Source organism: Parabacteroides sp. AF48-14 (genome assembly GCF_003477465.1).
Classification (GTDB): Bacteria; Bacteroidota; Bacteroidia; order Bacteroidales; family Tannerellaceae; genus Parabacteroides; species Parabacteroides acidifaciens.
This window is the reverse complement of the sequence record NZ_QUDI01000029.1, coordinates 1-57,671: the sequence shown is the minus strand read 5'-3', so window position 1 is coordinate 57,671 and position 57,671 is coordinate 1. Positions and strand designations below refer to the sequence as shown.

42 protein-coding genes, 3 tRNA genes and 7 pseudogenes (1 of these 52 running past the window's edge) are annotated in these 57,671 nt (G+C 44.8%); 27 read left to right on the top strand and 25 right to left on the bottom strand.

Annotated features, from left to right (window positions below; translation table 11 throughout):
• Positions 1 to 37: the 3' portion of a helix-turn-helix domain-containing protein gene (locus DW083_RS14285; RefSeq protein ID WP_122332821.1), read on the top strand. The gene continues 299 nt to the left of window position 1, outside the view; 37 of the gene's 336 nt are visible here — the last part of the coding sequence; the start codon falls outside the window, past its left edge; it ends in the stop codon at positions 35 to 37.
• A 15-nt stretch (positions 38 to 52) separates the two neighbouring features.
• Here the strand turns inward: DW083_RS14285 and DW083_RS14280 are convergent.
• The 3 genes from DW083_RS14280 to DW083_RS14270 all read right to left on the bottom strand — a co-directional run bounded on the left by DW083_RS14280 (position 53) and on the right by DW083_RS14270 (position 783).
• A tRNA-Trp gene (locus DW083_RS14280) sits at positions 53 to 125 on the bottom strand.
• Between the two features lie 45 nt (positions 126 to 170).
• Positions 171 to 563 (bottom strand): PIN domain-containing protein, encoded by a 393-nt coding sequence (locus DW083_RS14275; protein ID WP_122332820.1) that lies wholly within the window; start codon positions 561 to 563, stop codon positions 171 to 173.
• 7 nt (positions 564 to 570) lie between these two features.
• Positions 571 to 783 (bottom strand): hypothetical protein, encoded by a 213-nt coding sequence (locus DW083_RS14270; protein ID WP_122332819.1) that lies wholly within the window; start codon positions 781 to 783, stop codon positions 571 to 573.
• Positions 784 to 914: 131 nt separating this feature from the next.
• On the opposite strand from DW083_RS14270, the pseudogene DW083_RS14265 reads away from it, so the two are divergent.
• Positions 915 to 2,415: pseudogene (locus DW083_RS14265) on the top strand (glutamine synthetase family protein).
• 74 nt (positions 2,416 to 2,489) lie between these two features.
• On the opposite strand, the gene DW083_RS14260 reads toward DW083_RS14265, so the two are convergent.
• The 4 genes from DW083_RS14260 to nhaD all read right to left on the bottom strand — a co-directional run bounded on the left by DW083_RS14260 (position 2,490) and on the right by nhaD (position 5,866).
• Positions 2,490 to 3,074, bottom strand: a complete 585-nt coding sequence (locus DW083_RS14260; RefSeq protein ID WP_122332818.1) for a uracil-DNA glycosylase family protein — start codon at positions 3,072 to 3,074, stop codon at positions 2,490 to 2,492.
• Positions 3,074 to 3,709 carry a hypothetical protein gene (locus tag DW083_RS14255; protein ID WP_115499597.1) on the bottom strand — a complete coding sequence of 212 codons (636 nt, stop codon included), beginning with the start codon at positions 3,707 to 3,709 and terminating at the stop codon, positions 3,074 to 3,076. Before DW083_RS14255 ends, DW083_RS14260 begins: the two co-directional genes overlap by 1 nt.
• 67 nt (positions 3,710 to 3,776) lie before the next feature.
• Positions 3,777 to 4,439 (bottom strand): MgtC/SapB family protein, encoded by a 663-nt coding sequence (locus tag DW083_RS14250; RefSeq protein ID WP_115499596.1) that lies wholly within the window; start codon positions 4,437 to 4,439, stop codon positions 3,777 to 3,779.
• Entirely contained in the window at positions 4,436 to 5,866 is a 1,431-nt protein-coding gene (gene nhaD, locus DW083_RS14245) for a sodium:proton antiporter NhaD (RefSeq protein ID WP_122332831.1), read from the bottom strand. The genes DW083_RS14250 and nhaD overlap by 4 nt, the downstream gene beginning before the upstream one ends.
• A gap of 192 nt (positions 5,867 to 6,058) precedes the next feature.
• Between nhaD and DW083_RS14240 the strand changes: the two genes are divergently transcribed.
• Positions 6,059 to 7,882 carry a fibronectin type III domain-containing protein gene (locus tag DW083_RS14240; RefSeq protein ID WP_122332817.1) on the top strand — a complete coding sequence of 608 codons (1,824 nt, stop codon included), beginning with the start codon at positions 6,059 to 6,061 and terminating at the stop codon, positions 7,880 to 7,882.
• Positions 7,883 to 8,621: 739 nt separating this feature from the next.
• On the opposite strand, the gene DW083_RS14235 is transcribed toward DW083_RS14240, so the two are convergent.
• Complete coding sequence (locus tag DW083_RS14235) at positions 8,622 to 9,017, bottom strand: hypothetical protein (RefSeq protein WP_122332816.1); 396 nt, start codon at positions 9,015 to 9,017, stop codon at positions 8,622 to 8,624.
• A gap of 23 nt (positions 9,018 to 9,040) precedes the next feature.
• Complete coding sequence (locus tag DW083_RS14230) at positions 9,041 to 9,235, bottom strand: type II toxin-antitoxin system HicA family toxin (protein WP_122332815.1); 195 nt, start codon at positions 9,233 to 9,235, stop codon at positions 9,041 to 9,043.
• Positions 9,236 to 9,425: 190 nt separating this feature from the next.
• Between DW083_RS14230 and DW083_RS14225 the strand changes: the two genes are divergently transcribed.
• From DW083_RS14225 to DW083_RS14165, 13 genes and pseudogenes are all read left to right on the top strand, one after another.
• Positions 9,426 to 11,309 (top strand): ABC-F family ATP-binding cassette domain-containing protein, encoded by a 1,884-nt coding sequence (locus DW083_RS14225; RefSeq protein ID WP_122332814.1) that lies wholly within the window; start codon positions 9,426 to 9,428, stop codon positions 11,307 to 11,309.
• A gap of 38 nt (positions 11,310 to 11,347) precedes the next feature.
• A complete protein-coding gene (locus DW083_RS14220; RefSeq protein ID WP_122332813.1) occupies positions 11,348 to 12,523 on the top strand; it encodes an MFS transporter in 1,176 nt (391 codons plus the stop codon).
• Positions 12,524 to 12,526: 3 nt separating this feature from the next.
• On the top strand, positions 12,527 to 14,839 hold the full coding sequence (locus DW083_RS14215; protein ID WP_122332812.1) for a hypothetical protein: 2,313 nt from the start codon (positions 12,527 to 12,529) through the stop codon (positions 14,837 to 14,839).
• Positions 14,840 to 14,845: 6 nt separating this feature from the next.
• The gene (locus DW083_RS14210; RefSeq protein ID WP_122332811.1) at positions 14,846 to 16,024 is read left to right on the top strand and encodes a DUF4221 family protein; all 1,179 of its coding nucleotides are present in this window, start codon (positions 14,846 to 14,848) and stop codon (positions 16,022 to 16,024) included.
• Between the two features lie 315 nt (positions 16,025 to 16,339).
• Complete coding sequence (locus DW083_RS14205; RefSeq protein ID WP_122332810.1) at positions 16,340 to 16,696, top strand: hypothetical protein; 357 nt, start codon at positions 16,340 to 16,342, stop codon at positions 16,694 to 16,696.
• A gap of 132 nt (positions 16,697 to 16,828) precedes the next feature.
• Complete coding sequence (locus DW083_RS14200) at positions 16,829 to 17,728, top strand: YitT family protein (RefSeq protein WP_122332809.1); 900 nt, start codon at positions 16,829 to 16,831, stop codon at positions 17,726 to 17,728.
• A 145-nt stretch (positions 17,729 to 17,873) separates the two neighbouring features.
• Positions 17,874 to 19,071, top strand: a pseudogene (locus tag DW083_RS14195) (pyridoxal phosphate-dependent aminotransferase).
• Positions 19,071 to 20,315 (top strand): ABC transporter permease, encoded by a 1,245-nt coding sequence (locus DW083_RS14190; RefSeq protein ID WP_122332808.1) that lies wholly within the window; start codon positions 19,071 to 19,073, stop codon positions 20,313 to 20,315. The pseudogene DW083_RS14195 and the gene DW083_RS14190 overlap by 1 nt, the downstream one beginning before the upstream one ends.
• A 205-nt stretch (positions 20,316 to 20,520) precedes the next feature.
• Positions 20,521 to 20,594 (top strand) — tRNA-Asp (locus tag DW083_RS14185).
• A 17-nt stretch (positions 20,595 to 20,611) separates the two neighbouring features.
• A tRNA-Asp gene (locus DW083_RS14180) sits at positions 20,612 to 20,684 on the top strand.
• A 296-nt stretch (positions 20,685 to 20,980) separates the two neighbouring features.
• A complete protein-coding gene (locus tag DW083_RS14175; protein WP_115499586.1) occupies positions 20,981 to 21,286 on the top strand; it encodes an RNA-binding protein in 306 nt (101 codons plus the stop codon).
• A gap of 198 nt (positions 21,287 to 21,484) precedes the next feature.
• Positions 21,485 to 21,955, top strand: coding sequence for a cold-shock protein (locus DW083_RS14170; RefSeq protein WP_115499585.1), 471 nt, complete (start codon positions 21,485 to 21,487; stop codon positions 21,953 to 21,955).
• Positions 21,956 to 21,965: 10 nt separating this feature from the next.
• Positions 21,966 to 22,175, top strand: coding sequence for a hypothetical protein (locus DW083_RS14165; RefSeq protein ID WP_115499584.1), 210 nt, complete (start codon positions 21,966 to 21,968; stop codon positions 22,173 to 22,175).
• A gap of 56 nt (positions 22,176 to 22,231) precedes the next feature.
• Here DW083_RS14165 and DW083_RS14160 read toward each other — a convergent pair whose 3' ends face one another.
• The 6 genes and pseudogenes from DW083_RS14160 to DW083_RS14135 all read right to left on the bottom strand — a co-directional run bounded on the left by DW083_RS14160 (position 22,232) and on the right by DW083_RS14135 (position 31,234).
• Positions 22,232 to 23,347 (bottom strand): glycoside hydrolase family 105 protein, encoded by a 1,116-nt coding sequence (locus tag DW083_RS14160; protein ID WP_122332807.1) that lies wholly within the window; start codon positions 23,345 to 23,347, stop codon positions 22,232 to 22,234.
• A gap of 62 nt (positions 23,348 to 23,409) precedes the next feature.
• Positions 23,410 to 25,124 (bottom strand): annotated as a pseudogene (locus DW083_RS14155) (RagB/SusD family nutrient uptake outer membrane protein).
• An 18-nt stretch (positions 25,125 to 25,142) separates the two neighbouring features.
• Positions 25,143 to 28,502, bottom strand: coding sequence for a TonB-dependent receptor (locus tag DW083_RS14150; RefSeq protein ID WP_122332806.1), 3,360 nt, complete (start codon positions 28,500 to 28,502; stop codon positions 25,143 to 25,145).
• A 158-nt stretch (positions 28,503 to 28,660) separates the two neighbouring features.
• Positions 28,661 to 29,737 carry a FecR family protein gene (locus DW083_RS14145; protein WP_233552220.1) on the bottom strand — a complete coding sequence of 359 codons (1,077 nt, stop codon included), beginning with the start codon at positions 29,735 to 29,737 and terminating at the stop codon, positions 28,661 to 28,663.
• A 140-nt stretch (positions 29,738 to 29,877) separates the two neighbouring features.
• The gene (locus DW083_RS14140) at positions 29,878 to 30,456 is read right to left on the bottom strand and encodes an RNA polymerase sigma factor (protein WP_233552219.1); all 579 of its coding nucleotides are present in this window, start codon (positions 30,454 to 30,456) and stop codon (positions 29,878 to 29,880) included.
• A gap of 106 nt (positions 30,457 to 30,562) precedes the next feature.
• Positions 30,563 to 31,234 carry a YitT family protein gene (locus tag DW083_RS14135; RefSeq protein ID WP_122332804.1) on the bottom strand — a complete coding sequence of 224 codons (672 nt, stop codon included), beginning with the start codon at positions 31,232 to 31,234 and terminating at the stop codon, positions 30,563 to 30,565.
• 190 nt (positions 31,235 to 31,424) lie between these two features.
• On the opposite strand from DW083_RS14135, the pseudogene DW083_RS14130 reads away from it, so the two are divergent.
• Positions 31,425 to 32,023: pseudogene (locus DW083_RS14130) on the top strand (MarC family protein).
• Between the two features lie 7 nt (positions 32,024 to 32,030).
• On the opposite strand, the gene DW083_RS14125 reads toward DW083_RS14130, so the two are convergent.
• The 5 genes from DW083_RS14125 to DW083_RS14105 all read right to left on the bottom strand — a co-directional run bounded on the left by DW083_RS14125 (position 32,031) and on the right by DW083_RS14105 (position 36,967).
• Positions 32,031 to 32,879 (bottom strand): M23 family metallopeptidase, encoded by an 849-nt coding sequence (locus DW083_RS14125; RefSeq protein ID WP_122332803.1) that lies wholly within the window; start codon positions 32,877 to 32,879, stop codon positions 32,031 to 32,033.
• 195 nt (positions 32,880 to 33,074) lie between these two features.
• Positions 33,075 to 34,247: a mannonate dehydratase gene (uxuA, locus tag DW083_RS14120; protein WP_122332802.1), complete on the bottom strand. Its 1,173-nt coding sequence runs from the start codon at positions 34,245 to 34,247 to the stop codon at positions 33,075 to 33,077.
• Between the two features lie 22 nt (positions 34,248 to 34,269).
• Positions 34,270 to 35,082, bottom strand: a complete 813-nt coding sequence (locus tag DW083_RS14115; RefSeq protein WP_115499575.1) for an SDR family oxidoreductase — start codon at positions 35,080 to 35,082, stop codon at positions 34,270 to 34,272.
• Positions 35,083 to 35,213: 131 nt separating this feature from the next.
• The gene (locus DW083_RS14110) at positions 35,214 to 36,269 is read right to left on the bottom strand and encodes a LacI family DNA-binding transcriptional regulator (protein ID WP_122332801.1); all 1,056 of its coding nucleotides are present in this window, start codon (positions 36,267 to 36,269) and stop codon (positions 35,214 to 35,216) included.
• A gap of 65 nt (positions 36,270 to 36,334) precedes the next feature.
• Entirely contained in the window at positions 36,335 to 36,967 is a 633-nt protein-coding gene (locus tag DW083_RS14105; RefSeq protein WP_115499573.1) for a hypothetical protein, read from the bottom strand.
• 517 nt (positions 36,968 to 37,484) lie between these two features.
• On the opposite strand from DW083_RS14105, the gene DW083_RS14095 reads away from it, so the two are divergent.
• From DW083_RS14095 to lpxA, 4 genes and pseudogenes are all read left to right on the top strand, one after another.
• Complete coding sequence (locus DW083_RS14095; protein ID WP_115499625.1) at positions 37,485 to 38,696, top strand: efflux RND transporter periplasmic adaptor subunit; 1,212 nt, start codon at positions 37,485 to 37,487, stop codon at positions 38,694 to 38,696.
• 32 nt (positions 38,697 to 38,728) lie between these two features.
• Positions 38,729 to 41,949, top strand: a pseudogene (locus tag DW083_RS14090) (efflux RND transporter permease subunit).
• 3 nt (positions 41,950 to 41,952) lie between these two features.
• The gene (locus tag DW083_RS14085) at positions 41,953 to 43,341 is read left to right on the top strand and encodes an efflux transporter outer membrane subunit (protein ID WP_122332799.1); all 1,389 of its coding nucleotides are present in this window, start codon (positions 41,953 to 41,955) and stop codon (positions 43,339 to 43,341) included.
• Positions 43,342 to 43,363: 22 nt separating this feature from the next.
• Positions 43,364 to 44,131 (top strand): annotated as a pseudogene (gene lpxA / locus DW083_RS14080) (acyl-ACP--UDP-N-acetylglucosamine O-acyltransferase).
• Positions 44,132 to 44,576: 445 nt separating this feature from the next.
• Here lpxA and DW083_RS14075 read toward each other — a convergent pair.
• Positions 44,577 to 45,695: a glycoside hydrolase family 43 protein gene (locus DW083_RS14075; protein ID WP_122332798.1), complete on the bottom strand. Its 1,119-nt coding sequence runs from the start codon at positions 45,693 to 45,695 to the stop codon at positions 44,577 to 44,579.
• Positions 45,696 to 45,764: 69 nt separating this feature from the next.
• Between DW083_RS14075 and DW083_RS14070 the strand changes: the two genes are divergently transcribed.
• Both DW083_RS14070 and DW083_RS14065 read left to right on the top strand, forming a co-directional pair.
• Positions 45,765 to 47,306, top strand: a complete 1,542-nt coding sequence (locus DW083_RS14070) for a tannase/feruloyl esterase family alpha/beta hydrolase (RefSeq protein ID WP_199659181.1) — start codon at positions 45,765 to 45,767, stop codon at positions 47,304 to 47,306.
• 55 nt (positions 47,307 to 47,361) lie between these two features.
• Positions 47,362 to 48,102, top strand: a complete 741-nt coding sequence (locus tag DW083_RS14065; RefSeq protein ID WP_122332797.1) for a DUF1080 domain-containing protein — start codon at positions 47,362 to 47,364, stop codon at positions 48,100 to 48,102.
• 125 nt (positions 48,103 to 48,227) lie between these two features.
• Here the strand turns inward: DW083_RS14065 and mdh are convergent, their stop codons facing one another.
• The 4 genes from mdh to DW083_RS14045 all read right to left on the bottom strand — a co-directional run bounded on the left by mdh (position 48,228) and on the right by DW083_RS14045 (position 51,626).
• Positions 48,228 to 49,169, bottom strand: coding sequence for a malate dehydrogenase (gene mdh, locus DW083_RS14060; protein WP_115499518.1), 942 nt, complete (start codon positions 49,167 to 49,169; stop codon positions 48,228 to 48,230).
• A gap of 145 nt (positions 49,170 to 49,314) precedes the next feature.
• Complete coding sequence (locus tag DW083_RS14055) at positions 49,315 to 50,499, bottom strand: class I SAM-dependent rRNA methyltransferase (protein WP_115499519.1); 1,185 nt, start codon at positions 50,497 to 50,499, stop codon at positions 49,315 to 49,317.
• Positions 50,500 to 51,081, bottom strand: coding sequence for a 3'-5' exonuclease (locus tag DW083_RS14050; RefSeq protein ID WP_115499520.1), 582 nt, complete (start codon positions 51,079 to 51,081; stop codon positions 50,500 to 50,502). It abuts the gene before it with no gap.
• Positions 51,078 to 51,626 carry a DUF5063 domain-containing protein gene (locus DW083_RS14045; protein WP_122332796.1) on the bottom strand — a complete coding sequence of 183 codons (549 nt, stop codon included), beginning with the start codon at positions 51,624 to 51,626 and terminating at the stop codon, positions 51,078 to 51,080. Before DW083_RS14045 ends, DW083_RS14050 begins: the two co-directional genes overlap by 4 nt.
• A gap of 203 nt (positions 51,627 to 51,829) precedes the next feature.
• On the opposite strand from DW083_RS14045, the gene DW083_RS14040 reads away from it, so the two are divergent.
• The 4 genes and pseudogenes from DW083_RS14040 (at position 51,830) to trxB (ending at position 57,571) form a co-directional block, all read left to right on the top strand.
• Positions 51,830 to 53,395: an ATP-binding protein gene (locus DW083_RS14040; RefSeq protein ID WP_122332795.1), complete on the top strand. Its 1,566-nt coding sequence runs from the start codon at positions 51,830 to 51,832 to the stop codon at positions 53,393 to 53,395.
• Between the two features lie 49 nt (positions 53,396 to 53,444).
• Positions 53,445 to 55,912, top strand: a pseudogene (locus tag DW083_RS14035) (DNA translocase FtsK 4TM domain-containing protein).
• A gap of 27 nt (positions 55,913 to 55,939) precedes the next feature.
• Complete coding sequence (locus DW083_RS14030; RefSeq protein WP_370039178.1) at positions 55,940 to 56,581, top strand: outer membrane lipoprotein carrier protein LolA; 642 nt, start codon at positions 55,940 to 55,942, stop codon at positions 56,579 to 56,581.
• A gap of 36 nt (positions 56,582 to 56,617) precedes the next feature.
• Positions 56,618 to 57,571: a thioredoxin-disulfide reductase gene (gene trxB / locus DW083_RS14025; RefSeq protein WP_122332793.1), complete on the top strand. Its 954-nt coding sequence runs from the start codon at positions 56,618 to 56,620 to the stop codon at positions 57,569 to 57,571.
• Positions 57,572 to 57,671 lie beyond the last annotated feature (100 nt).

The window sequence follows — 57,671 nt, the reverse complement described above, 5'->3', positions numbered from 1 at the left end:
TGGAGAACAGATTGCTGATTTGCTGAAATCGAAATGATTTTCTGGAGGAATGCACGGAAGGAGAGGCTCGAACTCCCGACACCTGGTTTTGGAGACCAGTGCTCTACCGACTGAGCTACTTCCGTGTTTGCGGGTGCAAAGGTAAGATATTATTTTGAATAACCAAGCCCTTATTCCCAATTTTCAATTATAAGATTCGGAATACGATTTAAGTGCCCAATATTAGCAGTGACCATAACGAGTTTATTTTGGAGGGCTGTGGCTCCTATAAGGATATCAAAATCATCAATTCGTAGTCCTTTGCATTCGAGACTGGCTTTAATTTGCCCATAAGATTTGAGGATTGGGAAAATGGGTAACACATCAAATTGTTGTAAAACATTTGTTACATCATCCAAATTTTCTCGTCTCCCTCCTTTAGCTGCACCATAAAAAAGTTCTGCAATAGTTATTTCGGAAATGAAACAATTTTGAAAACCAGCATCCATTATATGCTGGCGAACTTTTCCCTTGTTCTTAAACATTGAAATAATAACATTGGTGTCAAGCAGATATTTTTTCATATTGCATTTACCAAGATTCTACTTTTCGTGTGAATGTGCGTGGAAGATTATCGTCCCAATCCCCTTTGTAACAAGCGAAAGGGTCAACTGCGACTTTTTTCTCTTTCTTAGTCTTTCTGAGAGATTCGGAAAGTTTACTGATTAAATCGAGCTTCTCATCTGCGCTGAGGGAGGATAGAACACTCATATACATATCCGTTATACTAATATCTTTTATCATAGACATCGTTTTTATAATCTACATTTACAAAGATAAGAAAGATAAATCGAATATAAAAGTTTTTCCTTGTTTTGTACTTTGAGAATGTTTTGAATATCTTTGTGTGTTCCATAAAATCAATCAACAAAAACATGAAAAACGAATTAGAAATGAACGCCAACCCTTTGGTTGAGCATCTTCAGAAGCCATCTTCCGAATTTACAAAGGCGGATATTGTATCTTATATAAAGGATAAAGGTATCCGGATGGTGAACTTTATGTATCCTGCCGGTGACGGACGGTTGAAAACGCTGAATTTCGTAATTAACAATGCGGCTTATCTGGATGCAATTTTGACTTGCGGTGAGCGTGTGGACGGTTCCAGCCTGTTCTCGTTTATCGAGGCGGGAAGTAGCGATTTGTATGTGATCCCGCGTTTCCGGACGGCGTTTGTCGATCCTTCTCCGAATTACCGACGTTGAGTATGCTGTGTTCGTTCTTTAATAAAGATGGGGAGCCGCTGGAAAGTTCACCTGAATATACATTGCACAAGGCAAGCAAGGCTTTTACGGATGTGACCGGCATGGAGTTCGAGGCGATGGGCGAGTTGGAATATTATGTAATCGCAGAAGAGGAAGAGCTGTTCCCGGCAACAGACCAGCGTGGTTATCACGAATCAGGGCCGTATGCCAAATTTAATCAGTTCCGTACGCAGTGTATGCAATATATCGCACAGGCAGGCGGACAGATCAAATACGGACATTCGGAAGTGGGTAATTTTACCTGAACGGGAAGATCTATGAACAGAATGAGATCGAGTTCCTGCCGACGAGAGTGGAAGACGCAGCCGACCAGTTGATGATTGCCAAATGGGTGATCCGGAATCTGGCATACGAATATGGTCTTGACATTACTTTTGCCCCGAAGATAACGGCGGGGAAGGCCGGCTCCGGTTTACATATACATATGCGCATCATGAAAGACGGCAAGAACCAAATGTTGCAGGATGGTATTTTGTCGGAAACAGCCCGCCGGGCAATTGCCGGAATGATGAAGCTGGCACCGTCTATTACGGCATTCGGCAATACCAATCCGACTTCTTATTTCCGTCTGGTTCCCCATCAGGAGGCTCCGACTAATATTTGTTGGGGCGATCGTAACCGTTCCGTTTTGGTACGTGTTCCGTTGGGATGGGCAGCCAAGAAAGATATGTGTTCGCTGGCGAATCCGCTTGAGGCGGACAGCCATTACGATACGACGCAAAAGCAGACAGTCGAGATGCGTTCGCCGGACGGATCGGCTGATCTTTATCAATTATTGGCAGGATTGGCAGTCGCTTGCCGGTATGGATTCGAAATCCCGGATGCGTTGGATGTTGCGGAAAAAACGTATGTGAATGTGAATATCCATCAGGCTGAAAACAAAGCGCGGTTGGAATCTTTGGATCAGTTGCCGGACAGCTGTGTCGCTTCAGCTAAACGTTTGCAACAGCAGAGAACGATATTCGAACAATATAATGTGTTCAGCCCGAGTATGATCGACGGTATCATAAAGAAACTGGAAAGTTATTGCGATACGATGTTGCGCAAAGACTTGGAAGGCCACACCGAAGGAATGCTGGAACTGGTGAATCGGTATTTCCATTGCGGGTAAGATATAGTTGAAAGTGGAGAGTTGAAAGTTAAAAATATCGCTTGTCGCAACTTTCAACTTTCAATTTTCCACTTTCAACTGATATCCAGTTCTTCAAACATGACTTTATAGGCAGCAGCCTTTTCTTCCAATGGTTTCGGGTACGCCCGGGAGGAAGAAGGCATGCGGTAAAGGCGGAAGACACGGCCCAACAAGGTGAAACGGGAATAGGAGCCGACTTTGGGTTCTTCTACCGGAGGCAGCATGGCAATTAATGTATCCATCGCTTTTTGTCCTGTTACGACAATGGCTTCACATGCGGGAATCTTGGCCAGAACTTCGGTCGGGTTCAATGGAGTGACGACCTGCAGGAAGTTGTCGGACGCATTGCCTTTCAGACGGATTACCTCCATTGCCGTATCGCCGATCCCGATTCCTTTTTCCCGGCAGAAAGCTTTCGCTTTTTCTTCGCTGAAAGCCTTCTTTGTTTCCAGAAAGTATTCCTTGTTATGATAGAAAATCAGGCCGAGTATCCGCCACATGTCGTTTTGGATATTCGGGTAGTAGAACTTCATAGACCAGCGCGCGAGCGGAGGCGGGAAGCTTCCTAACATCAGTAACTTCGTATTCTCCGGCAGGAAGAACCCTAAAGGATGTTGTTCGACCTCTTTCTTCTCCATTATTTATCTTCTTTCCTTTGTCTCTTGGCATCTTCCTTTGCCATCAACACGACATTGTAGACAAAATCGGTCATCCATTCTTCCGAGTAGCCGAGTGACTCTTTGTATTTCCGTATTCTCCAGGCTACTTTCTGTGTGCTGACTTCTTTCCATTCCGAGCGGGTTACGATCTCGTGGATGGTCTTCTGCGTCTGGGCATATAAAAGTTTCTTTACCAGCATGGAGAAACGGAACTTCCATTGCATCAGAGTGTCCAGCAGGGAGAACAGGTCGTTGTTGAATCCCTGATACATGATGAAATAAGATTTAATGTCGTTCTGCGTCCGGCAGTTCTTTTTGATGGAAGCGTCGATTTCTTTGAAGAAATTTTCGTTCAGGCCGTATTCCTGCATCAGTATTTTGCGGGCACGCGATTTCTCGGCGATCCCTAACTTATTGTTCTGTGTCGGGATTTTGAGCATCCGTTTAAACAGCGCCATATCGTTCAATATGTTGAGGTTCGTGATCCCTAACTGTACGGCCATCACTGCCTGATAATACACGCGGATCAGCGTAACAAACTCCTCGACGGAGCCTTTCGATACGACAGTTTCTTCTTCTTCTTTCTTTTTGAATAGTTTGGAAATGATATTCATTTGTATGTTCGTTATGATAATTTGGGGGCAAATATACTAAAACTTGTCCCGCCGACAGGCATTCTTCCTACTCAATTCGTTCAATCGTTATTTCCGGGAATGTCTCCGTGAACCAGAGGAGCGGGCTGTCATCCGAATATTTCTTTGCCTTCACAACTAATGACACGAGGTAAGTGTTTGTGGCCGTATGGCTTAACTCCTTTAGCTCGTAAGAGGCGAGCAGATATCCCCGTTCGGATATGACGGGGATGATCTTTTTAATAATATCTTTCTCTGTCGTGGAAAAAACAATCAGCGAACTTTTCATTCCCACACTTTTAAAGATAACGCTTAGTAGCTCTAACCCGACCAGCGTGAGAATGGTCGCGGCAATACTGATGCCGTACATACCGGCACCGCAAGCCAACCCGATACCGGCCGTAGCCCAAATCCCGGCGGCTGTGGTCAGACCTCGCACGAACTGTTTCTGTATGATGATGGTGCCGGCCCCGATAAAACCGATACCGCTGACAACCTGTGCCGCAACACGGCTCGGGTCGAGTGATACGCTGTCTTCCAGGATGATTTGCTGGAAGCCGTATTGCGAAACAATCATAATCAGTGCACTTCCTAAAGACACGAGGAAGTGAGTGCGGTATCCCGCTTCTTTAGCCCTGTATTCCCTGTCGAGCCCGATCACGGCTCCCAGGATGCCGGCCACGAATAGTCTTAAAATAAAATCCCATATCATGATAAGAATATTATATTCTGCAGTATGTAAACCGCGGCGCCCGACAAATAGCCGGCCATTGCGAGCAGGGAGACCCGTTTCAGGTACCAGAGGAAGTTAATCCCTTCCAAGCCCATTACGACGACTCCGGCAGCAGACCCGATAATCAACATGCTGCCTCCGACTCCGGCACAGTAGGCAAGGAACTGCCAGAACACGCCGTCCTGCACGAAATGGGACATATAAACCGGATCGGCGGCTGTCGCAATCATCGCATCCGAAGCGATCGGGTACATGCCGATAGCTCCGGCGACAAGCGGAACATTGTCGACAACGGCTGAAAGGGTTCCGATAATCAGGTTGACCGCATACACATTTCCGATCGTGTCGTCCAGCCAAAGTGAGAAACTACCTAAAACGCCACTGCAACGCAGCGCGTCTACAGCCAGCAGGATGCCGAGGAAAAACATCAGAGTCGCCCCGTCGATGCGGCTGACTACTTTCGACAGGCGCAGTTTCAGGTCTTCGTTGATCGGCGTCCGTCGATACATCAGTTCGGTAAATACCCACAAAATCCCGACTCCCATCAGAATCCCCATAAACGGGGGCAGATGCGTGATTGTCTTGAATATCGGCACGAACAGCAGGCAGAACACGCCGATGCAAAGAATCGCCAACTTTTCATTTGCCTTTAATACCTTTAAGAGCAGGTTATCCCTGTTTTCCTCGAAAGCGTTAGGCGGCGTCACCTTCCCATGCAGATAGCGGGAGATGAGCAACACCGGAACCAGTGCCGACACGAGGCTTGGCAAAAACAAATGCGGGATGGTTGCCGAAGTCGATATGTTTCCTCTGACCCACAACATGATGGTCGTCACATCACCGATAGGCGACCAGGCTCCGCCGCTATTGGCTGCAATCACGATGATACTGCCGAAAATCCAGCGTTCCTTATAGTTGCCGATCAGTTTCCGGATCAGCATGACCATTACGATAGAAGTAGTCAGGTTGTCCAGGACTGCTGACATGAAGAATGTTATGGTGGCGATTACGAATAACAGTTTGCGTTTGCTATTGGTCGTGATACGGTTGGTGATAAACATAAAGCCCCCGTGCGAATCGACCAGCTCGACTGTGATCATGGCCCCGATCAGGAAAATCAGTGTCTCGGCAATCTCACCGATGCTATCTAATATCTGGTGGTCGATGACAAAACGGATACATTGATCGGCGTATGGCAAATCCTTCATGAAAGGAAAAGCGTCCAGGAAAAGACTGAATTCTTCGGCGGAAGCCGTCGGGATAAATTGTGGTGATCCAAAGGTGTATAAGACCCAAAGAATCGTCCCTGTCAGGAGCGCTGTACCCGCCTTGTTGATTTTTAGAGGATGTTCCAATGCGATAAGTAAATATCCGACCAGGAACACGATGATCATTGCTGTCAACATCATATTTGTATTAATTGCTTTATATCCGCAAAATTATCAATTTATATGGAACTAACACTGTTGTGGAGACGCTTTTTCTAAATATAAATGTAACTGGATTTTCATTCCCTGTAACACCTTAGTCATTATGTTGAAATGCAGTTGGAGGACTTTTGCAGCGGAAATACATTTATCCACTAAATACAATTGTGTATGAAAAAAAGTTTACTTCTTAATGTGCAGTCTCTGGTTGCTGCTGCACTTGTTTCTTTAACGGCTGGCGTACAGCCGCTTTCCGCACAGGAAACAACTCTTACATTGAATAAGGCGGACTTTTCCGTTCCTACCTGGACGAAGTTGTTGCGCGCATCGAAGGCCGCCGATGGCAAACTGCCTTACAGTATTAATATGACAATAAACGGCGATCCTTCTTCACAACTTGGTTTTGCCTGGTTTACGAATCCGACTTCGGAAAAGGGGATGGTTCAGATCGTAAAGAAAGCAAATGCAACAGAAAAGGATTTCGAAGGTTCTATTATTACTCAGGATGCAACAATCGAGCATGTTTCTGTGAATTATCTGGTAGATGCCAATAAGGTGGATGCCGGTATCGAGTCGAAAACGGATATGGCTTACACCAGTCATAAAGCACTGGTCGATAAGCTTTCTCCGGGTACAACTTATTCATTCCGCGTCGGTATGCCCGGAGCTTGGAGTGAAATTGGTAGTTTTACAACCGCTAAGAACGATAAGAGTGCCTATTCCTTTATTTATATAACGGATACACAAGCCCAGTATGATGAAATGTTCGATGTGTCGCAGAAGACGATTCACGCAGCTCAACGTCTTGTCCCGGATGCGCAGTTCGTACTTTGCAACGGTGACTTTGTTGAAACGACCGGTGCGACAAAAACTGCTGATGTAGACAAAAACTTCTCATCTGAATGGGAGTGGGAACAGTGGTTCTCAACCATGCAGGATGTATGGATGCAAAAACCGTTGGTTCCGGCACAGGGAAATCATGACCGGAGCGTGCGTGACAGCAATTTTGCCAAACATTTCAATACGGATAATTCATTCAATGAAAATTCTTCGGCCAAGACTGCTATGGACGGAACCATCTACTCCTTTGTTTACGGAGATGCGCTCTTCATGGTAATCAACTACGAAGATTATAGCGCCGAAGGATATTTTGATGAGTTGAAGGCTTGGATGCGCGAACAGGTAAATGCTCATAAGGATGTGAAATGGCGTATCGCTACCTATCATAAGAATATGTTTACCGGTAGCAATTCCCACCAGGACGATGCCGACGGTAAGGCTGTCCGTGCCGCCATGCTTCCGATATTCGATGAGTTGAAGATTGATCTGGCGCTTCAGGGACACGACCATATCTATGAGGTGATCGGCCCGGTCAGCAATACAGCCAAGACGCTGGTCGCCGATGCTGTTCAGAACGTAGAAGTAGTCGGCCAGCCGGGTGCTCGTGAGAATATGACTGGAAAGAAGGGTGGCGTGTTTAATGTAAAAGACGGGACGCTTTATTTCTTGAACAATTCCGCCGGTAAGAAAAAATACGAACCGCGTAACGAAGCTGCCATGATTGCATCTTTGGACAAACATGAGGTAGCTAATTACTGGGGTCTTTTCTCTGGCAAATTCGGCCAGACGGGCGAACCTACTTTCAGCCGTGTCAATATGAGTACGGATAAAATCGAGATTGAAACCTATACGGTCAACGATCTGGGCGAACCTTCTTTGTTCGACTCTTTCACGGTGGTCAAAGACGATGCGACAGCCAATACAAGCGTTCTCAAATCGGCTCAGGTGACGGTTGCGCCGAATCCTGCATCCGATGTAATCCGTATCGACGGAGTGATTGCCGACAAAGTGGAAATCTTCTCGATGAACGGAGATTTGGTTAAAGTTGCCAGAAATAGCAACGAAGTGAATGTAAGTTCGCTGGCGACCGGTATGTATGTGGTAAAAATCACTGCTGAGAATGACTTGTTCTTCTCCAAGGTAATGAAAAAATAACCAGAATAACCAACTGCCTCGTTCGGTTTGCATGTTTAGTGCGGGAACGAGGGGGTTATTGTATAAAACGTATTTTTCAGGTTCGAAAGACATCCGAAACAAAACAAATGTTAATCCACTTTTCAGATGCTAAAAAGGGACTTTTTCGCCTTTTTTGAGTGTTTTCAGTAATTACGACCGTCCTCTTTGCCACCATGACCGTGCTAATGTGTAGTGCACTCGGCACCTCGCGAAGATTAGGACGGTCATAATGGCGATTAGGACGGTCGTAATTGGAAAGAGGACCGTTTTCATGGCAAAAAAGCCCCTTAATTTCCTTGGGATATTTGGAACGCCGTCCGTTTTATTTTCAAATATTCGATTCTCCGGGAGTTAAGGTTTTTCACTTTGACGGTGTTTCCGGTTTCCGGCAATCAAATTGCACGGTTTTTCAGACTGCCTGCGCACCTCGCTCCATCTGTTGTCAGTAAAGAAGATTAAAACCATAAAAAGAGTCAATTCAAAATCGATCAAAATTTCGGACGAAATAGAAAAACAGCTAAAAAGAGGGTTATTGTAAATTTCGTATTTAAGACATAAGGTTTTCGAACCTGTAAATGTTAATCCGCTTTTCGAACGTGAAAAAGTTGGTTCTGTTTACTTTTTATGTGTCTTTGTCCTGTATTTTAAGCAGATAAAAAAAGCCTCTGAAGTTGATCAGAGGCTTAAAAGTAGAATTACAATAGCTGTCAAACAAAAGTTATTCTACTTCAATTAATGTTCTACCTAATTTGTGTAACCCTGCGACAATTTTTTCGCGTTGTTGCATACGTGGATTACGTACCCCTTGTATGTAATGACCTAATTGTTTTTCGTTGATTCCTGTTAATCTGCTAATTGCAGCGCGTGATAAAATATTATCGTAATAATGAAGCAATGCACGAGTTGTTAACACAAAATGCAGCTCAAATTCAGTTTGAAGAACTGTTGGAATTTCATCATTATCTTCAATCATTGATTGAAGGTGAAGATTAAAAGATTCAGTAAAACCTTCTTTAAGTCCCTCTAAGGTTTGATGTGTTGCAACAACTGGTAATATATCAGTTCCAGCTGCATAATTATTTAACCAATCAACAGTTACTATTATTTTTTCCATAACTTTTGAATTTTAATGGGTTGTTACTTCCAGCCCGCTTGTTTAAAGATACTGTTTAAAAGAAATTGATCTAATGTTTCGGAAGGTTTACCCCTTACCGTCACTTTGCCTTTCTTTGTTGGATGCTTGAATTGTCTGTGATCGCCTTTTGTACATTGTATATACCAGCCATCTTTTTCAAGCATCTTAATAATTTCAATTACTTTGTAGCTTTTCATTATTTCAAATAACTTTTGTTTGACAATACAAAGATAGCTATAATACTATCATTACGGAAATATTTGATAGTAAAATTGCTAACATTTGTATTGTTTAACACTGATTGTTAATCCGCTTTTCGGACGTCAAAAAGTTGGTTCTGCTTAATCTTTTGTATCTTTGTCCTGCATTTTAAGCAGATATGAATATATGATAAGCTACTTACAGATAGACAAGCTGACCAAGAGCTTCGGCGACTTGGTTCTTTTTGAGGATATTACTTTTGGAATTGCGCAAGGACAGAAAGTCGGGCTGATAGCCAAGAATGGTACAGGTAAAACGACTTTGCTGAATATCATAGCCGGTAAGGAAGATTATGACAGCGGGGCGGTTGTGTTCCGTAACGACCTGCGCGTCGGATATCTCGAGCAGACGCCGCATTATCCGGACGGCTTGACTGTCTTGCAGGCTTGTTTCTACTCGCCGAACGAGACGGTGCGCCTGATTGCCGAATACGAACAGGCGATGGCAAGCGGCGATCATTCCAATCTCGAAGATATACTGCTCCGGATGGATAATCTGAAGGCATGGGACTACGAACAACGGGCGAAGCAGATTTTAGGGCAGTTGAAGATACAGAATTTCGACCAGAAGGTGGAAACGCTTTCCGGCGGACAGCTGAAGCGCGTGGCGTTGGCAAACGTCCTGATTACCGATCCGGAACTGATTATTCTCGACGAGCCGACCAACCATCTGGACCTGGAGATGACCGAATGGCTCGAAGGATACCTGTCTCGTGCGAACATTAGCATATTGATGGTGACGCATGACCGTTATTTCCTGGACCGTGTCTGTAGCGAGATCATCGAAATAGACCGGCAGCAGATTTACCAGTATAAAGGAAATTACAGCTATTACCTGGAAAAACGCCAGGAACGCATAGAGGCTTTGAATACGGAAGTCGACCGGGCAAGCAACCTGCTTCGCAAGGAACTGGACTGGATGCGCCGTCAGCCGCAGGCTCGCGGGACCAAAGCCAAATACCGGATCGACGCTTTCTACGAACTGGAAAAGAAAGCGAAACAGCAGCACGACGCGGGTAACGTGAACCTGGATGTGAAGGCATCGTATATCGGTTCCAAGATTTTCGAGGCGGAACATGTCTGCAAGCGTTTCGGCGACCTGAAGATCGTAGAAGATTTCAACTACATATTTGCCCGTTACGAAAAAATGGGGATTGTCGGGAACAACGGGACCGGGAAGTCAACCTTTATCAAGATGCTGATGGGAGAGGTGGAGCCGGACAGCGGACGGTTCGATGTGGGCGAAACGGTTCGTTTCGGCTATTACAGCCAGGACGGCCTTCAGTTCGACGAGCAGATGAAGGTGATCGATGTGGTCCAGAATATTGCCGAATATGTCGATCTGGGCGACGGGAAGAAAATGGGCGTTTCCCAATTCCTGAACTATTTCCTGTTTGCTCCGGAGAAACAACATAGCTATGTCTATAAGCTGAGCGGAGGGGAGAAGCGGCGTTTGTACCTGTGTACGGTCCTGATGCGCAATCCGAATTTCCTTGTGCTGGACGAGCCGACGAACGACCTGGATATCGTGACGCTGAATGTGTTGGAGGAATATCTGCGGAATTTCAAAGGATGCGCGATTGTCGTTTCCCACGACCGTTATTTCATGGATAAGGTAGTTGATCATCTGCTGGTGTTCCGGGGCAATGCGGACATCAAGGATTTTCCCGGAAACTATTCGCAATATCGTGACTGGAAAGAGGTGCAGGACCAACTGGAAAAAGAAGCCGAAGCTGCCCGCCAGCCGAAACAGGCTCCAGTAGCCGATAAAACGTCCCGTCCCGAAAAAGAACAGAAGAAGAAACTCACTTTCAAGGAACGCAAAGAGTTTGAAGCGCTTGAAGCCGAAATACCGCAGCTCGAAGCCGAAAAAGCCGAGCTGGAAGTGGCGATGAGCAGCGGCACGCTCAGCAACGACGAGTTGCTGGCAAAGTCCGAACGGATTGCAAAAGTAATAGATGAAATAGACGAAAAGACAATGCGCTGGCTCGAATTGAGCGAGTTGGCGTGAATAATGTGCCAATGAGTCAATATGCCAATGTGCCAATTATGAATACGGAGAAGCCGATATTGTGGAACCGGAACTTTGTGCAGTGTTGCATTTCCTATTTCCTGATGAATTTCTCTTTCTACCTGTTGATGCCGACGATGCCGCTTTATCTGGTGGAGGTTTTGGGGATCGACACGGCAAATGTGGGGATTGTATTGTCGAGTTATACGATCGGGCTGCTTTGTGTCCGTCCCTTCTCCGGTTTCCTGGTGGATTGCTTCTCGCGTAAGCCGTTGTATTTATTGGCATTCTTTGTTTTTGCCGTTATGTTTGGCGGCTATTTAGTCGCGGCGACTATGCTGACGATTATGGCGGTGCGGTTTGTGCAGGGCGGCTTTATGGGGCTTACTTCCGTTTCCGGCAATACGATTGCGATCGATGTGATTCCGTCTGCGCGGCGGGGGGAAGGAATGGGGTTCTATGGCCTGACGATCAATTTGGCGATGTCGCTGGCTCCGTTGGTAGCAGTCGTTATCTATGATAAATGGGGATTTCATCCGTTGGTGCTGGTCGGTTTGGTTGCTGCTTTCATCGGTGTCGGGTCCGTTTGTCTGATTCGCTATCCGAAGCGGGAGAAAATGTCGCGTCCTCATTTTTCCCTGGATCGTTTTATCCTGGTGAAGGCGCTGCCGGCAGCGTTGGCTTATATCCTGGTGGCGATACCTTACGGGATGATTACCTCTTTTGTCGTTTTATATGGGAAAGAGATCGAGGTGGCCAATCCCGGCTACTTCTTTATTTATATGGCGGTAGGTGTGGGGACGTCGCGTCTGATATCCGGCCGTCTGGTCGATCATGGCAAGATTCATTGGGTTTCGGTCTGTTCGTCCGTCTGTCTGTTGGTGACGTTCGCTGTGTTTGCAACCGTTCATCATCCTGTGGCTTTCTTCGTTTGCGCCTTGATGATCGGGATCGGGTATGGCGTGGGAGTGCCTGCCTTCCAATGTCTTTTTGTCAACGTCGCTCCGCATAATATGCGCGGGACGGCAACTTCTACCTATCTGACTTCTTTTGATCTGGGTGTCGGGATTGGTATGCTTTCAGCCGGTTTTATCGCTTCCCATGCGGGGCTGGCTATGGCTTACGGGGTGGGAGGCGGTTGTTGTCTGCTCTCCCTGCTTGTCTATTTGCGTTGGGTACGGCCGTCGTATGAGAAATATAAATTATTAGTTTGAAGTATGAAAAGCATTCTGTTAACCATCTTTTTACTGACATATACCTGTTTGCCATGCTTTTGTCAGCAGGCAGTTGATGAAGCATGGGTTGCTTCTATTGATAAAGAATATGCCGTTTTTCCTTCCGAACTTATTTATCTTCAAGTCAGCAAAGGTATTTATGAGACAGGTGAAGACCTTTGGTTTAAAGCCTACCAGTTGAATGCCCAGTCTTTCGGTTTGTCGGATCAAAGCAAGACATTGTATCTGCAAATGATAAATTGCGAAGATAGTATAGTCTGGCAAGAAAAGTATCCGGTAGAAAATGGTATGGCATTCGGCCACGTTTATGTAAGTGAGAAGTTGTCGGAAGGAGATTATTTTCTGGAAGCCTATACCCGCCACTCCTTTCACAATGACACAACTGGAATAATTTCATCCCGTAAAATAAGGGTAGTTAAAAATATCGCTCATGACAGTCAACAACCGGAGAAAATTGAAAAAGATCGTTTGCAGTTTGATCTTTTTCCGGAGGGAGGAAACCTGGTTTCCGGCTTGCCTTCGCGTGTGGCATTTAAGGCGACGAATGGCAGAGGATATCCGGTAGCAGTAAAGGGAACTTTGTATCAAGGAGAAGCTCCGGTCATTCGGTTTGAAAGTCGTCATGACGGAATGGGATCTTTCTTCTTTACGCCTGATTCGGAGAAGAAATATCGTATAGAGTTAGATAATGGTGCAGAGTATTCTTTACCGGAGATTTATCTTCAAGGAATGACTTTATGTTTATTTAAACAAGACAAGAAACACCTGGAATTTTTTATTTCACAAGCGGAAGGTTCGCCTGCTCAAGAAATTTGTCTTTTAGGGCAAATTCGTGGAATGATTTGTTGTGTGGCAAAGGGTGTGTTGAAGGACCGGCTTAAAATAAAAATGCCGCTTAATGAGTTTCCTTATCAGGGAATCGTAGAGTTTACTTTATTTAATGGTAATATGCAACCGGTAGCAGAGAGGTTGGTTTATGTGAATCCGGAAAAGAAGATGCGGATAAAGATTGAACCGGATAAGAAAACATATGCCATTCGTGAAAAAGCGACATTGAAAATAAAGGTTACGGATGAGAATGGCAGACCGTTAAAAACGAATTTGGGCATTAGTGTGTTTGATAAGGCCTATGATAATCCGGCTGATCCGGTAAATATATTGACTCATTGTTATTTGTCTTCCCAAGTACGCGGGAAAATCCATAATCCGCTTTATTATTTCGATGATAAGAATAAAGATCGTATGTCGGCAATGGATTTATTGTTGCTGACGCAGGGGTGGAGGCGGTATGTCTGGAATATAGAAAATGCTCCTGATCATGAGAATCTGTTTTTATCTGATGAAATAATGGGTATACAATCTGTTGGCAGTAAGAAAAAGGGAAAAAAAGCGCAGGGGACGGAACAGCTTATCCAGATATCCGGGGCAGAGGGTAATTCAATGTATATATGGGCCGATTCAACCGGTTCTTTTACCGTCGGTACGGATATGTTGAAAGAACTTCGGGGCGGTTATGTATATTTGAAACCGATGTTGTCGAATGAATATAAACCTAAACTTGAGATAGAAGATTGTTTCGCTCAAATCGATAGCATAAGGAAAAAGAAATCCAGATATTATCCGTCTGCAGAGCCGGAGCAGGATGAAAACGGGCTAATCCTTGATTTGCCTGTAGTGAGCAGTGACAGTACGGTCTTGCTGGACGGTGTAACGGTGACAGGGAAAGCGCGGAGGGCGTTTCGGGATAAGTTTATGGGGCGGTTGGATAGTCTGGCGCAAAAGGATTTGAATAATATCTGGGTTTGTAATACCTGTGGTTTGTTACTGAATTATAAACCGGGATATGACGGACATCATGCGGTAAACGGTTGTCGGGCTGACAGTATGAGTAGACCTGTTGATGGGCAAACTTACAGGATTGCTAAATTTGAACATTTTCAATCTTCCGGAGTTGGCATACCTTTCCGGGTTATTGACGAACAGCTGGTCGTTTATCATGGTCCGCTGTATTCGGAAGCAGAACTGCTCCGTATGAATAACATTTGGCGAGCCAAAGGCTATTATGCCGAACGCGAATTTTACAAGCCGGACGAAATAGACATGCAATTGTCAGCTCCCGATGCCCGCAATACTTTATTATGGAAACCTTCTGTGATAACAGACGAAAAAGGGGAGGCGGAAGTTACTTTCTTTTGTTCCGATATCAACACCGGTTTTATCGGAGTGGCGGAAGGGGTTGATGGAACAGGATTGCTTGGCTCCGGTAAATGCGAATTCAGAGTGATAAGAAAATAGAATGATATGAAAAGTTGTTATTGTTATTTGTTGGCGTTGTTGTTGGTTACTGCTTGTTCTGGTAACGGGAGAAGTGTGAAGAACGAGTTTCGGGGAAAGTTGGTAGCTACCAAACAATTGGTGGAAACGGGCGAGAAGAAATTCAGGCTCGATACGGATACGAAAGTGAAGCCTCCTTATATCCAGATTTATACCGATGATGCGGGCGATTGTTTGTTGACATTTCTGAATAACCGGAAGAATGCTATTTATTTCTATCGCTATTCGGATACGACTTATCTTAAGCAGATTGCATTTGAGCGTGAAGGGGCCGATGCGATCATGAGCGCGGGCGCTTATTATGTCAAAAGTCCGGATTCGATCTATGTGTTCAACCGTCCGTTGATCGAGATCGCTTTGGCGGACAGTACCGGTCGTGTGCATAACCGTGTCACATTGTTGGATAAGGAAGATAAAGAATGGGCGTTGCATAATCCGCAATATCTGTTTTCGCCTGTCGTACCGTTGATGTTGATTGAGAATCATCTGATTTTGCCCGGAATGTCTCCTTTCCCTGAAAATCTGGCAGATAGGGAAAACTTCCGTTTTACCACCTGTATCGATCTGGCGACAAACAAGGTGGAATATCACCATCTCTATCCGGAAGAATTGTTCGGTAACGGCTACAATTGGGGCGGCGACCTGATTCTTCAACCTTATCCGGCTATCAGTCCGGAAGGGAAGATGGTTCATAGCTTTACCTGCTCGCATGATCTTTATATTTCGGATTGGAAGAATGATGCCGAAACTAAAGTTTATGGAGGTGGTAATACTGCCGGAACGATCCGTTCTATTGACCATGAAGCTAAAGGAACGCCGGACGAACTTGTTTATGCTTGCTATATGGAGCAGGATTTATACGCTGCGCTCATTTACGATCCATTCCGCAAAGTCTATTACCGGTATTTGCAACGTGGCTTGCCTGATGCGGATCTGAAAACTCCTCTTGATAGCAAGCCGTTGACAATTATCGTAATGGATGATCAATTCCGCTATTTGGGCGAGACGGAAATCGGTACGGGGCAGGAATGGAATTGGACGAACTCTTTTGTTACGGCCGAAGGGTTGAATATAGAGCATATCGGAGATGAACCCGACGATGACGATTTTCTGACTTTCGGTTTGTTTAATCTGAAAGATTTATGATGGTATGAGCAGACCTGTCGATGGATAAACTTATAGAAATGAATTTATATAGATTGTGTTTATGTAAATATCGATTCGGTCTATATAATCGTGATATTGTGTCTTATTTGTAATATATGTTTCGTTTGTGCTTCAAAAAGATTCTTATATTGTTAAATTGTGCTCGTTTTGATATTGGTTAACAAAGTTTCACTGTATTCAAGAACAATGTTCTAAAACATGTTGTTATATTTGTAGCAGCAAAAAGATAAAAGGTGAAAAGATAGGGGACAGCGGTCCCCGTGTTTAGGTTTAACAATTTAATGTTTAGGTATTATGAGACGTTTAGGTATGGCTGTTGCAGCCGTTTTATTATGTGCAACGATGGGGTTTGCACGTGAAAACCGTAACAATGTGAGTAAAGAACCGTTTGCTATTAACTTTGAAAAATTGAGCAACTATTTGCAGTTGTCATCTTATCAGGCTAATGAAGTGGCAAACATCAACGAGTATTTTCAGGATATGCAGAACGAGAGTCTCAGGTCAAGCGAACAGATGCGCGACAAGAAGATGCGCCAGGCTGTTTATGGGAATCTGAAATTGATGAAGAAGGTTCTTACGCCGGAACAGTATCGCAAATATGTGATCCTGTTGAATGTGACCAACAATAATAACCGTACGTTGAGTTTCTGATTCAAAAAGGTTATTTCTGATAATGGAAGAGATTGCACGCTTTGTGTGTGCAATCTCTTCTTTTTTTTATCTATCTTTGCGCTGTTTTTTAACAAATAATGAACACATATAAATCGAAACAACAACGCAAACATGGAACAACCGCTTAATCTGGCCTCTAATGCCGCATTGAAAAGAAATGTAGCAGACTACACTTTGATTGTTATTGGTGCTTTTTTCCAGGCACTTAGTTACGTCCTCTTTCTTGCTCCGTACAAGATCGTACCGGGAGGTGTGTATGGTATCTCGATCGTACTTCATTATGTGACAAAAGGAGTTTTCTCTTTTATGCCCGATGGTCTTCCGATGGGTGCGACGGCCCTCTGCTTCAACATCCCGCTGATGATTCTGGCAATGAAAAAGATCGGTTTGGCGTCCGGGCCTAAAACGATCGTGACGTTTGTGTTGATTTCCATCTTTACAGACTCATTGTCCTATTTATTGGGAAATCAACCTTTGGTTGAGAACGATAGCTTTATCGCTTGTTTCTATGGCGGCGCGATCTTGGGTATCGGTGTGACTTGCGTGTTCCGGGCGCAGAGTACCAGTGCGGGAACGGATGTACTGGCACGTGTGATTGCCAATAATTCGAATCTGAAAGTCAGTAATATGATTATCGTGTTGGATTCGTTGGTAGTCTTGCTGGGGCTGATTGTGTTCCGTGACTGGGCGGTTCCTTTGTATTCGTGGTTTACTATCTTCGTTTACGGGAAAATCGTGGAGATGTTCCAGACCGAGAATCCCAACCGGGCTGTCTTTATCGTATCCCGGAAAACACAGGAAATAAAGGAACTGATCGTCGGGAAGATGGGAATGCGCGGTACTTTTTTGCACGGACGTGGTATGTATGAAGGCAAGGAGAAAGAAATCATCTTTACCATTGCTGAACGTAAAGACCTGCCCCGTCTGAAAGACGAGGTGAAGGAGATCGATCCGAACGCCTTTATCTCCACCATGCACGCGAGCAAGGATTCACCACGACCGGGAATCTAAAGAGTTGAAAGTTGAGAATTGAAAGTTGGAAGAGGTGGATTGAAAGTTAAAAAGTGGTAGCAAAAATAACTTTCAACTTTCAATTTTCAACTTTCAACTAAAATACATACCTTTGCCACATTTAAAAACAAACTGTAAGAAAGAAATGCCTAATATTTCACAACGAGGAGTCAACATGCCGGCTTCTCCTATCAGAAAGCTCGTTCCGCTTGCCAATCAGGCTAAAGCTAAAGGTACTAAGGTGTATCATCTGAATATCGGCCAGCCCGATCTGCCTACGCCCGAAGTCGCGATGGAAGCGATGCGCCGTATCGACCGTAAAGTGCTGGAGTATTCTCCGAGTGAGGGTATCCGCAGTTTCCGTGAAAAGCTGGTGAAATATTATGCGAAATTCAATATCCTTGTGGATGTTGACGATATCATCATCACGACCGGCGGATCGGAAGCCGTCTTTTTCTCTTTCATGGCTTGTCTGGACCCGGGAGACGAGATTATTGTACCGGAACCGGCTTATGCCAACTATATGGCGTTTGCCATTTCGAGCGGTGCCGTGATCAAGACGGTACCGTCTACGATTGACGAAGGGTTTGCCCTTCCTTCCGTGGAGAAGTTCGAGGAGCTGATCACACCGCGCACGAAAGCGATCCTGATCTGTAACCCGAATAATCCGACCGGTTATTTGTACACGCAGAAGGAGATGGACCAGATTCGCGATATCGTAAAGAAATATGACCTGTTCCTGTTCTCCGATGAGGTTTACCGTGAGTTCTGCTATACGGGTGCGCCCTACATTTCCGCCTTCCACCTGAAAGGGATCGAGAATAATGTCGTGCTGGTCGATTCCGTATCGAAACGTTACAGTGAGTGCGGTATCCGTATCGGAGCACTGATCACGAAGAACCAGATGGTGAAGGAAAATGTTATGAAATGGTGCCAGGCCCGTCTGAGCCCTCCTTTGATCGGCCAGATCATTGCCGAGGCTTCGCTCGACACACCGGAGGAATATATGCTGGATGTGTATAACGAATATGTGGAACGCCGTAAATTCCTGATAGACGGCTTGAACCGTATTCCCGGCTGCTATTCACCGATACCGATGGGGGCATTCTACACCGTTGCCAAGCTACCGGTGATGATGCTGATAAATTCTGTGCCTGGTGTCTGAGTGAGTTCGAATATGAGGTCAGACTGTCATGATGGCTCCGGCCTCCGGTTTCTACACGACTCCGGGCTTGGGAAAGAATGAAGTCCGTATCGCATACGTCCTGAAAAAAGAAGATCTGGCAAAAGCGCTTGTGGTGCTTCAGAAGGCACTGGAGGCTTATCCTGGTAGAGTTATGTAATGAATTTAGAACTATTTATAGCAAAAAGAATCTATTTCAGCAAGGAGGGGGAGCGGAAAGCTACGCCTCCGGTCGTTCGTATCGCTATGGTCGGCATTGCTTTGGGGTTAGCTGTTATGATTCTTTCTGTTGCTATAGTCATTGGTTTTAAGAAGGAGATCCGGAACAAAGTGATCGGTTTCGGATCCCATATCCAGATCACGAATTTCGATAATAATACGTCTTACGAATCGACGCCTGTTGCGGTAAGCGATACGTTACTCAATCATCTTAAATCCTTTCCCGGCATCACGCATGTGGAGGCCTTTGCTACGAAACCGGGCATTCTGAAAACAGATACCGATTTCCAGGGAATTGTACTGAAAGGGGTGGATGAGAACTACGACTGGACCTTCTTTCGTAATAATCTGAAAGAGGGAGAGATTCCTGTTTTTGATAAGGATAAGACCTCTACCGATGTGTTGATTTCCCGTTATCTGGCTAATATGCTCGGATTGAAAGTCGGCGATTCGTTCCTGACTTATTTCGTGGGTGAAAATATTCGTCCCCGCAAATTTCATATCACAGGTACTTACGAGACAGGTTTTGTCGATTATGACAAGATATTTGTGATGGCTGATATTCGCCAAACCCGCCGCCTGAACGATTGGGATGCAGACGAGGTAAGCGGTCTGGAGCTTCAGGTGGATAATTATGACCATCTGGATCAGATTGCAGAAGATCTGTATTTCGATATTGCAGAGAAACAGGACCGGAATGGCAATAGTTATTATACCCGCTCCGTCAAGGAAATGAATCCGATGATATTTGACTGGCTGGATGTGCAGGACATTAACGTAGTCGTGATTCTTGTTCTGATCCTTGCTGTTGCCGGGTTTACGATGATTTCCGGCCTTTTGATCATTATCCTCGAACGTACCAATATGATCGGTATCCTGAAAGCATTGGGAGAATGCAATACCAGCATTCGCAAGATATTTCTTTATATCTCCTTTTTCCTGATCGGCAAGGGGATGATTTGGGGGAATGTGATTGGAATTGCGCTTTGCCTAATCCAATCCTTTTTCCATGTTGTGAAACTGGATCCGTCCATCTATTATCTGGATGCAGTGCCTATCGACTTGACGGTATTGTCTCTTGTCCTGCTGAATGTCGGTACGCTGGCCGCCTCCATGTTGATGCTGTTAGGGCCTTCCTACCTGATAACCCGTATCGAGCCGGCTAAAAGCATACGGTTTGAATGATTTATTTATGGCTTTGGTCGCCTGGCGGTGGAAAAACGAGGACTGTTGTCTGTGACAGATGAAAAAAGTACGGAGATAAAAGGTTTATTATCAGTGATGATTGAAAAATGATGAAAAATATATGCCGGCAACTCTTGCATAATTCAAATAAACCACCTACTTTTGCATCGCAATTCAGAGGAATGGCGGTGAAAAAAGAAATAATGGTTCGGTAGTTCAGCTGGTTAGAATACATGCCTGTCACGCATGGGGTCGCGGGTTCGAGTCCCGTCCGGACCGCTCAAAATAAACATTTTGGTGCGTTAGTTCAGTTGGTTAGAATACATGCCTGTCACGCATGGGGTCACGGGTTCGAGTCCCGTAGCACCGCGAAAGCCTTGGAAGTGAATACTTCCGGGGCTTTTTTATATCATACCTTTCCTGCTTTATTATGATGTCGGACGACAGTAATGAGTTCTTTTTTGAAGCTTGTTAAATAGATATGCAAAGCGCTTTTTCTTTTAAAATGGAACAATAAAACTTGCTTATCCGATTTATAGTATTATCTTTGTATCAGAGTTTGAGTTACGTATTATTATCGTATAGTTCTTCTTTTCAAAAAGTAGGTCTCTCCATTAATTTTCCTCCTCATACCCTATTAGTAATTAATAAAAATAAAATTTCAAATGAACATTTACATTACAGGCTTGAACTATAGCATTAATGATGCTGACTTAAATGATCTGTTTGCGGAGTATGGAGAAATTACTTCTGCAAAAGTTATTATGGACAGAGAAACAGGGCGCTCCAGAGGATTCGGCTTTGTAGAAATGCCGAACGATGCAGAAGGCCAAAAAGCAATCGATACGCTTAACGGAACGGAATTGGAACAGAAAGTTATTTCAGTAAGCGTTGCACGTCCCCGGACGGAAAGACCTTCAAACGGTGGTGGATACCGTGATAGAGGAGGTTATAACAATAGAAGATATTAGTTTTCTTTTATATGAGGATATGTCAAAAATTGTAATAGGTTTTTGACATATTCTTTCCTTACAGTTTAGTTAGCACCTGCCCCTTAATGCAATATCAGGACTCTCAAATCCTGTATTTTCCTGTGTTAGAAATTATTTTGCATTCTACTCAAGTCTTTATATGATAGATTGATAATTAATAAAATAAATATATATTACATGGCAAAATCCGTAACATTTAATAAACGAGAAAACGAAAAAAAGAAACAAGCCCGAAGAGCAGAAAAGCAAAAGAAGAAAGAAGATAGAAAGTTGCTTGGGAAAGCCAGTAGCTTTGATGATATGATCGCTTATGTTGATGAAAATGGAGTCATAACATCTACTCCCCCGGAATTCAATCCTAACAAAGAAGAGATAAAGCAGGAAGAAATTCTTATATCAGTCCCTAAAAAAGAAGAAATAGAGACCCCTTCCGTTCTGAGAGGACGCATAGATTATTATAATGAATCGAAAGGTTATGGTTTTATTAAAGACCTTGATGGTAATGAGAAATACTTTTTCCATGTGAGCAATAATTCTCTTGCCGATATTTCTGAAAATGATATTGTTACCTTTGACCTCGAACGGGGCCTGAGAGGTATGAATGCTATAAATATTAGTCTTGAAAATGAATCGGAAAACGAAAAATAAAATTTAAGATATGAAAAAAGGTGAGACCATGAGGTCGGATGCAAATTTATCCAGTCAGTTAACAAAGAATGCTCTGAAAGAACATAAGAAAAGAGTAGGGGAAGTGGTGCTTGTCGCTATTAGCCCGCGTACGACAATCGAACTCCCTGCTAACCTGTCGCAAGCAGAGAGGGATGTCCGCATAGAACTTTACAAAAAGCTGCATAGCTCTAAGGTATAGAATGATAAAAGAAAAGGTTGTCGGTGAAGACAACCGCTCTTTATTTGAATGATAAGCTATTCCATTAATGCAAAGCAACACCAAAGTACAGGCGCTTGTCCATGATAGTCACCTGCTATTCTTCGACGGTCATAATAATACTGCTTATCATTCTTTTTATTGGTTCCAACACACACTTCTGTAACATCTCCTTCTTCATTAATATAAGGAACTAATGCCATCCAAGCTTTGTGTACAACCGGAGAATATTCTTTTTTATCCAGCCATCCCGATTTGACACCTGTGATCATGGCGTATGTGAACATCGCTGTGCCTGACGTTTCCGGCCAGCACTCAGGGTCATCTATCAGCTGATTCCACATGCCGCCCGGCAATTGATATTCTTTCAGGCTTTTCATCATTAAGAGATATCCTTCCAATATGCGGGGGCGGTCCTTATTGTCTTTCGGTAAATAACGAAGCAATTCTGTCATGCCTACAGCCATCCAGCCGTTTCCACGTCCCCAGAAAAACGGCACGTCCGGAGCATGGAAGAACAGGCCGTTGGGACGTTGGAGTTCATCCAGATACATCACCATTTCACGGGCGGCCCGGTCTATATATTCTCTTTTCCCTGTGCTTTTGTATGCTTGTGATTGGATGATCGTGATCATAAACATATCGTCGATCCATAGACGGGTTTGCCAGGAGAATCCTTTTTCAGCCCATTCTTTCTCTTTAGCTGTTGCGCTGTCAGGCACTTGCCATTGTGTATCTGCATATGGCATACCCATATCCAAATAACGTTTGTCATTTGTGATTTGGTAGAACTCAAGCGGCAGACAGCCAAACATATTCAAATCTACGTGGTACATGAGCGGTCGATAGTCCGCTTCAGTGGTAAACAGTGGTTCGAACTTGTTTTGAAGTTGTTTGAACAGTTCGTTGTCTTTGGTTACAGTCGCATATTTTAAGGCTCCATACCAAGTACAAACTTCTGCATAATGGATACCATCTTTTCCATTCTTATTATGAAACATATGCTTGGTAGAAATAAATCGTTTGCTTACCAGTTCCCCTACCTCTTTAGGTGTATAACCTTCCGGAAAGTTGTCGAAATCGGATTTGGAACTCGTTGCGCATTGTGTAAAAAATAATAGACATGCTAATGGAATAAAGAATTTTGTTTTCATGTTAGTTTAATAAATAGGAAGCTACCCGTTGAATTCGGGTAGCTTCGATTAGACATATTTAATTAATAGTAACCTTGATTTTGTTCTTCAGCATCCGTTCCTCTTGGATTCAAGCGGTCTATGTGCTTTTGAGGAATCGGACGAAGCTTATGGTGTGATTTGAAGGTTACGGCTCCTTCAGTGTTCCATTTCTTAACGTACTCTTCCAGTTTTTCGCACCGTACCAAATCAGTCCAACGGCAGGTTTCACCTAACAGTTCACGTCCGCGTTCATCTAATATGAAGTCGATGAAGTTACTTTGGAGATCTGCTGCCGTTACTTGAATACTTGCAAAAGTATTATTGGTATCTCCCATTTGTCCGCCTTCTTCACGCCAGTATTGAGGCATTTTGGTTTCGCCATCTTGCCATGCTGCACGTTTACGGACTATATTGATATAGTCGGCTGCCGTTTGGTAATCGCCATTGCGCCCGGCTGCTTCCGCTGCAATCAGATAGGTTTCCGCCAAACGCATTTTTACCCATTCGCGTCCACCTTGTGCATCATTAAAGGATAAACGTAGAGGGTCGAAATATTTGAGCAGAGGAGGATAATACCGGCTGTTATTTGCTACGTTTTCCTTATCCCAGGCAAAATATTTGTAACGATACGTTTCTGTAGTCGGATTTATACTATAATAGATGGCTGTATCTCCCACTTCTAAACCGGCACCTTCACGATTGGCATAATAAGCCCATTTAAAGCTCTTATAAAAACGGGAGTCATTTTTGCGGTCAAATAATTCCTGCATAGTCTTTTGTGACTGGAGATGTCTTCTATATGGACGTCCGTTTTCAAGGTCTCTCGTCATGCCGGGTTGATCTTCATACCAGGATCCCCAGTACATGTGGAAAGTGTTACCGTCTCCCCGGTAAACAGGATCGGTTGTAAACTGGACGGAAAAGATTACTTCCTTATTCCCCTGATTATTTATATTCCACAGGTCGGCAAAATTAGGTAACAGTTCATATTGTCCGCTGTTGATGACCATTTGTGCATATTTTAATGCATTTGCCATGTCGGAGGATTGTTGCCCGCGCTGATCACTGACTGCGCTTCCACGTGTGAGATATACCTTTGCTAATAGATGAGCTGCTGCATATTTGGCGGCTTTCCCTGTTTTTGCCGGTTTTTCAGGAGAATATTGCACGGCGTATTCCAGATCTTTGATTATCTGATTATAAATATCAGCAACTGGAGCACGGTGAAATTCCGTTCTTACATCGAATGATACATCCAAGACCAAAGGAATATTCCCGAAATGTTGTACCAGTTCAAAATAGAAAAATGCGCGTAAGAATGACATTTCAGCAAGAGCTACTTGCTTTTGGGCTTCTGTCATTGATGAGGAACCTTCAACTTGTTGTATTACCAAGTTTGCTGTATTGATCGCCTTGTAGTGATTTTCCCAGAACTCATATAAAACTCCGGCATCAGGGTTTAGCTGGCTTCCGTATTTGTTAAAAGCATCAGCTGCGTTCCCGGGTCCTCTGCCTGTGTGAACAGGTCTGTACCGTATTCTGTGAGAACATTGTATCTTTCGCCTCCTGCTCCCCAACGCATAAAGCTATAAGTCGCTGTTGCCGCAGATTCTACGCCGGCAACAGTCCCGTAATAATCGGGTGTTAAACGGGGAAGGTCTTTCTCCTTCAGATAATCATCACAACTTGTAAGCCCTAAACTTGTGCTTACCAAACTAAGAAGAATAAACTTCTTTAAATTATTTGATTCTTTCATTGTTTCTGATTTTTTAGATTAAAAACTTAAATTAAGTCCAACTAACCAGGTCGATGGAGTAGGACGTGTATAGCCTACTGCTCCTTCCGGATCTACTCCGCTATAGTTGGTCCACATCCATGAATTTTGTGCCTGAACATAAACACGACAGCGTGAAATGTCCCATTTATTTGTAATCTGACTTGGAATGGTGTAGCCCAAGGTTACATTACGAAGTTTGATAAAGTCGCTTTTTTCATAATGTAACGTCTCATAATACGGGAGAAAATCGACGCCTTCAATCGGACGGGGAAAAGCATTTGTCGGATTCGTCGGAGTCCAGTAATCGACTTTTACATTGCCGTTTCTGTGTGCTTGATTCAGATAACTGATGTTGTTCTTGACCATTGCACCAAAGTTCCCTTCGAAGAAGAAGCTGAAGTCAAAATCTCTATATTTGAAGGTGTTGTTTAAACTCAATATGACTTTAGGTCTTTGCTGTCCTTGAATGACACGGTCTTCGGAGGTGATTTTATAATCACCATTGTCCCACAGGCGGATAGTACCCGGAGCAAAGTTACTTCCGTTTTGGTTGAACTTTTCCATCTCGGCACGATCTTCCGGTGTGTCTTGCCAGATACCGATTTTCTTATAATTATAGAAAACATTGATTGCCTCACCAATAAACCAGGAGTTACCGGTATCATCTTCTTTACCATTGTATAATTCTACGATTTCTTCTTTATTGGCATACATCATGAGGTCGGTAGTCCATGTGAAATCCTTTTTATTGATATTGAGTGAGTTTAATGTAACCTCAATACCTTTGTTACGTGTTTTTCCTACATTCGATTTTATTTGATTAAAACCGGATACAATCGGTAATTGTCTGTCTAACAGCAAATCTTTTGTGTTTTGCAGATACAAGTCAATTGTTCCGTTCAATCTGCTTCCGAAGAATCCGAAGTCAATACCTGCATTCCACTGGCCTGTAGTTTCCCAGGTTAATGTCGTATTGGGCATTTTGTCAGGAGCATAACCGAATATGGATTCACTGCCGTAATTGTAAGGTTTTTGTGCCAACGTCCCTTTTGTTTCATAAGGAGATACCTCTGAACTGGCAACAACACCATAACCTACGCGTAACTTTAGGTTGCTGAGGAATGTAGCATTTTGCATAAATGATTCTTCATTAATACGCCAAGCCAATGCTGCAGCAGGGAAAGACACCCATTGATGTCCTTCAGCCAGGCGTGAAGATCCGTCATATCGGGCTGAAACGGTTGCCAGATATTTCCCTTTAAAACTGTAATTCAATCGGGCCATGAAAGAAGCTAATTTCCATTGAGTCTTGCCGCTTTCCGTTTTTTCGGGGTTGGAAGCTGAACCTACATCATTGTACAACAATTCGTCAGCAGGTATTCCCTGGACCGGGATTTTATTATATTCCCGCATGTATTCGTTAATAGATTGCAGTAAAGTCACGCCAACAGTGTGTTCATTAAAAGTTCTGTCATAGAATAACAGGTTTTCCCAAGTAAACATGGATCTGTTTTCTGTTCCGTTTCTGGCATAATTCATGGCATTACCTCGTGCTAATGCCGATTGGAAATTGTAATCCTGCCTGGTCTCGTAATCGATACCTAAATTTGTACGGAACCGAAGCCCCTGCAGAGGTAGCGCGATATCGGCATAATAACTGCCGATAAATCTGTTTATTTTTAATGGACTTTCAATGGCTCCTTCCGCTAACTTTAGTAATGGGTTACGCCACTGATCGTCAGTGCCTGAAACTTTTTCCAATAATTCGCCATTGTCGTCATAAAAACGTCCCAAAGGCATAACGCGCCAGGAGTCAAACAGGTTTGCCCCTCTTTCCTGTTTGGAATGGGTGTATGCGGTGAATGCTCCGAATTTGATATACTTATTGACTGAGTGTTCGAGATTCAGACGGATCGAGTAACGCGAAAAATCTTCATCTTTAACAAGGCCTTTATAATCATAATAGGAGCCGCTGAATGTAAAGTTGGTGTTCTCGTTCCCTCCGCGTACACTTAACTGATGGTCGGTGACCATGCCTGTGCGTTGTACAGCGTCCCACCACTTGCTTCCTGAACGAACTTTAGAAGGATCGTAGTTGCCATTTGTATCGTAGGCCATTCGTATGGATTCCAATGTGTAGGGATCGTTTGTGAAAGAACTGATCTTCTGGTCTTCTTCCCAACTTGGTGTTGCTGAAAGATATTTACCTGTAGAGCGGTATGATTCACGAACAGTTTCTGCATAAGCAGCACCGTCCATATATTCCAATTGGTTCAGTACGGTTTGGAAACCCACATATCCGTTATAATCGACCTGGGTTTTCCCGGCTTTTCCCTTTTTGGTGGTTATCAAGATAACACCGTTTGAACCTCTGGCACCATAGATGGCTGTTGCAGAAGCGTCTTTAAGGACATCGATAGTTTCAATATCAGATGGGCTGATTTCATTGAGGCCTCCCACAACCGGAATCCCGTCTACTATATAGAGAGGATCGCTGCTACCGCTGATAGAACGTTTACCTCTGATGAGAACGGAAGGACTTTCACCAGGTTGTGTCGTCGAATTGGAAACGAATACGCCGGGAATACGTCCCTGAATGGCTTGAGTCGCGCTTGTTACAGGTGATTTGGATATTATATCCGAGTTCACGGATGCTACCGAACCGGTAAGGTCTTTTTTCTTAACGGTACCATATCCGACTACGACGATTTCTTCCAATCCCATTGTTTCTGCTTCCAATGCAATGTTCAGGTTTGATTGGTTACCCACTTTTATTTCCTGGGACTGATAGCCGATATAGGATACGACAAGAACCGGGTTCGCTTCAGTAACGGAGAGAGAAAATTTACCGTTCATGTCGGTTACCGTTCCTATTGTCGTTCCTTTCACAACAATATTCACTCCGATTAAAGGCTCTTTCATATTGTCGACAATCGTACCGGTGATAGTTCTTGTCTGTTGTTGTAATACAGGAAAAGACGGATTCCCCTTTTTTACTTTTGCGATTGATACTTGGCGGTCATTAATGGTATAGACCAAGTCTGTATCGGTAAAAAGGTTATTTAGAATAACATCTAAAGTTTTAGAATTGACTTTTATGTCAACTTTCTTTTCCAAGTCGTGACGGACATTGTCGGAAAAAAAGAAGACATACTCTGACTTTTTCTCAATAACCCCGATTACTTCTTTTATTGACTGCTTGTTGATGTCAAGCGAAAGTAACGTGTTTTGAGAATAGGTCATAGAAAAAGAGTTTCCAATGCTAAAGACCAATAAAATAATTATGATTTTCATAATATGCAAGGTATAACGTAGACCGTTAAACCACGATCTATCGAGATAATGATTTATTTTCATATATTTGTAGTGATTTTAAAAGTTTAGTACGCAATAAGAACTTTGGAATCTTATGCCGGGTAATACTGCAATATTGTCCGGCATACTTTTTTTCATAATGGATGTTTCATAGGCATTTCAATTTAAATTAGACTTATTGTTAGCAAATGTGATTGTTCTTATCTTTTCTGTACAAATATCCGATCTGTTTTCTGTGAATATTCGATCGGTATTGTGTTGTATATGGTTTTCATAACATCTTCTAAATTATCAAATAAAACTAATTTCCCGTTACATTTCAGTTGTGCAATGTTTTCATCATAATCAATAGGTGTGTCATAATAGCGAGATAAACGTTTTAAAATATTGGATAGCGGTTCGCTTGTGAATTGGAGGTAGCCTTCCTTCCAACTGATATAATTATTTACATTGATCTTTTTTACGGATATCTGATCTTTTGAAACGGATAACATCTGGCTGGGTTGCAAGCGTGCTTTTTCTTCATCGACACTGACATCTACGCAGCCTTCTACCAATACAACCGAATAATCCGTATCTTCATCATAGGCCGTTACGTTGAATTGAGTACCCACGACATTTATTTCCATACGATCTGTATTGACATAAAAAGGCTGGTCCTTATTCTTTTCCACTTCAATGTAGATTTCACCATTTACCCATATTTCCCTTTTGTTTGCATCAAAAGTTGTCGGGAACTTTAGTGTGGAGCCTGAATTGATCCAAACTTTGGAGCCGTCGGCCAATGTCAGGCTCGAGCGTTTCCCTTTAGGTACAATCAAGGTGTTTAATGTGGTTTCTTCCACTACCGTTTTTGATACTTTTATTTGTTCGGCTCCTGCGTTTGCCGTGATTTCTCCTTTTTTGTCATATTTGATGTCAGCATCTTTTTCAAATGTGATGGTTTTGTTATTGGCCAGCACCAATTGTATATCTTTATGATTGACTGAACTGCTGTCTACCGTAACAAGCAGGTTCTCTTGTGTGATTTCATTTTTACTTGAAAATAACGGTTGTAACAATATCAACAGTAGTGCGACACAGGCTACTGCCGATGCTGTCAGATATATCCGGAATCGACGTTGTTTATTCCTGCGTTCTATATCTTTCTGTATTAATTCAAACAAGTTTTGTTTCTCTTCCTGAGAAAGCTTTTGTGCATTCAATTTTATTGATTTTAAAATACTTATTGCTTCTTCTATCTCGTCTATCAGATGTGGGTTGTCCTTCATAAACATCTCCCAATAGAGATTGTCTTCCTGAGTAGGAAATAATCTCCATTGGATAAAAGATTTATTTTGTAACCACTGATTCGATAGCATATTCAATTCGTTTTCATAGTAGAGACGATTTGCTTTTTATTTTGTACCCATTATTTCTAAATATTTTCATCGCGCATACGTTTTATTGCTCTGGAGATAAGTTTTCTTGCGGCTGGAGCAGTCATATCCAATAGATTTGCCACTTCTTCGTACTCCATTTCTTGTATGAAGCGTAAATAGACTGCTTCTCTTTGTCTATCGGTTAAGATTTCCAGTAAGTTTTTTATTTTGTTTTCAAGAGTCAGTTTGTCTTCGTTGTCAATTAACTCATCTAAAACAGAAGGCTCGATTAAAAAAGGTAAATCAGTAACTTCTACGATATTCTCTTTATTTAAGGATTTGTAGATGTCAAACAGGCGGTTTTTAAGCATTCGGAATAAATAATATTTCGGATGCGTAATTCCGTTCAGTTGCTTCTTGTTCGTGTAGAATTTGAAAAAAGTATCCTGTATTGCGTCTTTAAGCGTTTCCCGTTCAAAACCTAATCCTATGCCATAGGCAAATAGTTCATCGACATATTTATCATATATCAATGAAAAAGCATTGTTGTTTCCCTCCAGAAAAGCGAGTAGCAAATTCTGACCTTCTTCGTCGCTTGCATTTCTGTTTTCGTCGTATTTGTTTGTTTGACTCACTTAAAAACGGATATTCTGTTCATTCTTGTTAAATACAAAAATAGTAAAAAATACTATGCTGAAAAGAAAACCGTTTGTTATGTGTAATTTTAGAACTGCTTACCAGTTATTTCAGTATCGAAATAACCTTGAAAAGCATTGCCCGCGTCATGATTTTATTATTCAAAAAACTTACGATATAACCTGTGATACATGCCGCAATCAACGAACCTTCCCTGACTCCTTCAATTCGTTGTGTGAAAATCAGAGATAATAGAATAGCGATCGTTACCAGGGTAAAGTCAAATACGACTTTGAACTTGCCGAATTCTTTGTTATAACGGCGTGAGGCATAATTGACAAATCCTTCGGCACTCATCATCGCTACCTGAGGCTTAATCTCTAACACGACACCGATAGACTGGACAACGCATCCGATCAATAATAACCCGATCGACATGATGTAATTGGAAGGCTGTAAACCTTCTGTTATTGCCATATTAAAATCGATAAAGGCAGAAAAGAGGAATGAAAACGGAATTTGTAGAAGAATTGAAATCCTGTCCTGGCGGCTTTGGATTCCACGTATAAGCCAGAATTGACCTAATATAAGTAATACATTGACAATGAAAGTGCAAGTCCCTAAAGAAAGCGGGCTGTTGAGGCTTAATACATAGTTTACACTTGAAATGGGAGTTGTCCCTAATGTAGAGTGTATGATTAATACAATTCCGGCTGCTAAAAAATATAATCCGATGATAAATACCAAATACTTTTTTAAAATGATTTTTATATTCATATCTCACGACAATAATTTAATCAGATCTAATTGCTTCCCGCAATTAAGTGTATGCAAATGTCGCTATTTTTTTGTGAAGCAAATTGTATTTTGGGTGAAAAAACGTTATTCGTGAGGGCTATTTTTATTGTGTATTCGCCGGAAGGATAGAAAGATTTTGTATCTTTAGAGCAACTAAACAGGGTATCTTATGTTTGAACATTTTGATTTTCAGCAGATGATCAGTGCATTCATTGTATTGTTTGCTGTGATTGATATAATTGGTTCTATACCAATCATAATCAATCTGAAAGAAAAAGGTAAGGATGTGAACGCCATGAAGGCTACGGTTATCTCTTTTTTATTGATGATCGGGTTCTTTTATGCGGGTGATGTTTTGCTGCGGCTTTTCCATGTGGATATCGAGTCGTTTGCAGTGGCGGGATCGTTTGTGATTTCCTGCTCTCTCTGGAAATGATCCTGGACATAGAAATCTTTAAAAACCAGGGTCCGATAAAGGAGGCGACGCTTGTGCCGCTGGTCTTTCCTCTGCTGGCCGGCGCCGGTTCATTTACTACGTTGTTGTCTTTGAGGGCGGAATATGCCAATGTCAACATCGTGATCGCGTTAATACTGAATATGGTATGGGTGTATTTTGTTGTCCGTATGACGACCCGTATCGAACGTTTTTTCGGGAAAGGCGGAATTTATATTATCCGGAAGTTTTTCGGCATTATTCTACTGGCGATATCGGTCCGATTGTTCACGGTTAATATCAATCTGTTGATGGAAGCGATACAAGGGCATTGAGCAGGAACTATAAAGCTTCCTTTTTGCTTTTTACCTGTCCTTTTGGGACAACCGAATAGCTGCTGTAATCTCCGGCTAACTGGTTAGGCATCAAGTTTACGGATTTAACAGCAATGCCGTTCCCTTTTTTCGTAAATACCAGACACTGGTCATTTAGCTTTCTTTCTTCCAGATTGAATACCATATTCGGATTAAAATGCTGCCCGTTCACCCGTACTTCAAAATGGAGATGTTCGGTTGTTGCCCGTCCGGTGCGCCCTGTCAGTGCGATCGGCTGGCCTGCTTTTACGTGGTCGCCCGGTTTAACGAGGTTTTTGGAATTATGGCTGTAGACGGTTTCCAACCCGTTATAATGGCGCACTACGACTACATTCCCGTATGCGTAGTAAGGTTTTGCCAGACGGACGATCCCTTCAAAAGCGGATACGATTGTGTCGTTTGCACAAGTTTTCAAGTCCACACCCGAATGATGTCTTCTGCGTCCGGCATAAGGAGAGATTACTTTGGCTCCGGGTAAGGGAAATGCATAATCCTCTTTTTGTATGAGGCTGAGGTCGATCAGCATGGATGTTTCGTCAGCCATCAGTTTTGGATCCGCTACGGCGATATCGCTTTTCTCTCTGGCTGAAAAGTTTTCTGTTATATTTTTGCGTGGAGATGTTTGCGGGTTCAGTTCCGGTTCTTCCGGGAACAAAAAAGCGAAATCTGTGGCAGGAAGAGGCACTTCTGTTACCGGCAGGATCAAAATTGATTCTTGTTGCGGGACAGGTTGCGTTTGAGCCGTCCACAAAGAGTGGCAGGCACTTAATACAAATAATATGATGATTAACAGTAGACTATAGTGTGTTTTAAACATCTTGTGAAATTGTTAGCGCTACAAAAATAGGGAAAAACGGCTAAAGAAAATATCTCCTTTTTATTTGTTTACATATCATTCCGATTTCTTTATATTTATTATTGTATCGGAATTTGAGAGGGATTAAGTGAAAAAAGGCTTCCGAAATTGCTTCGGAAGCCTTTGAATGCCAAACTATTTGTGATTACTCACTTATCATTTGAATAAAGAACGGGCAATACCCAGTTCCAAACCGCGTAATTCAGCCAAGCTGCGTAGACGGCCGATGCAGGAATAACCCGGGTTTGTTTTTTTATGCAAGTCATCGATCATCTGGTGGCCGTGATCCGGACGCATGGCGATCGAGCAACCGCGCTCCTGCTCGATTTCGAGAAGCGCTTTCATAACTTCATAAACATTTACGTCGCCTTCCAGCAAGTTTGCTTCGTAGAAGTTTCCGGCTTCGTCGCGTTTTGTACTGCGTATGTGGACAAAGTCGATACGGTCGCCGAAGCGTTTCATCATACCGGCCAGATCATTATCGCCACGCACACCGAACGAACCGGTGCAAAGGCACAAACCATTGCTCTTGTTCGGAATCGCTTCGATCAGTTTGCAGAAATCTTCTTCTGTGCTCAGGATACGTGGTAAACCGAGAATAGGATAAGGAGGATCATCCGGATGGATAACCATGCGTGCGCCAACTTCGTCGGCAACCGGAGTAATCTCTTTCAAGAAGTAGATCAGGTTGGCACGAAGTCTTTCCGCGTCGATATCTTTGTAGCGGTCCAGTTCTGCACGGAACTGGTCCAGTGTGAAGCTCTCTTCCGAGCCGGGCAGACCTGCGATCATATTCCGGATCAGCAATGCCTTGTCGTCTTCCGTCATTTCATCGAGACGGGCTTTTGCGATTGCTTTTTCTTCGTCCGTATATTCCTGTTCGGCTGCAGGGCGTTTCAGGAGATAAAGGTCGAAAGCCATGAAAGCGGCACGTTCGAAGCGCAACGCCTTGGAACCGTCCGGCATGGTGTAAGCCAAGTTGGTACGCGTCCAGTCCAGAACCGGCATGAAGTTATACGTGATCACACGAATGTCGCAAGCAGCCAGATTGCGGATACTTTCTTTATAATTATCGATATATTTCTGGAAGTCTCCACTCTGTGTCTTGATATGTTCGTGTACAGGAACACTTTCCACAACGCTCCAGCGCAAGCCGGCAGCTTCGATCATATCTTTACGTTTCTGGATTTCCTCTACTGTCCATACTTCTCCGTTCGGGATATGGTGCAAGGCATTTACAATTCCGGTTGCGCCGGCCTGGCGGATATCGGAAAGGCTAACTGGATCGTTTGGTCCGTACCAGCGCCAAGTTTGTTCGCATAAATACATAATGTCTTGTTATTAATTAGGATTAAATAGAGAATGCATCAAACCCACCGTCTACAATCGCAATTGTTCCGGTTACGAATTTAGAAGCGTCGCTGATCAGATACTGGATTGTTCCGAACAATTCTTCCGGTGAACCCAGACGTCTGAACGGAGTATGTGCAATGACTGATTCGGCACGCGGAGTATAAGAACCGTCCGGATTAGTCATCAAAGTACGGTTCTGCTCAGTTAGGAAGAATCCCGGAGCGATCGCATTCACGCGCAAACCTTCACCGAATTTGATTGCCAGTTCGCCAGCCAGATATTTAGTCAGGTTGGAGATAGCCGCTTTGGCAGCACCGTAACCGACCACGCGTGTCAACGGACGCAAAGCAGATTCGGAAGAGAAATTCACGATCGCACCTTCTTTCTGTTGTGCCATTACATCGGCAAATACCATTGTCGGAAGAACTGTTCCGAACAGGTTCAGATCGACCACTTTGCGGAATGCATCTATGTTCAGGTCGAAAATAGTGCTGTCCGGTCCGATAGTCGCACCTGCCATATTTCCGCCGGCTGCATTCAGCAATGCATCGATACGGCCGTATTTAGCTAAGATGTCTTTTTTGTTCTGTTCCAGGACTTCTTTGTTCAACACATCAGTCAGGTAGAAGCTCGCTTCTCCTCCTTTTGCCTTGATTTCGGCAACAATCTGTTCTCCTGTTTCTGCTGCACGGTCGAGAATCACGATTTTAGCACCTTCTTCAGCCAAGTGGCCTGCAATACCCCGACCAAGGATTCCGGCTCCGCCGGTAATGATAACGACTTTGTCTTTAACGCAAAATAAATTAGCCATGTTTTTATTGTTTATGTTGTGATAATTCCATTGTTTCTGTTGTATTGTGCTCGCGCACACATCGGGCACAAAAGTATAGTATTTATTTATCAAACAAAAAGAAAACAAGGAAAAAATACCTTTTTATGTTTTCAAATATAATTGTTGTAGTATTTGATATTCTCTTTTATCAGAATGTCGATCGGCATGTAATTGATCTGCTCGACTTTCTCTTTCAGGACCAGATGGCGGAACAGAGCCCGTATGCAATTGAATCCTTGTACTTCCGGTCGTTGGGCGATCAGATGGGTGATATTGCCGTTGTTCAGGCAGGTGATGTTCGAATCGATCACATCATAACCGATCAGCCTGAACTTTTCTCCTTTTGCCTGGAAATATTTACCTAACAAATGAGCGCGCGAGTTGAATATGATACCGGCACTGACTTCCGGATGTTCCTTGAGGAAAGCATCCAGGACCTGAGTGTTCTTTTCCGGTTCGTCGGCATGCAGTTGTACGGAATAAATCCGTCCGTCGTAGTCCTTTTCTGTGAGATAATTACGGAAACCTTCTTCCCGTTTCATGACCTGCGTCACCTGCATTTCTCCTTTGCGGATAAAGCGGAAGATGGCGATATTCTCTGTCGGATTGATCTGTTCGTAAAGAAGACGACCGGCGATGTATCCGGAGTCATACGAGTTGGTCCCGTAGTAAGCCACGCAATTTGTGTTTTCGATGAATGCGTCAATCAAAACATATGGAATCTGTAATTGGTCCAGCCGGGAGGTCAGCTTGACCACGCTTTCGCGGAACTGTGTTGCAATCACGACACCCTGGCAGTCCGCCTTCTCGATCCGGGGGATAAGCTCGTCGAAGCTGCCTTTGTCATACTGGTTAAAACACATGCGCTCGACTTCAACATTATAGCTGAACATCTCTTGTTCCGCCTTGTCTATGCCTTCGCACAGTTTATCCCAATATTCGCCTTTTGCAAAAGAGGGGATCAGCGTGATGAAATGATAGTTCTTTTTCAGTGCAAGGGAACGTGCTATCAGGTTAGGATGATAGTCTATCTCTTTTAATACTTTTTCGACCTTTTTCTGTGCCTCTTCCGACACCTTACCCCGATTGTGTAATATGCGGTCAACGGTTCCGGTAGATACGCCGGACATTTCTGCTATGTCTTTTATTCTGTATGTCTTACCCATAAGCTGGAAAAGTTACAGCCCGCAGAAGTTTTCTTTTTGCGGGCTGCCTGTCTGTTTTATGATGATTATTGTTGTTCTGTTGTTGTCGAAATAGAATTTAATTTTCTGAATGTATAGCACTGCATCATGTATATCAGTGGTGCGGCAACGAAAAGGCCGACAAAAAACAGGATACAGCCCACTATTGCAATACCGATCATCGCCAATGCCAGCAAAAACAAAGGCATAACCTGTCCTTCGGTGAGCTTCCAGCTTTTTTGAAGGGATTCTATAATGCCGCAATCTTCTTCAACTATATAAGCCGAATAAAATTGCAGGCGGAGAGCCAGATAGATGCCCGGGACAATCAGTAATATTGTACCGATACTTACCGCAATACCCATAATAAGGCTGGCGACAAAATAAGTGACGATCTTGCGGGATTGCTGCCCGTAAGCAGAGAATTGTGGTTCTTCACCGTCAATTGTCTGGAACATGTTTTTGAAATACCCTAACATGAAAATACAACCGATGATAGCGCTGATCAGATTAACGACAATCTTGCCGACCATCGAACCTTGCGCCGGCATGCCGAACAAACTGATGATTGATGATAGGATAAAATATCCGATAAACAGCCCTGCCAGTACCCAAATCTGTGATTTAGTGTACTTCCATGAAGTGCTGAACACTTCTGAGATCATAAACTTTGGTTCCATGTGAATTGATTATTTAGGTTATATATGGCGTAAAATTAGGATAAATTATTGAATAAACAAATTACCCGTTAAAATTATGTAGCAATTCGAACGAATATATTTTCGATTGGTCAAAGTCTTGATATGTCTCTGATACAGAAATATAAAATAAGCAATTTTTTAGTATAAAAGAATGTATAAACGGGAAAAGTACAATAAAAAGATTCTACATTTGTACGTTTTTTTAGCAAGTGTAGCCCGCTGATAGTAACTATTGGACGATAAAATTCCAATTTTGTGTATAAAAAGAAGAGTTCTAAAGGCAGAAAATGATCATTCCAACGGCATGGAATAAAAGTTCCATCGGCATGAAACAAAAGTTTCACGAGCATGGAACAAAAGTTTCACGAGCATGGAACAAAAGTTTCACGAGCATGGAACAAAAGTTTCACGGGCATGAAACTAAAGTTTCACCCGGTAGAAAACGTGAAACTAAACGGGAAAGAAAATAGGTATTGAATATATATTAATAATGAATATGGATAAACAAATGTTGAGAACTACTATTACCCAATTGAGGCAAATCGCTTTATTTGCAGTGGGGGTGTCTTTATTAACCGCTTGTGGAAACAGCCAGGGCGGTATGAAATTAGGGGATAATGAATATGCTGTTCTGACAGTCAGTTCAACAACCAGTGACCAGTCAACATCCTATCCGGCAACTATCAGAGGTACGCAGGATATTGAAGTCCGTCCCCAGGTTTCGGGTTTTATTGTGAAGTTGTGTGTGGATGAAGGAGCGACTGTCCGCAAGGGGCAGGCTTTATTCCAGATCGATCCGACGCAGTATGCCGCTGCGGTAGGGCAGGCGAAAGCTGCCGTCGAAATGGCCAAAGCGAATGTGAGTACTTTGACGTTGACCGAAAAGAACAAAAAGGCATTGTTCGATCAGAAGATTATCAGTGATTTTGAATATCAGACAGCCATCAATCAGTTGATGTCGGCTAAGGCAAGTTTGGCCCAGGCGGAAGCCTCTTTGGTCAGTGCGAGCCAGAACCTGTCTTTCTGTACGGTGACGAGCCCGTCGAACGGCGTTGTCGGTACTTTCCCGTATCGTATCGGAAGTCTGGTAAGTCCTTCCGTTGCACAGCCATTGACGACTGTGTCTGAAATCGGCGATGTTTATGTTTACTTCTCCATGACGGAAAAAGAACTGTTAGGATTGACGAAAGCCGGTGGTACACTGAAAGAACAGCTGGAAAAAATGCCGGCCGTGCAATTGCAGTTGTCCGACGGATCGCTCTACCATGCAGAAGGAAAGATCGATGCCGTAAGCGGTGTGATCGACCAGTCTACCGGTTCTGTCAGCATGCGCGCCATTTTCCCGAATGACAAGAATATTCTGAGAAGCGGTGGAACGGGTAATATCGTTTTCCCGTACACAATGGATAATATCATTATGATCCCTCAGGCTGCTACGGTAGAAATCCAAGACAAGAAGTTCGTTTTCGTCCTGCAGTCTGACAACACAGTGAAGAATACGGAAATCCGGGTTTCAAATCTGGATGATGGGAAGAGCTATCTGGTTACGAATGGCTTGAAGTCCGGTGACAAGATCGTGATTGAAGGCGTACAGAAGCTGAAAGACGGCCAGGCTATCGAGCCGATTACTCCGGAACAGCAGAAAGCCAAGTACGATCAGGCTTTGAAAGACCAGCATGACGGTAATCTGAAGACCGCATTTAATTAATTACTCCCATTTGTTCGTTAAAAACAGAAAATATGAAATTAGATAGATTTATAAATCGCCCGGTGCTCTCTACGGTGATCTCCATCGTAATTGTAATCCTGGGTATCTTAGGCTTGTTGACCTTGCCTATTACCCAATATCCGGACATTGCACCTCCAACCGTGTCGGTGAGGGCCACTTATACGGGTGCCAATGCGCAGACCGTATTGAATAGTGTGATCGCGCCTCTGGAGGACCAGATCAACGGTGTGGAGAATATGATGTATATGACTTCAAATGCATCAAACAACGGTTCTGCCGATATTTCCATTTACTTCAAACAGGGAACGAATCCGGATATGGCGGCTGTCAATGTCCAGAACCGTGTCTCTATGGCACAAGGTTTGCTGCCGGCCGAAGTAACCAAGATCGGTGTGACGACGCAGAAGCGCCAGAACTCCATGTTGATCGTATTTGCCGTGTATGACGCGGAAGACCGTTACGACCAGAAGTTCCTTGAAAACTACGCCAAGATCAACCTGATCCCGGAAGTGCAGCGTGTACCCGGTGTCGGTGATGCAAACGTGTTGGGTACCGACTATTCCATGCGTATCTGGTTGAAGCCGGATGTGATGGCCGAGTATCATTTGGTTCCGACGGATGTTTCGACTGTTTTGGCTGAACAGAACGTCGAGGCGGCTCCGGGATCTTTCGGTGAACAGGGAAACCAGACGTTCCAGTACACGATCCGTTACAAAGGACGTTTGCAGACAGCCGAAGAGTTTGAGAATATGGTGGTTAAAGCCCTTCCCGACGGCGAAGTGCTCCGCCTGAAAGATATCGCGGATATCGAGTTGGGACGTTTGACTTATAACTTCTCCAATAAAGTAAACGGTCATAATGCCGTAGCTTGTATCGTTTACCAGATGGCCGGTACGAATGCGACCGAGACTATCAATAACATCCAGGACCTGCTGGTGGAATCCGAGAAGACAATGCCGCCGGGAATGAAAGTCGAAGTGTCTATGAATGCCAACGACTTCTTGTATGCTTCTATCCATGAAGTAATCAAGACACTGTTGGAGGCCTTTATCCTGGTGTTTATCGTGGTGTATATTTTCTTGCAGGATTTACGCTCCACGTTGATTCCGGCTATTGCTATTCCGGTTGCCTTGATCGGTACATTCTTCTTGCTTTCAATGATCGGATTCAGTATCAACTTGCTGACCCTTTGTGCTATGGTGCTTGCCATTGTAATTGTGGTCGATGATGCGATTGTGGTCGTCGAGGGTGTCCATGCCAAACTGGACCAGGGATATAAGTCGGCCAAGCAAGCTTCTATCGACGCGATGAGCGAGTTGGGCGGTGCTATCGTTTCCATTACATTGGTCATGATGTCCGTGTTTATCCCCGTAAGTTTCATGGGCGGAACAGCCGGTACGTTCTATCGCCAGTTCGGTCTGACGATGGCGATCGCAATCGGTTTGTCAGCCTTGAACGCCTTGACTTTGAGTCCGGCGCTGTGTGCGATGTTCCTGAAGCCCCATGAAGAAGAGCATGAGAATAAGAAGACGACGTTTGTCACGCGTTTCCATAAATCGTTCAATGCGGCTTATGACTCGTTGCTGAAGGGATATAAGAAACGTGTCTTGTTCTTTATCCAGAAGAAATGGTTAGCGTTCGGGACGGTTGTCGGTTCTATTGCCCTGTTGATCTTCTTCATGGAAGTTACGCCGACAGGTATGGTGCCGAATGAAGATACCGGTACGATCATGGGAGCAGTGACATTGCCGCCGGGAACATCAATGGAACGTACGCAGGAAATTATGCAGCGCGTCGATAGCCTGATCGCTTCTGATCCGGCAGTAAATCACGTACGGCAATTACCGGTTTCAGCTTTATCGGTGGTCAGGGACCTTCTTACGGTTCGTTTATCATTAAATTGAAAGACTGGGATGAACGTTCGATCATGCAAAGTTCGGATGTTGTTTACGGTAGTTTGTTCATGCGTGCGCAGAAGATTATAAAGGATGGACAGGTGTTGTTCTTTACTCCGCCTATGATCCCGGGTTATTCGGCATCCAGTGATATCGAGTTGAACATGCAGGATAAGACAGGTGGTAGCCTGGAGAAATTCTTTGATGTGTCAAAAGATTATATGGCAGCATTGATCGCCCGTCCGGAAATTAAATCCGCGCAGACGACTTTCAACCCCAACTTCCCGCAATACATGATCGATATCGATGCGGCAGCCTGTAAGAAGGTGGGCATCAGCCCGAGCGATATCCTGATGACGCTCCAGGGATATTACGGAGGTTTGTATGCATCCAACTTCAACCGTTTCGGAAAGATGTACCGTGTAATGGTACAGGCCGATCCTACTTTGAGAACGAATATGGAATCGCTGAAGAATATCAAAGTAAAGAATGGAGATAAGATGGCCCCGATTTCCCAGTTCATTAGCATGACAAAGGTATATGGCCCGGATATTATCAGCCGTTTTAATATGTACACATCCATGAAGGTGATGGTTGCTCCGGCCGACGGTTTTACCAGCGGCCAGGCGTTGAAAGCGATTGCAGAGGTGGCTGCGACCAACCTGCCTGCCGGTTTCGGTTACGAATTGGGAGGTATGGCGCGTGAAGAGGCTGAAACCAGCGGTAGTACGACAGGTTTGATCTTCCTGCTCTGTTTCGTATTCGTTTACTTGCTGTTGAGTGCCCAGTATGAAAGTTACATCCTGCCGTTGTCCGTATTGCTCTCCATTCCGTTCGGTTTGATGGGTAGCTTCCTGTTCGTGCAGGGATGGGCCGCTTTGGGTAATATCCCGGCTCTTAAGATGATCTTAGGTACGATGTCCAATAATATCTATATGCAGATTGCCTTGATCATGTTGGTGGGTCTGTTGGCGAAGAACGCGATTCTGATCGTTGAGTTCGCCCTCGAACGCCGCCGTATGGGTATGAGCATTACGTGGGCTGCCGTTTTGGGTGCCGCTGCCCGTTTGCGTCCTATCCTGATGACATCACTGGCTATGGTTGTCGGCTTGTTGCCTATGATGTTCGCATTCGGTGTAGGTGCTCATGGTAACCGTACGTTGGGTACTGCTGCTATCGGCGGTATGTTTATCGGTATGATTTGCCAGATATTTATTGTGCCGACCCTGTTCGTGGTATTCCAGTACTTGCAGGAGAAATTCAAACCGATTGAATGGGAAGACTTGGATAACAGCGACCTGAATACGGAAATAGAACAGTACGCAAAAACAAAATAAGAGATGACAATGAAGAATCAGATTATATATATGGTGTGTGCAACCGCTCTTCTGAGCAGTTGCCACATCTATAAAGCATACGACCGTCCGGACACGATTGAAACTTCCGGTGTTTACCGGGATCCGGTATCGGCCGTAGACACGTTGGCGGCAGATACGACCAATATGGGAAACCTGCCTTGGCAGGACATTTTCCGTGATCCGAAACTGCAGGCATTGATTGAAGAAGGATTGGCAAACAACGTAGATATGCAAGCCGCCATTCTCCGGGTGGAAGAAGCAAAGGCGCTGTTGACTTCGGCCCGTTTATCTTTCCTTCCATCACTTAACCTGGCTCCGCAGGGAACCATCACTAAGATGGAAAGCACCGGTTATGTAAAGGCTTACACGCTGCCGGCTGCCGCAAGCTGGGAGGTTGATTTGTTCGGAAAACTGTTGAACGCAAGCCGCGACCAGAAAGCTACTTATTTGCAGAGCCAATATGCACAGCAGGCCGTACGTTCGCAACTTATCGGCGGTATCGCCAATACCTACTTTACTCTGCTGATGCTCGATCGCCAGGTGGAGATCACAACTGAGACTGTCGGTATCTATAAGGAAAATGTCCGCGTCATGGAAGCCATGAAGACGGCCGGTATGACAACGGAAGCTGCCGTTGCCCAGATGCGTGCCGTGTATCATCAGGTATCCGGTTCGTTGATCGAGTTGCAACGCCAGGTGCGTGAAGTGGAGAACTCCTTGTCCGTATTACTGGCAAAAGCTCCCCAGCAGATCGACCGCGGTACGCTGGATGAACAGCTAATACCGGAAGAACTGATGGCCGGCGTTCCTTTGCAATTGCTGGAAAACCGTCCGGATGTGAAGATTGCCGAGATGACGCTTGCCAGTGCTTATTATACGACCAACCGGGCCCGTGCCGCCTTTTATCCGGGTGTGAACATTACGGCTACTGCCGGCTGGACGAATGGTTCCGGCGTATCGGTGGCTAATCCGGGACAGTTCATGTTCCAGGCATTGGCTTCCCTGGCACAGCCTATCTTTAACAACGGTAAGCTGATTGCCAACCTGAAAGTGTCGAAAGCCGAAGAGAAGATCGCCCAGATGAATTACCAGCAGGCAATCCTCGAAGCCGGAAAGGAAGTAAGCGACGCTCTTCATCTCTATGATGCGACTAACAGAAAGCTGATCCAGGACAAGTCTCAGATCGAACAACTGGAAAAGGCCGTTACCTACACAAATGCTTTGTTCCAGTCCGGACAGTCCACTTATCTGGAGATCCTGTCTGCTCAACAGAGCCTTTTGAGTGCACAATTGACTGAAGTTTCCGACAATGTCCAGCGTATGCAAGCTGTCATCAACTTGTATAGTGCTGTCGGTGGCGGAAGAGAATAATAACTTTTAAATTCGAATTATTATGATTAGTCCGTTAGCTTATGTAGATGCAAGTGCAAAATTAGGAGCGAACGTAACCGTTCATCCGTTTGCATATATCGATAAGAACGTGGTAATAGGCGATGACTGCGAAATTATGCCGCATGCCAGTATCATGAGCGGTACGCGTATGGGAAAACGGAACCGTGTCTTTAACGGTGCCGTGATCGCTGCCGAACCGCAGGATTTCCAATATAAAGGAGGTGATACGATCGTTGAGATAGGCGATGACAATGTGATCCGTGAAAACGTGGTGATCAACCGCGCCACGACTGCCGAAGGCAAGACGGTTATCGGCAACGGTAACTTCCTGCACGAAGGTGTTCATGTCTCCCACGACACGCATATCGGAAACCATAGCGTATTCGGTTATGGCAGCAAGATTTCTGGTAACTGCATGATTGAAGATTATGTTATTTTCGGCGGGAATGTCCTGGTCAGCCAGGGATGCCGCGTCGGGAAATGGTCGATGACGCAGACCGGTTGCCGCTTCCGCAAGGATGTGCCTCCTTATATCGTGGCCGCACAGGAACCGACAACCTATTACGGTGTCAACTCCGTGATCCTTTTGCACGAAGGTGTAAGTGAAAAGGTAATCAAGCACATCAGCCATGCCTACCGTATCATTTACTAGGGCAATACGAGTATCTTCGATGCCTTGCTAATGATCAAGGACCAGGTTCCGATGAGCGAAGATATCCAGCATATCATTGATTTTATCGGTGAGTCTAAGTTGGGTATTATCAAATAAATATGTTTTATATTCAAGAGAGTGAACAAGTTCGCTTCTTGACAAATATAAAGTAAACAGACCTCGTAGAGGCGGTTCGTGAACTGCCACTACGAGGTCTGCTTTTTTGATTCAAAACTTCTTACAACTGTATCTGTATAAGCAAGCGTGAAGGTCCTGACTCGTCAAGATCGCCTGCGGAATGGTATTGCAGTCCTTCATGGGGTTATAGTGCCGTAAAGGAATGAATCACCCGGCAGATAGAATGAACGATGCGGAATGTGTGCCCCCTCCGTACCTACCCGCTATTCATGTCACAGCCGTGAAACAAAAGAAATCCAACCGTAACATAGAAGGAAGACAGTTGTGACATGCAAAGAATACAGCCGTAACATGCAATAGAGGACCGATGTTTATCCGTTATTGGTTCATTATTTGCCAAAAACGAATAAACCTGGGAACAGGTTTATTCCGGTGTCCATGTGTCCATCCACCTCAATACAGGCAATCCGTTCTCGAACAGGATCGGAAGCCAGATATAACGGGCATCGGAGGGATGCTTCGGTGTCCAGCGATCGGCCATAAAGACAAAGGCGTCTTTTTTACCGGCTATCGGGAAGATAAACGTGCTTTGCGAATGGAAGGTCAGCTCGGCATCTTCTCCCTGGCATGGGTTCGGATGCTGTTTCCATGGTCCCCAGATGGAAGGGGCGGAGAACATGCGGGCTTCATTCGGAGCCCAACCCGTACAACCGGAGGTGATCATGAAATAAGTTCCGTCTTTCTTGAAGATGGCAGGAGCCTCGTTATGCCCGCCCGGAAAAATGCGGATGTATCGTCCGGTATGGCTCTGGTAATCGTCGGTCAGCTCGGCGATCTGCAGCGTCAGGTTTTCTTCCGACGAATAGATATGGTAGGCTTTTCCGTCGTCATCGACATAAATGGTCATGTCGCGCGACATCTGGCCGCCTTCCATATCCCGGCGGACGAACAGTCCTTCTTCCACGGCTTTACGCCATTCGGGCGTCCACCATTCCTTAAAATCATCAGCCTTTACTTGCAGGAAACGATATTCTTCCGGCATATTCTCCGGCCAGAATCCGGCACAAGGACGATAGGAATGGACGAAACGGTAAGGACCTGTCACCTTATCGCTTACGGCGACACCGACACGGGCGGCAGCATATCCTTTCCCTTTCAGTTCCAGATGGAACCACATAACGTATTTATTTGTCTTTTTATTGTAAACGACTTTCGGCCGTTCCAGGATGCAGCCACTTTCGATGTCGCTGTAAGAACCGACCGGCATGACCGGCATTGCAATACCTTCGTTCTTCCAGTGAACCAGGTCGCGGGAAGAATAGCAGGTCACGCCATCGAGGGCAACACTGGTCGTATCACTCTTAAACTCGCCGAACCAATAATAAGTACCTTCGGCATAAAGCATGCCTCCACCGTGGGCATTCACATGGACGCCCTTGTCGTCCGGCCATATTTCACTGGGACGTATCCCGCCTGTTTGTGTTTGTGAGTAACAGTACAAAGAGGTCAGAGCGAGACAATACGTAATTATAATTTCTTTCATATCAATTTATTATGTACAAATATAAGGATTTTTTCTTTATCTTTGTGTGAAAAGGAAAAACTACGTATTATGTTGAGAAATACTTATTCAGACCGATTGTTTTTAGTGCTCATTCTTGTTGTCCTGTGTATCGTCCCCGGTTCGGCGCAAGTCATTACTTCTATGGAAGATATTACCGGCGGTACATTTAAGGAACCCTATTCCCAAAAAGAAATAACCGGACTGCCTGCGTTCCGGCGTATTGCTGTCGTTTCGCATCCTGTCCCCGAATCCAATATCAGGATAGAAGTCTGGCTGCCTGCCAAGAATTGGAACGGACGCTTCTTGGGAACCGGAAATGGTGGGGGAGCGGGCAGCATCAGTTATGGCGCCCTGGTAAGCGGTTTAAGGAGAGGGTTTGCCGTCGCCAATACCGATATGGGAACTTCGCCTGCCGCCCATCTGCTTTACGACTCTCCTGAAAAATGGAAGGACTTCGGATATCGGGCAACACACGAGATGACGATGGTCGCGAAGAAATTCATCCGGGAATATTATGGAAAGGAACCTCTCTATTCTTATTTTCAAGGATGTTCTACCGGAGGGCAACAGGCGTTGTCCGAGGCGCAGCGCTATCCGGAGGACTATGACGGAATACTGGCCGGAGCGCCTGCCAACAACCGGACGCACCTTCATGCGATGTTTTTGTGGTGCCATGCTTTGTGTAACGAAGATCCGTCGCTTATGTTCACCAAGGAGCAGCTACAAAAAATAACGGAAACCGTTATACGCAGGAATGCAGGCAAGGACGGCGGCGCGTCGACTGATAACTTTCTGACCGACCCGAGAATGGCCGTTGCGGATGTCAACGAGTTCAGCTCTTTCTTATCTGCAAAGCAGGTAGAGATAGTGGGAAAGATACTCAATGGCCCTGTAAACCCGGTTACCGGTGAGAGAATCTATTGCCCTTTTCCTCCGGGTAGCGAAGACAAACCTTCCGGGCTGGAATACTTTCAGGGAAAATCGGCCGTGGAGGGATTGCTTTATCCTTTTATCTGGACTTTCGGGAAGGAGTTCGATTACCGTAAATTCGATTTTGACCGCGACATGGAGAAAGTCGATTCCATGCTGGCCCCGATATTGAATGCCAATAACCCTGATCTGCTGCCGCTGAAAAAGAGGAACGGCAAAATCATTATGTACACCGGCACATGTGATCCGATCGTCCCTTTCCAGGATGCCGTCAATTACTACGAACGGGTGGTCGAAAAGGTCGGCAGTTTGGAAGAGACGCAAGATTTCTTCCGTTACTTTATTATTCCCGGCATGAATCACTGCGGCGGAGGTCCCGGAGTGAATGATTTCGGACAATCGTTCCCGACACCTCCTAATCCTGACTGTGAGCAAGATGTCCTGACTTTACTCATGGATTGGGTTGAAAGGAATGAAGCTCCCGAACGAATGATCGCCACCCGGTATAAAGACGGTACGGTCGAGATGCAGCGGCCTGTGTATCCTTATCCGGATTTTCCTCGATACAAGGGTGGTGATCCGGCCAAGTCCCGGAATTATGAAAGGGCGACACATCCGAGAGGAAATGTTCCGGTTCCGGCAGGAAAATATCTGAAATAATTTATATCTTTGTGTAGTTTTAATATTCTCAAAGTCTAATCAAATAGAATGTATCATGAAAAATTTGTTGAAATCATTTTTAGTTCTTTTGGCCATTACGACCGCAGTTCCCTGTTTTGCCCAGAAAGCAAATAATACGTTGACGGAAAAAGAAAAGAAACAGGGCTGGACCTTGTTGTTTAACGGGAAGGATTTTACGGGTTGGAGACAATGCAACAACACCGGAATGCCTTCCAATTGGGTGATCGAAGATGAGGCAATGAAAGTCTTTACCGCTCCGGGAAAGAAACCGGGACATGGCAACAATGGCGATATCTTGTATAAAGAGAAGAAGTATAAGAATTTCGAACTTTCTGTAGACTGGAAGACAAGCCCGAAGGGTAATTCCGGTATTTTCTATTATGTACGCGAAGTTCCGGGACAGCCGATCTATTATGCAGCTCCCGAAGTGCAGGTGTTGGATAATGTGGATGCAGACGATAACAAGTTAGCGAACCATTTGGCCGGCTCTCTGTATGATATCTTGCCTGCTGATCCTAAGACAGTAAAACCTACCGGCGAATGGAATACTATCGTGATCCGTGTGAAAGACGGAAAAGTCACTCATACTCAAAACGGGAAGAAAGTCGTAGAGTACACTTTGTGGACAAAAGAATGGGACGATATGGTTGCCAATAGTAAATTCAAAGATTTCAAAGGCTTCCAGGAAGGTATCGCTCATGAAGGTTATATCGGTCTGCAGGATCATGGCTATCCTATCTGGTTCCGTAACATCAAGATTCGCGAATTGAAATAAATCCCATGCCCATGGAATTTGGATCGCATGCCCATGAAAATTGAATTGCATGGGCATGAAATAAAAAGAGGATAATCCAGTGAAGGGTTATCCTCTTTTTTATAAAGAATTAAATCTAATCTGATTTAAAGAGCACCCACTTCTTTCAAAGCTTCGTTTGTTTTGTGAACAGCTGCTGCGCTCTTTGCGAAGAGTTCTTTTTCTTCTGCTGTCAGTTCCAGTTCAACGATCTTTTCGATACCGTTCTTACCCAGGATAACAGGAACGCCGATGCAGAGATCAGATTCTCCGTATTCGCCTTCCAGATAAACAGAGCAAGGAACCATCTTCTTCTGGTTGTGGATGATGGACTCAACAACGAATGCTCCTGCTGCGCCCGGTGCATACCATGCGGAAGTGCCTAACAGTTTTGTCAGTGTAGCACCGCCAACCATAGTAGAAGCAACAACTTCCTGCAGTTTTTCAGCGCTCAACAGTTTGCTTACAGGGATACCTTTGTAAGTAGCCAGACGAGCCAACGGAATCATAGTCGTGTCACCGTGGCCACCGATTACCATGCCTTCAACTTCGTTAGCATTGCAACCTAAAGCCTGAGACAGGAAATATTTGAAACGGGAGCTATCCAGTGCACCGCCCATACCGATGATACGGTTTTTCGGCAGACCTAAAGATTTCAATGACAGGTAAGTCATTGTATCCATCGGGTTGGAGATTACTACCAAGATTGCGTTCGGAGAATATTTCAGGATGTTCTGCGCTACGCTCTTAACGATACCAGCGTTAACGCCGATCAGTTCTTCGCGAGTCATACCTGGTTTACGGGGAATACCTGAAGTGATGACAACAACGTCAGAGTTAGCTGTTTTTTCGTAGTCGTTTGTGCAACCTGTAACTGTGGTATCGAAACCAAGCAGCTGAGCAGTCTGCATCATATCCATTGCTTTACCTTCGGAAACACCTTCCTTAACGTCAAGCATTACAACTTCGTCTGCCACTTCATTGAAGGCAAGAACATTTGCGCAAGTAGCACCGACATTACCGGCGCCAACAACTGTTACTTTAGACATAATAATAAGTTTTATATGTTTTACTTATAATGATACTTCTATCTTTTTTAGCGTGAGCAAAGTTACAACGTATTGCGGAATAAAGAAATATTTCCGTATATATTTTGTGCCTTCCTTTATTAAATATAGCTAAAGCTCTGCGCCCTTATTCTACATATAATACCAGCCCTTTCAGATATTCACCTTCCGGGTGGTAAATGTTGACGGGATGATCGGCAGGCTGTGTCAGTTGGTGCAGAATACGGACGCTGCGGCCGGATTGGGCGGCTGCACTGAACACGGCCAGACGGAAGTTTTCCTTACTTACGACCTGCGAGCAGGAGAAAGTGAACAGGATGCCTCCCGGCTTGATCTTTTCGAAAGCGATGGCGTTCAGCTTGCGATAGCCTTGCAGGGCGTTGCGCAATACGTTTTTATGTTTGGCAAAGGCCGGCGGGTCGAGGATAATCAAGTCGTAGTTGCTTCCCATCTTTTCCAGATATTTGAACGCGTCTTCCGCATAAGCTTCATGGCGCGGATCACCGGGGAAGTTCAGTTCCACATTCTTCTTCGTCAGTGAGATGGCTTTGGCAGAGCTGTCGACCGAATGTACCACTTTCGCACCGCCACGCATGGCATAGAACGAGAAGCCGCCGGTATAGCAGAACATATTCAAGACGGAACGGCCTTTTGAGTAATGTCCCAGCAACGAACGGTTTTCGCGCTGATCGACGAAGAATCCGGTTTTCTGGCCTTTCTGCCAGTCTACACAGAATTTCAGTCCGTTTTCCAGAGCGATGTCCTCCACTTCGCCTCCGTACAAGTAGCCGTCTTCACTACCTAAGTTCGCTTTGTAGGGCAGTGTGGCTTCCGATTTGTAATATATATTCTGTAAAGAATCTCCCAGGACGGTTTTCAGCGCTTCGGCAATCTGGTGACGTGCGTAGTGCATGCCGACAGAGTGTGCCTGCATGACGGCTGTATGGGCATACATGTCGACGACCAGTCCCGGCAGGTTGTCTCCCTCGCCGTGTATCAGACGGAACGTATTGTTGTTCTCCACTCCGGCAAGCCCCAGCGTTTGGCGCAGGGTGTATGCAATGCGGATGCGTTCTTCCCAGAAAGCAGCGTCGATCGCAACCTGTTTGAATGATAAGATACGCACGGCGATACTGCCTATCTGATAATGTCCGATACCTAAGAAACGCCCGTTTGTCCCATATACTTCTACCAAGTCACCTTCTTCCGGCTCGCCTTCGATTGTCTGGATGGCTCCGGAGAATACCCAGGGATGGAAACGTAACAACGATTCTTCTTTCTTCGGTTTGAGAAATACTTTGCACTCCTTCATTTATATCTGTTTCAATTGGTTGTATATTTTCAGGCAGGCCCATGCGTCAAGGGCTGCATATTTTTGTTGCGGTTCGGTCAGCACATCGGCTTCCCAGTTGCTCAAGCGCTGTCCTTTTGATATTTTTTTATTGAACAGGATGGCGTATATCTTTTGCAGGCTGGCGTCTTCAATGCCGAACTGTCCTACATAATTCTGCAAATCCAGGAAATTGGCCGGCTCTATGTCCGTACGTCTCCGCATCGCTCCGAAGTCGTCACGCAGGGAAAGTCCGATTTTCAAGACTCTCTCGTTCGCCAGGAATTTTTCTAACGCTTCCGGTATATCGATCCGGTTCAGGCGGAACAGGAAACAAGCTTCGTCTGTCGATATCTGCATGAGCGATATCTTGTAGCGTTGTCCTTTCTTAAAGCTGGGACGGGTTTCGGTATCGAATCCGACTGCCGGAAACTCAGACAGGTAGCTGACCGCCTTTTCCGTATCTCTCAATGTGTCGATAACGATGATTCGTCCGGTAAACTCCTCTAAGGGAAGCTGGGATATTGCTTCTTTCGTTATTGAATGTGTATATTGTTGTGTCATTCTTCTTCTTCGTTGGTTTCTAAAGGCTCTTCCTCGCTGTATCGCACGGCATGAAGGGCTTTTAATGCATTTAATAATTGTTGTCCCCAAAATTCGCGGAAGTTGTTACGGCACAGGGAAATTGCTTCGAGCATCACCTCTTCGTTTCCCTGGCGGAACAGGGAGATGAAGTTGCCCGTGTCTTGGTAAACATCCGCCAGGTTTTCCGAGATAAAGGCGGCTATCGGTGTATCGCTGTATTGCATATCCGGATGGAAAGTTTCCAGATAAGAATCCTTTTCTCCCAATAATCCTGCAATCCGGTTGCGGACAGATTCATACATGTCTTCCGTAACAGTCAGTTCCGGGTCTGCATCTTCGTCCTCTTCCGCCTCGGGCAGGAGCGTGGCTTTCAGATAGAGTAGCGGCAATAGCTTGACCGCTTTGTCCAAAAAGTCAAAAAGACCGCTTCCGCCGGCATTCTCGACGAATGTGCAGAATTCCAGTGCAACTGTTACAAATTCCAGTGTGTTGCGTTCGTATATCGGGTTGTTTTCTTTTTCCATGCTGATTATCTTAATCGATACCTTTGCGTTTATAACCTGCAAAAGTAACAAATATATTTCGATAATCGGAATTATGGGAGTTATTTCCTTAAGGTTATAGAAAATACAAATCTCTTTTGTCTGCTAAGCCGGAGTAAATACTTTAAGGCCTGTTGGCCGGTAAACTGAGAGATTAATTGTATATTTGCAAAAACGTTCGATTTATGGAAACTGGAGTCAGAAAGCTGCCGATAGGCATACAGAATTTTGAGAATATTCGCAGGCGTGATTTCGTCTATGTCGACAAGACTGCCTTTGTCTATGAAATGGCAACGATGGGGATCCCTTATTTCCTGAGCCGTCCGCGTCGTTTCGGGAAAAGTCTGTTGTTGTCTACCTTTGAAGCCTATTTTGAAGGGAAGAAAGAGCTGTTCAAGGGATTGGCTATCGAGCGGCTGGAATCGGAATGGTTGCAATATCCGGTTTTGCACCTGGATTTGAATGCTGAAAAATATACAAGTCCGGAACGACTGGAATATATCCTGAGCAACAACCTGACGCAATGGGAAGAACTATACGGGAAAGGGGAGGATGAAAAGACGCTTCCGGCTCGTTTTATGGGGGTGATCCGCCGGGCTAACGAGAAGACGGGGATGCAAGTCGTCGTGTTGGTGGACGAATATGATAAACCCTTGTTGCAGGCGTTGAACAATGAAGAACTTTTGGGCGCGTACAGGGATACGCTGAAAAGTTTCTACGGAGTTTTGAAAAGTGCAGACCGGTATTTGCGTTTTGTTTTCCTGACGGGAGTGACAAAGTTTGCGCACGTCAGCGTCTTCAGCGATCTGAACCAGTTGTCGGATATCAGCATGGTGCCACGGTTTTCACAGATTTGTGGTATCACGTTTGAAGAATTGAAAAATAATTTCGAACCCGAAATAAAGGCTTTAGCCGAAACGAACAGCTTGTCATATGAAGGGGCGCTAGACAGATTGGAGCGTATGTATGACGGCTATCATTTCAGCGAGAATACGGTAGGGATATTTAATCCTTTCAGCGTTTTGAATGCCTTGCAATATAGCCGATTCGACAGTTATTGGTTTCAGACGGGGACACCGACTTTCCTTGTTGATGTATTGAAAAAGAGCGAGTATGACCTGCGAACATTGATTGACGGAGTGGAAGCACCGTCATCAGTTTTTACTGAATACAGGGTTGAGGTAATGAATCCGGTTCCGTTGCTTTACCAGAGTGGTTACTTGACGCTTAAGGAGTTTGATGATCGGTTTCGGTTGTATCGTTTGGGCTTTCCCAATGAAGAAGTGAAATATGGTTTTCTGAGTTTTATTGCTCCTTTTTATACAGCTGTTACGGATGATGAAAAAGGTTTTTACGTGGGGAAGTTTGTTCAGGAATTGGAAACTTGTAATGTCGATGCTTTCATGAATCGTCTGCAAGCCTTCTTTGCTGATTTTCCTTACGAGTTGAATGCGAAGACCGAACGTCATTATCAGGTTGTTTTTTATATAGTATTCAAGCTGATGGGGCAGTTCTGCGATGTGGAAGTGAGAAGCGCAAAAGGACGTGCTGATGCTGTTGTGAAGACGGCTGATTATATTTATGTGTTTGAGTTTAAGCTGGATGGAACTGTAGAAGAAGCTCTCCGGCAAATTGATGAAAAAGGCTATCTGATACCCTATCAATCTGAAGGAAGGCAGTTGGTGAAGGTCGGAGCTTCTTTCAGTAAGGAGGAACGCAATATTGCGGATTGGAAAATACAAATGTCGTAGGGAACTTTAAATTTTCTGTGTACATTTGCACGTTGTAAAATTATACGTAATGGCAAAGAAGACAACTGCAAAACAAAATACGAATAACGGCGAGAGTAAATTCAAAAGGGTTAAAAACTTTTTTACCAATGAACGCACCCGTTTCATAACCGGATTGGTTATTTCTATTATTACAATATATGTTGGTCTGGCATTGATCTCATTCTTCTTTACCGGAGGGGCGGATCAGAGCAAGATAGAGAATGTGCCGTTGGCAGACCTGGTCACAAACCGGGGATCGGTGGATAACTGGACGGGCGTGCGCGGGGCTTTCCTGGCGGACTTGCTGATGAACCGGTGGTTTGGAATCTCTTCGTTTCTGATCTTGTTTTTCTTGGGATCGGTAGGGGCGAAGTTGATGAACCTGAATAAAGTATCCTTGCTGAAACGTTTCCTGTTCAGTGCCGCGATGCTGATCTGGGGATCGGTGTTCTTTGCTTTTGTCTTTATCAGTGATACGAAGACACTTTCATCTATTTGGGAGGCCAGCACGGTTATTACCTTTCGGAGATGATGATGAATAATATCGGCATACCGGGTACGATCCTGCTGCTTGTCGGCATATTCCTGATCATTGCAATCTTCACCAGTAAGCGTACGATTCCGTTCCTGCAAAATGTCTTTTCTTTCGGATGGCTTAAGAACAGCTTGAAACGGAAGGAGAAAGAAACACCGGAAACGGAAGACGAACCTGAAAACGAAACGTTGCCGGAAGAACAGCCGGTGAGAGAACCGGTAATCACGCCTCGCAGACCGGTGAATGAAACAACTGCTGAGCCGGATGAATACGTTTTCGATACGGAAGCTGAAATCCGGAAAGCGGCAGAAGAAAACGAATTTGAATATACAATAGCAAAAGAGGAAGAGGACGCTCCGAAAACCGCAGAAGGTGAGAAGAATGTCGACTTTGAAGTGGAGATACCCGACGGCGAAGAAGAAATGTGCGACCAGGCGGAGTTAGGCAAATATGACCCGCGCTTGGATTTGTCTCGTTATGTGTTCCCCCCGCTCGATTTGCTGAAATTCTACGACTCCGGCAATGTGGAAGTCAACCGTGAGGAACTCGACGCCAACCAGCAGATGATTAAGCAGACGTTGGAAGATTTCGGCATCCGTATTGCTTCTATCAAGGCAACGGTCGGACCGACAGTGACGCTCTACGAGATCGTGCCGGAAGCCGGCGTGCGTATTTCCAAGATCAAAAACCTCGAAGACGATATCGCGCTGAGCCTTTCCGCCTTGCAGATTCGTATTATCGCTCCGATGCCGGGCAAAGGAACGATCGGTATTGAAGTGCCGAACAATAAGCCGCAGACCGTCTCGATGCAGTCTGTTGTCGCTTCCCGCAAATTCCAGGAGTGCACGTACGACCTGCCTGTGGCGATCGGAAGGACGATTATCAACGAAGTCTTTATGTTCGACCTTTGCAAAACGCCCCACTTGTTGGTGGCAGGTGCGACCGGGCAGGGTAAATCTGTCGGTCTGAATGCAATCATCACTTCTTTATTATATAGGAAGCATCCGGCCGAACTGAAGTTCGTGATGATCGACCCGAAACGGGTGGAATTTAGTATCTATTCGAAGATCGAACGGCATTACTTAGCCAAGTTGCCGAATGCCGACAAACCGATTGTGACGGAGCCGGAAGACGCGGTGGCAACCTTGAACTCGTTGGTGATCGAGATGGAGAACCGTTATGAGTTGCTGGTGAGCGCTTCGGCACGTAACATCAAGGAATATAATGAGAAGTTTATCTCCCGCCGCCTGAATCCGGAAAAGGGACATCGTTTCCTTCCGTATATCGTGGCGATAGTCGACGAGTTTGCCGACCTGATCGCTACTTCCGGTCGCGAAATCGAAATGCCTATTTCCCGTATCGCGGCTAAAGCCCGTGCCGTCGGTATTCACATGATCTTAGCAACGCAACGTCCGGATACGAAGGTGATCACCGGTACGATCAAGAGTAATTTCCCGAGTCGTATCGCCTTTAAGGTGATGTCGCAAGTCGACTCCCGCACGATTTTGGATGCACAAGGCGCAAACCGCCTGATCGGTAAAGGCGATATGTTGATCCTGATTACCGGAAGTAGTGAGCCGACGCGTGTGCAGTGTGCATTTGTCGATACGCCGGAAGTGGAAGATATCGTGGAACATATCGGAGAGCAGGTGGCTTATCCGACTGCTTACCTGTTGCCGGAATATGTTGGAGAAGGAGGCGATTCTTCGATTGCCGGAACGGTGGATCTGTCTGACCGCGATCCGCTCTTTGACGAGGCGGCCCGCCTGATCGTGATCCAGCAACAAGGTTCGACTTCGCTTATCCAGCGTAAGTTTGCAATCGGCTACAACCGTGCCGGCCGTCTGATGGACCAGTTGGAAGCAGCCGGCATTGTCGGTCCTTTTGAAGGAAGCAAGGCACGCCAGGTATTGATTCCGGATGAATACAGCCTGGAACAGTTGTTGAATTCGTTAAAGTGAAAATGATAAATGAATTATAAATTGAAAATAACTCGACTATCCGTTCTGCTGTTGTGTCTTCTGCTCGGATTCAACTTGGAGGGCGGGGCGCAGAACGCCACGTCTATCCTGGATAAAGCGGCTTCCGCTTACGAGAATTCGAATGGTTTGAAAGCCTATTTTACGATGCAGACGCGCTCGGATGTGCAAAAAGTATCGGAGAGCTTTGACGGGACAATCGATATCAAAGGCGATAAATTCGTGTTGAAAACCCCGGATATGATTACCTGGTTCGACGGGACGACACAATGGTCGTATGTCGAGCGCAATGAAGAAGTGAATGTGTCGACACCGACGGGAGAGGAGTTGCAGACGACAAATCCTGCGTTGCTGCTCCGTTCCTATAAGAAAGGCTTTTCTGCTACGCTAAAAGGAGAAAGTACCGCCCCGAACGGCAAGGCTGCCTATGATATCGAATTGACGCCTAAAAAGAAAAGCGATATCATAAGAGTAGAACTCCAGATCGAGAAGTTTTCCGGCCTTCCCGCTTCGATCGCCGTATTCGCCAAGAACGGACTCAGCAATACGATCCGTATCGGCAAAATGGAAACGGGAGTAAACCAACCGGATTCTTTTTTTGTTTTTAACGAAAAAGACTATCCTGATGCAGAGATCGTAGACCTTCGGTAAATTAAGAGTTAAGAATTAAAAATTAAAAAATACGAGATGAATACAAATCAGAATGAAAAGGTTCGCTGCCTGATTATCGGTTCCGGCCCTGCCGGCTATACGGCGGCTATATATGCTTCACGTGCTAATCTGTCTCCTGTCCTTTACGAAGGCATCCAGCCGGGCGGACAGCTTACCACTACAACCGAAGTCGAGAATTTCCCCGGTTATCCGGAAGGTGTGACCGGTACGGAACTGATGGAAGACCTGAAACAACAGGCTGCCCGCTTTGGGGCGGATATCCGCATCGGTATTGCTACGGCGACAGACTTGTCGGCCGCTCCTTATAAAGTGACGATCGACGGTGAGAAAGTGATTGAGACGGAAACATTGATTATTGCTACCGGAGCGACCGCCAAATATTTAGGATTGCCGGATGAACAGAAATATGCAGGCATGGGCGTGTCTGCCTGTGCTACTTGTGACGGTTTCTTCTACCGCAAGAAAGTGGTGGCTGTCGTGGGAGGCGGAGATACGGCCTGCGAAGAGGCTCTTTATCTGGCCAGCCTGGCAAAGCAGGTTTATCTGATCGTCCGCAAGCCGTATTTGCGTGCTTCGAAAGTGATGCAGGAACGCGTATTGAACGCCCCGAACATTACGGTGCTGTTCGAACATAACACCGTCGGCTTGTTTGGCGAGGATGGCGTCGAAGGCGCACACCTGGTGAAACGCATGGGCGAACCGGATGAAGAAAAGGTAGACATCGCCATCGACGGTTTCTTCTTAGCTATCGGACATAAGCCGAATGCCGAGATCTTCAAGCCCTGGATCGAAACGGACGAAGTGGGCTATATCAAGACAATTCCGGGTACGCCGAAAACAAAAGTCCCGGGCGTATTTGCCGCCGGTGACGTTGCCGACCCGCATTATCGCCAGGCCATTACGGCTGCCGGCAGTGGTTGCGCCGCTGCAATCGAGGCGGAACGCTATTTGTCGGAGCACGGGAAATAAATGATGATTTAGCGATGCAAATATAACGGCCTCGTAGGGGCGGTTCGCGAACCGCCCAAATAGCGACGTTGTCTTAGGGCTGTAAGCCCGGCAGATCTCA

Bases quoted from the DNA above. Each gene is read 5' to 3' on its own strand.
- DW083_RS14225 (WP_122332814.1), top strand. From the start codon at position 9,426: ATGATAAGCTACTTACAGATAGACAAGCTGACCAAGAGCTTCGGCGAC.
- DW083_RS14255 (WP_115499597.1), bottom strand. From the start codon at position 3,709: ATGAATATCATTTCCAAACTATTCAAAAAGAAAGAAGAAGAAGAAACT.
- DW083_RS14110 (WP_122332801.1), bottom strand. From the start codon at position 36,269: ATGGGTAAGACATACAGAATAAAAGACATAGCAGAAATGTCCGGCGTA.
- DW083_RS14210 (WP_122332811.1), top strand. From the start codon at position 14,846: ATGAAAAGTTGTTATTGTTATTTGTTGGCGTTGTTGTTGGTTACTGCT.
- DW083_RS14215 (WP_122332812.1), top strand. From the start codon at position 12,527: ATGAAAAGCATTCTGTTAACCATCTTTTTACTGACATATACCTGTTTG.
- DW083_RS14165 (WP_115499584.1), top strand. From the start codon at position 21,966: ATGAAAAAAGGTGAGACCATGAGGTCGGATGCAAATTTATCCAGTCAG.
- DW083_RS14160 (WP_122332807.1), bottom strand. From the start codon at position 23,347: ATGAAAACAAAATTCTTTATTCCATTAGCATGTCTATTATTTTTTACA.
- DW083_RS14270 (WP_122332819.1), bottom strand. From the start codon at position 783: ATGATAAAAGATATTAGTATAACGGATATGTATATGAGTGTTCTATCC.
- DW083_RS14240 (WP_122332817.1), top strand. From the start codon at position 6,059: ATGAAAAAAAGTTTACTTCTTAATGTGCAGTCTCTGGTTGCTGCTGCA.
- mdh (WP_115499518.1), bottom strand. From the start codon at position 49,169: ATGTCTAAAGTAACAGTTGTTGGCGCCGGTAATGTCGGTGCTACTTGC.
- DW083_RS14125 (WP_122332803.1), bottom strand. From the start codon at position 32,879: ATGTTTAAAACACACTATAGTCTACTGTTAATCATCATATTATTTGTA.
- DW083_RS14145 (WP_233552220.1), bottom strand. From the start codon at position 29,737: ATGTTTATGAAGGACAACCCACATCTGATAGACGAGATAGAAGAAGCA.
- DW083_RS14055 (WP_115499519.1), bottom strand. From the start codon at position 50,499: ATGAAGGAGTGCAAAGTATTTCTCAAACCGAAGAAAGAAGAATCGTTG.
- DW083_RS14040 (WP_122332795.1), top strand. From the start codon at position 51,830: ATGGAAACTGGAGTCAGAAAGCTGCCGATAGGCATACAGAATTTTGAG.
- DW083_RS14235 (WP_122332816.1), bottom strand. From the start codon at position 9,017: ATGGAAAAAATAATAGTAACTGTTGATTGGTTAAATAATTATGCAGCT.
- DW083_RS14115 (WP_115499575.1), bottom strand. From the start codon at position 35,082: ATGGCTAATTTATTTTGCGTTAAAGACAAAGTCGTTATCATTACCGGC.
- DW083_RS14105 (WP_115499573.1), bottom strand. From the start codon at position 36,967: ATGGAACCAAAGTTTATGATCTCAGAAGTGTTCAGCACTTCATGGAAG.
- uxuA (WP_122332802.1), bottom strand. From the start codon at position 34,247: ATGTATTTATGCGAACAAACTTGGCGCTGGTACGGACCAAACGATCCA.
- DW083_RS14230 (WP_122332815.1), bottom strand. From the start codon at position 9,235: ATGAAAAGCTACAAAGTAATTGAAATTATTAAGATGCTTGAAAAAGAT.
- nhaD (WP_122332831.1), bottom strand. From the start codon at position 5,866: ATGTTGACAGCAATGATCATCGTGTTCCTGGTCGGATATTTACTTATC.
- DW083_RS14275 (WP_122332820.1), bottom strand. From the start codon at position 563: ATGAAAAAATATCTGCTTGACACCAATGTTATTATTTCAATGTTTAAG.
- DW083_RS14205 (WP_122332810.1), top strand. From the start codon at position 16,340: ATGAGACGTTTAGGTATGGCTGTTGCAGCCGTTTTATTATGTGCAACG.
- DW083_RS14260 (WP_122332818.1), bottom strand. From the start codon at position 3,074: ATGGAGAAGAAAGAGGTCGAACAACATCCTTTAGGGTTCTTCCTGCCG.
- DW083_RS14250 (WP_115499596.1), bottom strand. From the start codon at position 4,439: ATGATATGGGATTTTATTTTAAGACTATTCGTGGCCGGCATCCTGGGA.
- DW083_RS14220 (WP_122332813.1), top strand. From the start codon at position 11,348: ATGAATACGGAGAAGCCGATATTGTGGAACCGGAACTTTGTGCAGTGT.
- DW083_RS14065 (WP_122332797.1), top strand. From the start codon at position 47,362: ATGAAAAATTTGTTGAAATCATTTTTAGTTCTTTTGGCCATTACGACC.
- DW083_RS14045 (WP_122332796.1), bottom strand. From the start codon at position 51,626: ATGGAAAAAGAAAACAACCCGATATACGAACGCAACACACTGGAATTT.
- DW083_RS14170 (WP_115499585.1), top strand. From the start codon at position 21,485: ATGGCAAAATCCGTAACATTTAATAAACGAGAAAACGAAAAAAAGAAA.
- DW083_RS14200 (WP_122332809.1), top strand. From the start codon at position 16,829: ATGGAACAACCGCTTAATCTGGCCTCTAATGCCGCATTGAAAAGAAAT.
- DW083_RS14085 (WP_122332799.1), top strand. From the start codon at position 41,953: ATGACAATGAAGAATCAGATTATATATATGGTGTGTGCAACCGCTCTT.
- trxB (WP_122332793.1), top strand. From the start codon at position 56,618: ATGAATACAAATCAGAATGAAAAGGTTCGCTGCCTGATTATCGGTTCC.
- DW083_RS14095 (WP_115499625.1), top strand. From the start codon at position 37,485: ATGGATAAACAAATGTTGAGAACTACTATTACCCAATTGAGGCAAATC.
- DW083_RS14075 (WP_122332798.1), bottom strand. From the start codon at position 45,695: ATGAAAGAAATTATAATTACGTATTGTCTCGCTCTGACCTCTTTGTAC.
- DW083_RS14070 (WP_199659181.1), top strand. From the start codon at position 45,765: ATGTTGAGAAATACTTATTCAGACCGATTGTTTTTAGTGCTCATTCTT.
- DW083_RS14175 (WP_115499586.1), top strand. From the start codon at position 20,981: ATGAACATTTACATTACAGGCTTGAACTATAGCATTAATGATGCTGAC.
- DW083_RS14135 (WP_122332804.1), bottom strand. From the start codon at position 31,234: ATGAATATAAAAATCATTTTAAAAAAGTATTTGGTATTTATCATCGGA.
- DW083_RS14150 (WP_122332806.1), bottom strand. From the start codon at position 28,502: ATGAAAATAAATCATTATCTCGATAGATCGTGGTTTAACGGTCTACGT.
- DW083_RS14190 (WP_122332808.1), top strand. From the start codon at position 19,071: ATGAATTTAGAACTATTTATAGCAAAAAGAATCTATTTCAGCAAGGAG.
- DW083_RS14050 (WP_115499520.1), bottom strand. From the start codon at position 51,081: ATGACACAACAATATACACATTCAATAACGAAAGAAGCAATATCCCAG.